The sequence below is a fragment of the Neoroseomonas eburnea genome (assembly GCF_018129005.1).
Taxonomy (GTDB): domain Bacteria; phylum Pseudomonadota; class Alphaproteobacteria; order Acetobacterales; family Acetobacteraceae; genus Neoroseomonas; species Neoroseomonas eburnea.
This window is the reverse complement of sequence record NZ_JAAEDL010000013.1, coordinates 1-55,448: the sequence shown is the minus strand read 5'-3', so window position 1 is coordinate 55,448 and position 55,448 is coordinate 1. Positions and strand designations below refer to the sequence as shown.

Annotated in this window: 51 protein-coding genes and 2 tRNA genes (1 of these 53 running past the window's edge); 26 read left to right on the top strand and 27 right to left on the bottom strand. The window is 71.7% G+C overall.

From position 1 onward, the window contains the following. From ilvD to GXW74_RS14265, 4 genes are all read right to left on the bottom strand, one after another. Nucleotides 1-1,376, bottom strand: partial view of a dihydroxy-acid dehydratase gene (ilvD, locus tag GXW74_RS14280; RefSeq protein ID WP_211847190.1) — the 5' portion only. It extends 349 nt beyond the left edge of the window; 1,376 of the gene's 1,725 nt are visible here — the first part of the coding sequence; its start codon is at nt 1,374-1,376; its stop codon lies off the left edge, out of view. Between the two features lie 136 nt (nt 1,377-1,512). Next, on the bottom strand, nt 1,513-2,514 hold the full coding sequence (locus GXW74_RS14275) for an LLM class flavin-dependent oxidoreductase (RefSeq protein WP_211847189.1): 1,002 nt from the start codon (nt 2,512-2,514) through the stop codon (nt 1,513-1,515). 30 nt (nt 2,515-2,544) lie between these two features. After that, on the bottom strand, nt 2,545-3,339 hold the full coding sequence (locus GXW74_RS14270) for a DUF72 domain-containing protein (RefSeq protein ID WP_211847188.1): 795 nt from the start codon (nt 3,337-3,339) through the stop codon (nt 2,545-2,547). Between the two features lie 423 nt (nt 3,340-3,762). Further along, nucleotides 3,763-6,462, bottom strand: a complete 2,700-nt coding sequence (locus GXW74_RS14265) for a valine--tRNA ligase (RefSeq protein ID WP_211847187.1) — start codon at nt 6,460-6,462, stop codon at nt 3,763-3,765. Between the two features lie 106 nt (nt 6,463-6,568). On the opposite strand from GXW74_RS14265, the gene GXW74_RS14260 reads away from it, so the two are divergent. Next, nucleotides 6,569-7,537 carry a tripartite tricarboxylate transporter substrate binding protein gene (locus GXW74_RS14260; protein ID WP_211847186.1) on the top strand — a complete coding sequence of 323 codons (969 nt, stop codon included), beginning with the start codon at nt 6,569-6,571 and terminating at the stop codon, nt 7,535-7,537. 17 nt (nt 7,538-7,554) lie between these two features. On the opposite strand, the gene GXW74_RS14255 is transcribed toward GXW74_RS14260, so the two are convergent. The 3 genes from GXW74_RS14255 to GXW74_RS14245 form a co-directional block, all read right to left on the bottom strand. Beyond that, a complete protein-coding gene (locus tag GXW74_RS14255; RefSeq protein ID WP_211847185.1) occupies nt 7,555-8,043 on the bottom strand; it encodes a DUF2497 domain-containing protein in 489 nt (162 codons plus the stop codon). A 56-nt stretch (nt 8,044-8,099) separates the two neighbouring features. After that, nucleotides 8,100-9,614: a TolC family outer membrane protein gene (locus GXW74_RS14250; RefSeq protein ID WP_211847184.1), complete on the bottom strand. Its 1,515-nt coding sequence runs from the start codon at nt 9,612-9,614 to the stop codon at nt 8,100-8,102. 178 nt (nt 9,615-9,792) lie between these two features. Beyond that, a complete protein-coding gene (locus tag GXW74_RS14245) occupies nt 9,793-10,449 on the bottom strand; it encodes a protein-L-isoaspartate O-methyltransferase family protein (RefSeq protein ID WP_211847183.1) in 657 nt (218 codons plus the stop codon). A gap of 112 nt (nt 10,450-10,561) precedes the next feature. On the opposite strand from GXW74_RS14245, the gene GXW74_RS14240 reads away from it, so the two are divergent. Both GXW74_RS14240 and GXW74_RS14235 read left to right on the top strand, forming a co-directional pair. Next, nucleotides 10,562-10,635, top strand: a tRNA-Cys gene (locus GXW74_RS14240). 59 nt (nt 10,636-10,694) lie between these two features. Next, nucleotides 10,695-10,770 (top strand) — tRNA-Asn (locus GXW74_RS14235). A gap of 300 nt (nt 10,771-11,070) precedes the next feature. Here the strand turns inward: GXW74_RS14235 and GXW74_RS14230 are convergent. After that, entirely contained in the window at nt 11,071-12,213 is a 1,143-nt protein-coding gene (locus GXW74_RS14230) for an alpha-D-ribose 1-methylphosphonate 5-triphosphate diphosphatase (RefSeq protein WP_211847182.1), read from the bottom strand. Nucleotides 12,214-12,217: 4 nt separating this feature from the next. Next, nucleotides 12,218-12,949, bottom strand: coding sequence for a phosphonate metabolism transcriptional regulator PhnF (phnF, locus tag GXW74_RS14225; protein WP_246523349.1), 732 nt, complete (start codon nt 12,947-12,949; stop codon nt 12,218-12,220). Between the two features lie 96 nt (nt 12,950-13,045). Between phnF and phnG the strand changes: the two genes are divergently transcribed. The 8 genes from phnG to GXW74_RS14185 all read left to right on the top strand — a co-directional run bounded on the left by phnG (nt 13,046) and on the right by GXW74_RS14185 (nt 19,342). After that, nucleotides 13,046-13,492, top strand: a complete 447-nt coding sequence (gene phnG, locus GXW74_RS14220) for a phosphonate C-P lyase system protein PhnG (protein WP_211847180.1) — start codon at nt 13,046-13,048, stop codon at nt 13,490-13,492. Further along, nucleotides 13,489-14,064 (top strand): phosphonate C-P lyase system protein PhnH, encoded by a 576-nt coding sequence (phnH, locus tag GXW74_RS14215; RefSeq protein WP_211847179.1) that lies wholly within the window; start codon nt 13,489-13,491, stop codon nt 14,062-14,064. Before phnG ends, phnH begins: the two co-directional genes overlap by 4 nt. A 3-nt stretch (nt 14,065-14,067) precedes the next feature. Further along, nucleotides 14,068-15,153, top strand: a complete 1,086-nt coding sequence (locus tag GXW74_RS14210; RefSeq protein WP_211847178.1) for a carbon-phosphorus lyase complex subunit PhnI — start codon at nt 14,068-14,070, stop codon at nt 15,151-15,153. A gap of 71 nt (nt 15,154-15,224) precedes the next feature. Then, nucleotides 15,225-16,076, top strand: a complete 852-nt coding sequence (locus GXW74_RS14205; protein ID WP_211847275.1) for an alpha-D-ribose 1-methylphosphonate 5-phosphate C-P-lyase PhnJ — start codon at nt 15,225-15,227, stop codon at nt 16,074-16,076. Continuing rightward, nucleotides 16,073-16,831 carry a phosphonate C-P lyase system protein PhnK gene (phnK, locus tag GXW74_RS14200; protein ID WP_211847177.1) on the top strand — a complete coding sequence of 253 codons (759 nt, stop codon included), beginning with the start codon at nt 16,073-16,075 and terminating at the stop codon, nt 16,829-16,831. The genes GXW74_RS14205 and phnK overlap by 4 nt, the downstream gene beginning before the upstream one ends. Beyond that, nucleotides 16,828-17,526 carry a phosphonate C-P lyase system protein PhnL gene (gene phnL, locus GXW74_RS14195; protein ID WP_211847176.1) on the top strand — a complete coding sequence of 233 codons (699 nt, stop codon included), beginning with the start codon at nt 16,828-16,830 and terminating at the stop codon, nt 17,524-17,526. The genes phnK and phnL overlap by 4 nt, the downstream gene beginning before the upstream one ends. Next, a complete protein-coding gene (locus GXW74_RS14190; RefSeq protein WP_211847175.1) occupies nt 17,523-18,665 on the top strand; it encodes an alpha-D-ribose 1-methylphosphonate 5-triphosphate diphosphatase in 1,143 nt (380 codons plus the stop codon). Before phnL ends, GXW74_RS14190 begins: the two co-directional genes overlap by 4 nt. Next, complete coding sequence (locus tag GXW74_RS14185) at nt 18,662-19,342, top strand: DUF1045 domain-containing protein (protein WP_211847174.1); 681 nt, start codon at nt 18,662-18,664, stop codon at nt 19,340-19,342. The genes GXW74_RS14190 and GXW74_RS14185 overlap by 4 nt, the downstream gene beginning before the upstream one ends. Here the strand turns inward: GXW74_RS14185 and phnN are convergent. Then, complete coding sequence (phnN, locus tag GXW74_RS14180; RefSeq protein WP_338148236.1) at nt 19,308-19,874, bottom strand: phosphonate metabolism protein/1,5-bisphosphokinase (PRPP-forming) PhnN; 567 nt, start codon at nt 19,872-19,874, stop codon at nt 19,308-19,310. The two genes, GXW74_RS14185 and phnN, sit on opposite strands and share 35 nt — an antisense overlap. Before the next feature lie 64 nt (nt 19,875-19,938). Between phnN and GXW74_RS14175 the strand changes: the two genes are divergently transcribed. The 3 genes from GXW74_RS14175 to GXW74_RS14165 are packed head-to-tail and all read left to right on the top strand — an operon-like array spanning nt 19,939 to nt 23,499. After that, complete coding sequence (locus tag GXW74_RS14175; protein WP_338148235.1) at nt 19,939-21,780, top strand: gamma-glutamyltransferase family protein; 1,842 nt, start codon at nt 19,939-19,941, stop codon at nt 21,778-21,780. Beyond that, nucleotides 21,780-22,622, top strand: coding sequence for a hypothetical protein (locus GXW74_RS14170; protein WP_211847173.1), 843 nt, complete (start codon nt 21,780-21,782; stop codon nt 22,620-22,622). Before GXW74_RS14175 ends, GXW74_RS14170 begins: the two co-directional genes overlap by 1 nt. 52 nt (nt 22,623-22,674) lie before the next feature. Next, on the top strand, nt 22,675-23,499 hold the full coding sequence (locus GXW74_RS14165) for an amidohydrolase family protein (protein ID WP_211847172.1): 825 nt from the start codon (nt 22,675-22,677) through the stop codon (nt 23,497-23,499). A 304-nt stretch (nt 23,500-23,803) separates the two neighbouring features. Here GXW74_RS14165 and GXW74_RS14160 read toward each other — a convergent pair whose 3' ends face one another. After that, nucleotides 23,804-24,295, bottom strand: coding sequence for a flavodoxin family protein (locus GXW74_RS14160; protein ID WP_211847171.1), 492 nt, complete (start codon nt 24,293-24,295; stop codon nt 23,804-23,806). A 49-nt stretch (nt 24,296-24,344) separates the two neighbouring features. Between GXW74_RS14160 and GXW74_RS14155 the strand changes: the two genes are divergently transcribed. Together GXW74_RS14155 and GXW74_RS14150 are read left to right on the top strand one after the other, a co-directional pair. Continuing rightward, the gene (locus GXW74_RS14155; RefSeq protein ID WP_211847170.1) at nt 24,345-24,740 is read left to right on the top strand and encodes a carboxymuconolactone decarboxylase family protein; all 396 of its coding nucleotides are present in this window, start codon (nt 24,345-24,347) and stop codon (nt 24,738-24,740) included. 237 nt (nt 24,741-24,977) lie between these two features. Beyond that, nucleotides 24,978-25,772 carry a response regulator transcription factor gene (locus GXW74_RS14150; protein ID WP_211847169.1) on the top strand — a complete coding sequence of 265 codons (795 nt, stop codon included), beginning with the start codon at nt 24,978-24,980 and terminating at the stop codon, nt 25,770-25,772. Here the strand turns inward: GXW74_RS14150 and GXW74_RS14145 are convergent. Beyond that, on the bottom strand, nt 25,739-27,811 hold the full coding sequence (locus GXW74_RS14145; protein WP_211847168.1) for an ATP-binding protein: 2,073 nt from the start codon (nt 27,809-27,811) through the stop codon (nt 25,739-25,741). The two genes, GXW74_RS14150 and GXW74_RS14145, sit on opposite strands and share 34 nt — an antisense overlap. Nucleotides 27,812-28,166: 355 nt before the next feature. On the opposite strand from GXW74_RS14145, the gene GXW74_RS14140 reads away from it, so the two are divergent. Further along, nucleotides 28,167-28,628: a response regulator gene (locus GXW74_RS14140; protein ID WP_272877286.1), complete on the top strand. Its 462-nt coding sequence runs from the start codon at nt 28,167-28,169 to the stop codon at nt 28,626-28,628. A 285-nt stretch (nt 28,629-28,913) separates the two neighbouring features. Here GXW74_RS14140 and GXW74_RS14135 read toward each other — a convergent pair whose 3' ends face one another. From GXW74_RS14135 to GXW74_RS14110, 6 genes are all read right to left on the bottom strand, one after another. Beyond that, nucleotides 28,914-31,067: an ATP-binding protein gene (locus GXW74_RS14135; RefSeq protein WP_211847167.1), complete on the bottom strand. Its 2,154-nt coding sequence runs from the start codon at nt 31,065-31,067 to the stop codon at nt 28,914-28,916. Between the two features lie 123 nt (nt 31,068-31,190). After that, the gene (locus GXW74_RS14130) at nt 31,191-32,954 is read right to left on the bottom strand and encodes a thiamine pyrophosphate-dependent enzyme (protein ID WP_211847166.1); all 1,764 of its coding nucleotides are present in this window, start codon (nt 32,952-32,954) and stop codon (nt 31,191-31,193) included. 64 nt (nt 32,955-33,018) lie between these two features. Then, complete coding sequence (locus tag GXW74_RS14125) at nt 33,019-36,162, bottom strand: efflux RND transporter permease subunit (RefSeq protein WP_211847165.1); 3,144 nt, start codon at nt 36,160-36,162, stop codon at nt 33,019-33,021. Nucleotides 36,163-36,181: 19 nt separating this feature from the next. Then, a complete protein-coding gene (locus tag GXW74_RS14120) occupies nt 36,182-37,297 on the bottom strand; it encodes an efflux RND transporter periplasmic adaptor subunit (protein ID WP_211847164.1) in 1,116 nt (371 codons plus the stop codon). 73 nt (nt 37,298-37,370) lie between these two features. Next, nucleotides 37,371-38,363: an ABC transporter ATP-binding protein gene (locus GXW74_RS14115; RefSeq protein ID WP_211847163.1), complete on the bottom strand. Its 993-nt coding sequence runs from the start codon at nt 38,361-38,363 to the stop codon at nt 37,371-37,373. After that, nucleotides 38,360-39,412 carry an ABC transporter ATP-binding protein gene (locus GXW74_RS14110; protein WP_211847162.1) on the bottom strand — a complete coding sequence of 351 codons (1,053 nt, stop codon included), beginning with the start codon at nt 39,410-39,412 and terminating at the stop codon, nt 38,360-38,362. Before GXW74_RS14110 ends, GXW74_RS14115 begins: the two co-directional genes overlap by 4 nt. A 191-nt stretch (nt 39,413-39,603) precedes the next feature. On the opposite strand from GXW74_RS14110, the gene GXW74_RS14105 reads away from it, so the two are divergent. The 4 genes from GXW74_RS14105 (at nt 39,604) to GXW74_RS14090 (ending at nt 40,991) form a co-directional block, all read left to right on the top strand. Continuing rightward, nucleotides 39,604-40,095, top strand: coding sequence for a DUF6790 family protein (locus GXW74_RS14105; RefSeq protein WP_211847161.1), 492 nt, complete (start codon nt 39,604-39,606; stop codon nt 40,093-40,095). Between the two features lie 35 nt (nt 40,096-40,130). After that, entirely contained in the window at nt 40,131-40,385 is a 255-nt protein-coding gene (locus GXW74_RS14100) for an Lrp/AsnC ligand binding domain-containing protein (protein WP_211847160.1), read from the top strand. Nucleotides 40,386-40,399: 14 nt separating this feature from the next. Next, complete coding sequence (locus GXW74_RS14095; protein WP_211847159.1) at nt 40,400-40,597, top strand: hypothetical protein; 198 nt, start codon at nt 40,400-40,402, stop codon at nt 40,595-40,597. Between the two features lie 154 nt (nt 40,598-40,751). Beyond that, on the top strand, nt 40,752-40,991 hold the full coding sequence (locus GXW74_RS14090; RefSeq protein WP_211847283.1) for a hypothetical protein: 240 nt from the start codon (nt 40,752-40,754) through the stop codon (nt 40,989-40,991). Between the two features lie 7 nt (nt 40,992-40,998). On the opposite strand, the gene GXW74_RS14085 is transcribed toward GXW74_RS14090, so the two are convergent. The 3 genes from GXW74_RS14085 to ggt are packed head-to-tail and all read right to left on the bottom strand — an operon-like array spanning nt 40,999 to nt 44,655. Beyond that, the gene (locus GXW74_RS14085; protein WP_211847158.1) at nt 40,999-42,495 is read right to left on the bottom strand and encodes an amidase; all 1,497 of its coding nucleotides are present in this window, start codon (nt 42,493-42,495) and stop codon (nt 40,999-41,001) included. Beyond that, nucleotides 42,492-42,995 carry a macro domain-containing protein gene (locus tag GXW74_RS14080; protein WP_211847157.1) on the bottom strand — a complete coding sequence of 168 codons (504 nt, stop codon included), beginning with the start codon at nt 42,993-42,995 and terminating at the stop codon, nt 42,492-42,494. The genes GXW74_RS14085 and GXW74_RS14080 overlap by 4 nt, the downstream gene beginning before the upstream one ends. Nucleotides 42,996-43,050: 55 nt before the next feature. Further along, a complete protein-coding gene (gene ggt, locus GXW74_RS14075; RefSeq protein WP_211847156.1) occupies nt 43,051-44,655 on the bottom strand; it encodes a gamma-glutamyltransferase in 1,605 nt (534 codons plus the stop codon). A gap of 120 nt (nt 44,656-44,775) precedes the next feature. On the opposite strand from ggt, the gene GXW74_RS14070 reads away from it, so the two are divergent. Both GXW74_RS14070 and gpt read left to right on the top strand, forming a co-directional pair. Further along, nucleotides 44,776-45,117 carry a tRNA-binding protein gene (locus GXW74_RS14070; RefSeq protein WP_211847155.1) on the top strand — a complete coding sequence of 114 codons (342 nt, stop codon included), beginning with the start codon at nt 44,776-44,778 and terminating at the stop codon, nt 45,115-45,117. Continuing rightward, complete coding sequence (gpt, locus tag GXW74_RS14065) at nt 45,117-45,593, top strand: xanthine phosphoribosyltransferase (RefSeq protein WP_211847154.1); 477 nt, start codon at nt 45,117-45,119, stop codon at nt 45,591-45,593. Before GXW74_RS14070 ends, gpt begins: the two co-directional genes overlap by 1 nt. A 4-nt stretch (nt 45,594-45,597) precedes the next feature. Here gpt and GXW74_RS14060 read toward each other — a convergent pair whose 3' ends face one another. Next, nucleotides 45,598-46,896: a hemolysin family protein gene (locus GXW74_RS14060; protein ID WP_211847153.1), complete on the bottom strand. Its 1,299-nt coding sequence runs from the start codon at nt 46,894-46,896 to the stop codon at nt 45,598-45,600. Nucleotides 46,897-47,243: 347 nt separating this feature from the next. Here GXW74_RS14060 and GXW74_RS14055 point away from each other — a divergent pair, with 347 nt between their 5' ends. The 3 genes from GXW74_RS14055 to GXW74_RS14045 all read left to right on the top strand — a co-directional run bounded on the left by GXW74_RS14055 (nt 47,244) and on the right by GXW74_RS14045 (nt 49,278). Next, nucleotides 47,244-47,543 (top strand): hypothetical protein, encoded by a 300-nt coding sequence (locus tag GXW74_RS14055; protein WP_211847152.1) that lies wholly within the window; start codon nt 47,244-47,246, stop codon nt 47,541-47,543. Nucleotides 47,544-47,717: 174 nt separating this feature from the next. Next, entirely contained in the window at nt 47,718-48,344 is a 627-nt protein-coding gene (locus tag GXW74_RS14050; RefSeq protein WP_211847151.1) for a bifunctional 4-hydroxy-2-oxoglutarate aldolase/2-dehydro-3-deoxy-phosphogluconate aldolase, read from the top strand. A 1-nt stretch (nt 48,345) separates the two neighbouring features. Next, on the top strand, nt 48,346-49,278 hold the full coding sequence (locus GXW74_RS14045) for a sugar kinase (protein ID WP_211847150.1): 933 nt from the start codon (nt 48,346-48,348) through the stop codon (nt 49,276-49,278). On the opposite strand, the gene GXW74_RS14040 is transcribed toward GXW74_RS14045, so the two are convergent. From GXW74_RS14040 to GXW74_RS14020, 5 genes are all read right to left on the bottom strand, one after another. Next, nucleotides 49,244-49,741, bottom strand: a complete 498-nt coding sequence (locus GXW74_RS14040; protein WP_211847149.1) for a hypothetical protein — start codon at nt 49,739-49,741, stop codon at nt 49,244-49,246. The two genes, GXW74_RS14045 and GXW74_RS14040, sit on opposite strands and share 35 nt — an antisense overlap. A gap of 108 nt (nt 49,742-49,849) precedes the next feature. Further along, complete coding sequence (gene recJ / locus GXW74_RS14035) at nt 49,850-51,631, bottom strand: single-stranded-DNA-specific exonuclease RecJ (RefSeq protein WP_211847148.1); 1,782 nt, start codon at nt 51,629-51,631, stop codon at nt 49,850-49,852. Beyond that, nucleotides 51,631-52,641 (bottom strand): class II fructose-bisphosphatase, encoded by a 1,011-nt coding sequence (gene glpX / locus GXW74_RS14030; RefSeq protein WP_211847147.1) that lies wholly within the window; start codon nt 52,639-52,641, stop codon nt 51,631-51,633. The genes recJ and glpX overlap by 1 nt, the downstream gene beginning before the upstream one ends. 88 nt (nt 52,642-52,729) lie before the next feature. Beyond that, a complete protein-coding gene (locus GXW74_RS14025) occupies nt 52,730-54,022 on the bottom strand; it encodes a homoserine dehydrogenase (protein ID WP_211847146.1) in 1,293 nt (430 codons plus the stop codon). Next, a complete protein-coding gene (locus GXW74_RS14020; RefSeq protein ID WP_211847145.1) occupies nt 54,019-55,239 on the bottom strand; it encodes an LL-diaminopimelate aminotransferase in 1,221 nt (406 codons plus the stop codon). The genes GXW74_RS14025 and GXW74_RS14020 overlap by 4 nt, the downstream gene beginning before the upstream one ends. Nucleotides 55,240-55,448: the final 209 nt, after the last annotated feature.

Genomic DNA, 55,448 nt, shown 5'->3' with positions numbered 1-55,448 from the left:
ATCGCCGAGGTGGTCGAGAGCATCTCCCGCATGCCCGGCCCGCCCTTGGGCCCTTCGTAGCGAACGATGATGACGTCCCCGGCCTTGTAGGCCCGCATCTCGACGGCCTTGAAGGCGTCCTCCTCGCAGTCGAAGCACAATGCGGTGCCTTCGAAGCGCAGCTTCGTCATCCCGGCGATCTTCACGATCGCGCCCTCGGGCGCCAGGTTGCCGTGCAGGGCGACGACGCCGCCGATCGGGCTGATCGGGCTGATCGTCGGGCGCACCACGTCCTGGCCGGCGGGCACGATCACCTCGCGGTGGTTCTCCGCGAGGGTCTTCCCCGTGACCGTCAGGCAGTCGCCCTTCACATAGCCGCCGTCGAGCAGCGCCTTGATGATGACCGGCACGCCGCCGATGCGGTGGACATCGGCCGCAACGTATTTCCCGCCGGGCTTGAGGTCGGCGATGTGCGGCGTCCTGCGCATGATCTCGGCGACATCCTGCAGGGTGAAGCGGATGCCGGCCTCGTGCGCCATCGCCGGCAGGTGCAGCGCGGCGTTGGTGGAACCGCCGGTCGCGCCGACGATCGCCGCGGCGTTGTGCAGCGCGTCCAGCGTCACGATGTCGCGCGGCCGGATGTTGCGGCGGATGAGCTCGACCACCGCCTTGCCCGAAGCGACGGCGTAGTCGTCGCGTTCCACGTTCGGCGCCGGCGCGCCGGCTGAAAAGGGCAGAGCGAGGCCGATCATCTCGCTGACACAGGCCATGGTATTGGCGGTGAACTGGCCGCCGCAGGCGCCGGCACCGGGGCAGGCGTGACGTTCGAGCTCGTCGAGTTCCTCGTCCGACATGTTGCCGGCGGCGTGCTGGCCGACCGCCTCGAAGACGTCGAGCACGGTCACGTCACGCCCATGGTGCTTCCCCGGCATGATCGAGCCGCCATACATGAACACGCTCGGCACGTTCAGCCGCAGCATGGACATCATCACGCCCGGCAGCGACTTGTCGCAGCCGGCGATGCCGACCAGCGCGTCGTAGCAATGGCCGCGCATGGTGAGTTCGATGGAATCCGCGATGGCCTCGCGCGAGGCCAGGGAGGACTTCATCGACTGGTGGCCCATGGCGATGCCGTCGGTCACCGTGATGGTGGTGAATTCGCGCGGCGTCGCGCCGGCGTCCTTCACGCCCTTCTTGGCGGCCTGCGCCTGGCGGGAGAGCGCGATGTTGCAGGGCGCGGCCTCGTTCCAGCAGGAGGCGACGCCGACGAGCGGGGCCGCGATCTCCTCCGCCGTCAGCCCCATGGCGTAGTAGTAGGAACGGTGCGGCGCCCGCTCCGGCCCCATGGTGGTGTGGCGGCTCGGCAGCTTGGACTTGTCCCAGGCACTTGCGGACACGGACGGTCTCCTCGGGCTTTTCGGAAGCCGGTCCCGGCCGGCTTCCCTGCATCAGCGGGCTATCCAGGGCCGATGGGGGGTGCGTCAAGTGCGCACCGGCGGGAAGGTGGCCATACCGGCATCGGGCGGCCGGTCGTCATGCCGGGGCCGCGGCGGGCTGGTGCGCCTCGGCGAGGATCGCGAAGGACCGCAGCCTGGCGGCGTGGTCGAAGATCTGCGCGGTGACCATCAGCTCGTCGGCGCCGGTGCGGGCGGCGATCTCGGCGATGCCCTGCCGCACCGTCTCCCGCGAACCCACGACCGAGCAGGACAGGGAATGGTCGAGCATGGCGCGCTCATGCCGGTCGAGCCGCGCCTCCAGCCCCTCGACCGGTGCCGGCAGCTTGCCGGGGCGGCCGCGCCGCAGGTTCAGGAAGGCCTGCTGCAGGGAGGAGAAGAGGAAGCGCGCCTCGGCCTCGGTCTCCGCGGCGAAGACGTTGACGCCGACCATGACGCGCGGCGCCGCGAGACGGTCCGAGGGGCGGAAGCGATCCCGATAAACGGCAATCGCATCCATCATCTGCGCCGGCGCGAAATGCGAGGCAAAGGCATAGGGCAGGCCGAGATAGGCCGCGAGCTGCGCGCCGAAGGTGCTGGAGCCGAGGATCCAGGCCTCCACCGCCTCACCCGCGCCGGGGACGGCGCGGAGCGCCTGGTCCGGTGCCGCCGGGCGGAAATAGTCCAGCAGCTCCACCACATCCTGCGGAAAGGCATCCGAATCGCCCGCGAGGTTCCGCCGCAGCGCGCGCGCCGCGACCTGGTCCGTCCCCGGCGCGCGGCCGAGGCCGAGATCGACCCGCCCCGGATAGAGCGCAGCGAGGGTGCCGAACTGCTCGGCGACGACCAGCGGCGCATGGTTGGGCAGCATGACGCCGCCGGCGCCGATGCGGATGCGCTGCGTGCCTTCGGCGACATGCGCGAGTGCGACCGCCGTCGCCGCGCTGGCGATGCCGGGCATGTTGTGGTGTTCCGCCATCCAGAAGCGCCGGTAGCCCAGCGCATCGGCATGGCGGGCGAGATCGCGGGAGTGGCGCAGCGCCTGGCCGGCGTCGCTGCCTTCCGGGATCGGGGAGAGGTCGAGGACCGAGAGCGGGATCATGCCCCGCATATGGGCTGCCGGTGCGGGCCGTCAGCCCTTGACCCGCGCGATCAGTTCCCGGGCGGCCGCCGGGTTGCGTTCCTTCTCCCCGCTGATGACGAAGAGGAAGACATCCCGCGGCGCTTTCGGCGCGGCTTGCGCCACGGGCGCGGCGAGGTCCTCGAGCCCCTCCCCCTTCGCCAGCGCCTTCGCGCGCTTCGCCCAGGCGTCGAGTGCCTTCGGCGCATAGCCGGCGGCATGCGCCGCCGTCGTGCCCATGATGCGCAGATAGGCGAAAGGCGCGGTGAGGTCGGTGAAGAGCGGATACTCGCCGTCCGCCGCCACGACGATCGCCACGCCATGATTGCGCGCGATGGCGACGAACTCCGGATGCCGGAAGCTCTCGTGCCGCGCCTCGATCGCGTGGCGCAGCGGCACCCCATCGACCGACCTCGGCAGCAGGGACAGGAAGGCGTCGATATCCGCGCCATCGAACTGCTTCGTCCCGGCAAGCTGCCAGTTGATCGGGCCGAGCTTGTCCTTCAGCGCGGAAAGGCCGCTCGCGAAGAACTTCTCCAGCGACGGACCGGCCTCGGCCAGCACGCGGCGATTGGTGACGAAGCGCGAGCCCTTCAGCGCGAAGACGAAGCCTTCCGGCACCTCGTCATGCCACTTGGCGAAGCTCTCCGGCGATTGCAGGCGGTAGTAGGTGCCGTTGATCTCAAGGCCGGTCAGGTGCCGCCCGGCATGGGCAAGCTCGTCCTTCTGCGGCAGGCCCTTGGGGTAGAAGACGCCGCGCCAGGGCGGAAAGGTCCAGCCGCCGACGCCGATGTGGATCCTCGCCATCGCCCTGCTCCGTGACGGAGAGGGGCTTTGCCCCACTCCCGATCTCTCGCCACCAAAGGCCTCAGGGCCCTTGGACACCTCGATTCCGCCCTGCAGGCGGACACCACGCACCCGCCGGGCACTCGTCCTGCACAAAGGCGGCCCTGACACGCGGAATGGCAGCGGCGCGCGGCACCAAGTCCCGGCAGTCCAAAGGGCACTGCCCTTTGGCGGGGTGGTCTGGAGGGACGGCGCCCCTCCGACAGCCTCCCCCCCACATGCAACAGAAGCACGACCCCGACATCGATGGCGACCGGGCCGGCAATCCCCTGCCCCACCGCCCCGGCCAGTCCGAAGCGCCCCGGCAGGTCCCTGCCCGCCACCGTCGCGACGGCAATGGTCGCGACGGCGACGAACCGGTTCAGCCTACCGCTGCCGAAGATATCACCCGGCGATGCGCGCCATGGCGGCGTCGAGCCGCGCCATCTCCACCTGCGCGGCGGCCAGGCGTTCGCGGTTCTCCTCCACCACCTCCTCGGGCGCGCGGGAGACGAAGGTCTCGTTGCCGAGCTTGGCCTCGATCTTCTGCGCTTCGCCGGCGATGCGGGCGCGCTCCTTGGCGAGGCGCGCCCGCTCGGCGCCAAGGTCGATCACATCCGCCAGCGGCAGCATGATCGTCGCCTCCCCCACCACGGCCTGCACGGCGCCCCTGGGCGCCTCGCCGGCCAGTTCGCGGATCTCGGTGGCGCGGCCCAGGCGCCTGATGGCGTCCGACCAGCGCGCCGCGCGATCCAGGCTTTCGCCGGATGCCCCGGACAGCAGCAGCGGCACGGTGATGGACGGCGCGACGTTCATCTCCGACCGCACCGTGCGGATCTCGGAGATCAACCGCACCACCCAATCGAGTTCCGCGCGCGCCTCGGCGGCGCCATCCACCGCCACGGGCTCCGGCCAGACGGTGCGGATCAGCGAACCTTCCGGCCCATAGCCCATGCGGAACCAGAGTTCCTCCGTCAGGAACGGCATCACCGGATGCAACAGCTTCAGGATGGTGCCGAGCACATGCTGCGCGGCGCCCTTCACTTCCTCCTTCTCCGCGCCATCCGGCCCGTTCAGCACGGGCTTGGCGAATTCCAGGAACCAATCGCAGAAGGTGTTCCAGGTGAAGCGGTAGCAGGCGCCGGCGTAGTCGTCGAAGCGGAAGGCCTCCAGCGCGGCATCGGCTTCCGCGACGGCGCCGTTCGCAGCATCGAGAATCCAGCGCGACAGCGGCAGCCTCGCGGAGGACGGATCGAAGTCCTTGCGCGGCCCGATGCCGTTCATCTCGCAGAAGCGCGACGCGTTCCAGATCTTCGTCGCGAAGGCGCGGTAGCCCTCGATGCGCTGCTTCGCGAGCTTGATGTCACGCCCGGGGCCCGCCAGCGCGCAGAGCGTGAAGCGCACCGCATCGGCGCCATGCGCGTCGATCAGCTCCAGCGGATCCATGACGTTGCCGCGCGACTTGGACATCTTCTGTCCCTTCTCGTCGCGCACCAGGCCGTGGATGCACACCGTCTTGAACGGCGTCTCACCCATGAAGTGGATACCCATCATCATCATCCGGGCGACCCAGAAGAAGATGATGTCGAAGCCCGTCACCAGGACGTCGCCGGGGTAGTATTTCGCGAGTTCCGGCGTCTTCTGCGGCCAGCCGATCGTGCTGAACGGCCACAGCGCGCTGCTGAACCAGGTGTCCAGCACGTCCTCGTCGCGCGTGAGATCCACGTCGCGGCCGAACTTCCCGCGCGCGAGGGCGCGCGCCTCGTCCTCGCTGTGCGCGACGAAGACCTCGCCGTCCGGTGCGTACCAGGCCGGGATCTGATGCCCCCACCAGAGCTGGCGCGAGACGCACCAGGGCTGGATGTCGCGCATCCAGGCGAAGAAGGTGTTCTCCCACTGCTTGGGCGTGAACACGGTCTGCCCCGTCTCGACCGCGCGGATCGCCGGCTGCGCCAGCGTCTTCGCATCGACATACCACTGCATGGTCAGCCGCGGCTCGATCGGCACGCCGGAGCGGTCGCCATGCGGCACGGCGTGGGTGTGCGGCTCGATCTTCTCGACGAGGTCCATCTCCTCGAGCCGCGCGACGATCGCCTTGCGCGCCGCGAAGCGGTCCCGGCCGGCAAGGCCGCGCACGAAGCCGGGATCCGACACGCCCTCGATCGCCGCCATGGAGGCCGCGATCTCGTCCAGCATCACCCGCCCTTCGGCATCCAGCACGGAGGGCATCGGCAGCGCATGCCGCTTGCCGAGCTCGAAATCGTTGAAGTCGTGCGCCGGCGTGATCTTCACCGCTCCCGAGCCCTTCTCCGGGTCGGAATACTCATCCGCCACCACCGGGATGGAGCGCCCCACCAGCGGCAGGATCACGCGCTTGCCGACCAGGTCGCGGAAGCGGTCGTCATCGGGGTGCACGGCGACGGCCGTGTCGCCCAGCATGGTCTCGGGGCGCGTTGTCGCGACCACCAGGAAGCGGCCCGGCTCGCCCTGCACGGGATAGCGCAGGTGCCACAGGTGGCCCTTCACCTCCTTGCTCTCGACTTCCAGGTCGGAAATCGCGGTCAGGAACTTCGGGTCCCAGTTCACCAGACGCTTGTCGCGATAGAGCAGGCCCTCGCGATACAGCCGCACGAAGACTTCGCGCACCGCCTCGGACAGGCCCGCATCCATGGTGAAGCGCTCGCGCGGCCAGTCCAGCGAGGCGCCGAGGCGCCGCAACTGCCGCGTGATGGTGCCGCCGGATTCCGCCTTCCACTGCCAGACGCGCTCGACGAAGGCCTCCCGCCCCATGGCGCGGCGATCGGCATTGCCCTGCTGCGCCAGAAGCCTTTCGACCACCATCTGGGTGGCGATGCCGGCATGGTCGGTGCCGGGCTGCCACAGCGCATCGCGCCCCTGCATCCGGCGCCAGCGGATCAGCACGTCCTGCAGCGTGTTGTCGAGCGCGTGCCCGATATGCAGGCTGCCCGTGACGTTGGGCGGCGGGATCATGATGGTGAAGGGCCTGGCGGGCGAAGCGGGGTCGGCCGAGAAGGCGCCCGACTTCTCCCAGACCTCATAGAGGCGCTGCTCGATCGCGGCGGGGTCGAAGGACTTGTCCAGCATGGGGCGCATCCCTTCCCCGCCCGCCGCCCCGCGTCAAGGGCGCTGCGCGCCGGTTGGACGCGCGCCGGGTGCCGGGCTATGGCGGCGGCAGCAGGAGGAACCGTCCATGACCCTTTTCCGCCGCCCGCTCCTGGCCCTGCCCGCGGCCGCCCTGGCCCGCCCTGCGCTTGCCCAGGCGCCCTGGCCGAACGGGCCGATCCGCATCATCGCCCCCTTCCCGCCCGGCGGGTCGGTGGACACCATCTGTCGCCTGCTGCAGCCCCATCTCGCGGCGGATCTCGGCGTTCCGGTGGTGATCGAGAACCGCCCCGGCGCCTCCGGCGCCATCGGCACCGCCGTCCTGGCGCGCAGCCAGGCCGACGGTAACAGCTGGGCCATGGTGTTCGACACCCATGCGGTGAACCCCGCGCTGATCAGCAACCCCGGCTTCGACACCAGGCGGGACCTGGTCCCGGTGATGCTGGTCGGGACCTCTCCCATGCTCATCACCACCCACAATTCCCGCCCCTGGAGGAACCTGCAGGACGTGATCGCGGCGGCGAAGGCACGGCCGGACACCCTGACCTACGGCTCCATCGGCAATGGCAGCCTGGCGCACCTGACCATGTCGCTGATGCAGCAGCAGGGCGATTTCCGCGTGGTCCACGTGCCCTATCGCGGCGGCGGGCCGATGAGCGCGGCCGCCGCCGCCGGGGAGCTGGACATGCCGATGGCGACCAATGCCGGCCTCGGCGGCCAGGTCGGCCAGACGCTGCGGCCGCTGGCGCAGACCGGCGGGCGCCGCTCGCCGTTGTTTCCGGATCTGCCGACGGTGGCCGAATCCGGCATACCGGGGATCGATTCCCTCGCCTGGTGGGCGGCGATCGGCCGCGCCGGCACGCCGGCGCCGATCCTGGCGCGCTTCCATGCCGCGCTCGCCAAGGCGCTGGCCGTGCCGGAGGTGCGCGCGCGGCTGTCGGGCCCGCTCGGCATCGACATCGTCGGCTCGACGCCCGAGGCCTTCGGCGCATTCCTCGACACCCAGATGGACATCTGGGGCCGGGTGGTCCGCGACAACAACATCCGCCCGGACTGACCCGGGCGGCGGGCGCGTCAGGACAGGGCGCGTCCGGCCACCCGCTCGATCTCGGCGCGGACCAGCCGCTCGACGATGCCGGGGAGGTGCTGGTCCAGCCAGTCCTTCAGCAGGGGGCGGAGTTCCTCCCGCACGACATCCTCGATGGAGGGACCGCCGCGGGTGACGGCAGCGCCGCGCTCGCTGCTGACCGCGCGCAGCAACTGCCCGACCGCCGCCGTCGCGGCCGCTGCTGCGGCAGGCGCGAGGAGGGCGTCGGCCGCTGGCGACTCGGCCAGGACGGGCGTCGGTTCGGAGACCGGCACCTCATCGGGGAGGGGCGGCTGGCCTGCCGCCGGAGCGGCCGCCGGAGGCTCCGGTTCGTCGGGGGCGGCGACCATCATCTCCTCCGTCAGGACCAGAGGTTCATCCCCCACCGGGGCCGCATCCGGTCCACCCGGCGTCGGGGCCGACGTGACCTCGTCCTCGTTCAGGATACGCCGGATGGAGGCAAGGATGTCCTCCATCGACTGATCGTTGGCCAATCCTGGGGAAGGGCTGGCCGGAGGTTGCGGGGTACCGCTCACGGGCCGCGCCGTGCCGGTGCCGGCGCGGCGGGAGGCAGCGTCTGGACCACCACCGAGCCCTGCGGCTGCTGCGCAGCGGCCTCGGAGTAGTCACCCGTGCCCACCCAGCGGTCGCGGACCGCATTGTAGTAGGCCTGCGGGTCGTAGAGTTGCACCTGCAGGCCGAGGTCGCGCGCCGTCAGCCGCCCGATCGAGGCGGTGAGCTGGTAGGAGGCGTTGATCAGCGTCGCCAGGGCCTGCACCAGGTTGACGCGGGCATTCAGCAGTTCCTGTTCGGCGTTCAGTACGTCGAGCGTGGTGCGGCTGCCGACGATCGCCTCTCGCTGCACGCCGTCGAGCGCGATTTCCTGTGCGCGGATCTGCGCGCGGACGCTTTCCACCTGGGCGCGGGCCGTGCGCAACGATTCCCAGGTCTGGGTCGCCTGCTGGGCGGCGAGGCGCCGCGCATCGGCCACCGCCTGGCGCGCCTGCTGCGCCTGCTGGCGCGCCTGGCGCACGGCCGCATGCTCCGCGCCACCCTGGTAGAGCGGCACGTTGAGGTTCGCGGTCACCTGCGCGCCGGTCTGCCGTGCCCCGCGCGCGTTCTGGTTGTCGAGCCGGAAGGCGGAGGCGTTCACCGACACTTGCGGCAGCAGAGTGGAAAACTGCACGTCGATGAAATCGCGCGCTGCGGCTTCCTCGAACATGGCGGCGACGACGGTGGGATTGTTGTCGGAAGCGATCCGCACCGCATCCTGCTGGGAACGCACCGGCGGCACCAGAGGCGGCGGCGCCTGCACGCGCGTGGGTTCGATGCCGATCAGCCGGACGAAGATGGCGCGGGAGGACTGCAGATTGCCTTCCGCCTGCTGCAGCGAGGCGCGCGCGCCGGCCAGGCGCGATTCCGCCTGCGCGACGTCGGTGCGGGTGATCTCGCCGACTCGGAAGCGCTCGTTGGTCGCCTGCAACTGGCGGTTCAGCACCTCGACGTTGTTGGCGTTGAGCCGCACCACCTCGGTGTCGCGGATCACGCCGACATAGGCCGAGACGGAATCGAGCAGCACCTGCTGTTCGGTGGCGAGCAGCCGTGCGCGCTGGCCATAGACCTGGTTCTCGGCGCGCCGGGTTGAGGCCGTGGTGCGGCCGCCGCGGTAGACCGGCTGGCTCACCGTCGCCTGGAGGGTCGCGGTGTCGCGCGGGGAATCCGTGTAGAGCGAAAAGGGCTGGCCCGCGGTGCTCGGGTTGAGCAGGTTGCCGAACTGGTCGCGCTGGGCCGTCACGGTCTGCTGGCTGCGCAGGCTCGTATCCGAATACCCTGCCGAGCCGGCGATCACCACGGTCGGCCGCCAGCCGGCCAGCGCCTGGGGCACGTTCTCGTCCACCGCGCGCAGCTGGGCGCGCGCGGCGAGCAGGGTCGGGTTGTTCGAATAGGCTGCGGCCAGCGCCTCCTGCAGCGTCTGCGACCAGCCTTCGGTGGCGGGCAACAGGGCCAGGGCGGCGGTCAGCAGCAAGGTCTTGCGCAGGCTCGTCATCACGTCTGCCGTTCCCCAGTTTGGCCGGTCGGCCGCACCGGCCGGGCCAGTGCCCGGGGCGCGCCGCGAGTGTCGGGCAAAAGTCTTAACGCACCGCAACAGCCGCACGCCAGCCCGACCCGGAAAAGAAGTGTGACCGCAGCATCACGGTGGCGGCAGGCCGCCACCGCATGCGTGGCTAGAAGGCGAAGGTGGGCGTTGCTGCGAAGGCCGCCAGCATCGGCGCGTGCGCATCGAATTCCTGCGTGGCGGAGAAGGCCCCGCCCGCGCGTCGCACCAGCACGGCGCGCCCGGGCGGCCCGCCGGCCAGGCGGATGGCGACGAGACGCCCGCCCTCGGCAAGCTGCTCCTCGATCGCGCGCGGCACTTCGGCCACACCACCCTCGATCATGATGACGTCGTAGGGCGCGCCGGCGGCGTGGCCGCGCGCCGGGTCGGCCTCGACCAGCGTGACGCTGCCCGCGGGCACCGCCGCCGGCAGGGCGGCGCGGGCGATCCCGAGCAGCGCCGCGTCGTCCTCGACCGCCGTCACGATTCCGCCCATCGCCGCCATCAGCGCCGCGCCGAAGCCCGTGCCGGAGCACAGCACCAGGGCGCGCTCCCCGCGCTTGAGGGCAGCGAGCTGCACCAGCCAGGCAATCACCAGAGGCTTCAGCATGGCCCGCCCGCCGGGCAGCGGCAGGTCGGCATCGGCATAGGCGCGGGCGGCAAGCGCGGCAGGCGCGAAGCGTTCCCGCGGCAATTCGCGCAGGGCGGCGACGATGCGCGGGTCGTCGACCCGGTTCGGCCGCAACTGCCCGTCCACCATGTGCCGGCGCGCTTCCGCGAAATCCATCTCTGTCGGCCTCGTGCAGGATCCTCGCGGCCTTATAGGTCCGCCGGCGCGCGGGCGCCAAGCGGGCGCTTGACCCGGGACGGCGCGCAGACGATATGGGGCGCCCGCGCAGGGTCCGGTGGCCGAGTGGTCAGGCACAGGTCTGCAAAACCTGCTACGGCGGTTCAATTCCGCCCCGGACCTCCACTGCGCGGGATGGGTTTACACAGGCGCCGCCCGGCACTATACGCGGCGCCCGGCTCCGTTCCCCGATAGCTCAGTTGGTAGAGCGCGGGACTGTTAATCCCTAGGTCGTAGGTTCGAGTCCTACTCGGGGAGCCAAGCCCTTCTCCGCCACAGTCCGGGATCGCCCCGGAGGCCGCATCGAAGCGGCCTTGGGCAGCGTTCGTGCTTTCCTGGCGGTTACGGACACTTCCGCATCATCCTGAAGCAGTGGTGGGTATCCGGCGGGCATCGGTCCCGGGCGATGCCCGCCGGAGGGCTGATACCGGCCAGCCTTACGGCTGACCCGGCATCAGCGTCCTGGTTTCGCGCGCGGCCGCCCCGCCAGCCCCACGCACCGTACCGCTGAACCTCTCCGATGAGGTCATCGGCAAGGCTCGGCGGTATGTTGCCGCCGCCTCAGCGCCGCAGCCGCAGCACCGCCCCCGGCGCGAGCCAGGCGAGCCCTCCGGCGGCGAAGACCGCGACCGGCGCCTGTGTCGCCGGGTCCACCAGCACCACGTCGCCGCGCAGCCCGGGCGCGAGCCTCCCCCGATCGGCCAACCCGCAGGCCTCGGCCGGATTCGCCGAAACCAGCGCCCAGGCGCGCGGCAGGTCCATCACGCCGCGCCGGACCATGGCGAAGGCCGCCTCCAGCATCGCCGGCCAGACATAGTCGGAGGCCAGCACGGTCACGAGCCCGCGCTCGGCGAGCGGCGCCGCGCTGGCCCAGCCCAGATGGCTGCCCCCGCGCACCACGTTGGGCGCCCCCATCACCACATGCTCCCCCGCGGCGCGGGCATCGGCCGCGACCTCCTCGGCCATCGGGAATTCGCAGATGGTGGCGCCGTAGGCGCGGTAATGCGCGCGGTCGTCGAGCGTCGCGTCGTCATGGCTCAGCAGCGGAATGCCGGCAGCGCGCGCGGCGGCGGCGAGGCGTTCGCGCGCGGCCGGGATCTCCTCGCGCCGCGCCATCACCGATTCGGCGAGGCCGCGGAAATCCCCCGCCTTCATCCCCGCGCGGCCGGCGTATTTCGCCACCTGCACCGGATCGTGCAGCTTCTTCACGATCGCCGGCGTGTGGTCGTTGAAGCCGAGCAGATGCACGCTGCCATCGGCGATGCCGTCCAGCGCATCCTCCAGCGCGTCGAGATTGTCCGCCTCGAATCGCAGATGCACGCGCAGATCGGTGGCGGAACGCGCGCGCGCCTCGGGCAGCGCCGCCTTCAGCGCGCGCCAAGCGGCGCGCGAGCGCAGCCCCGGCTCCCAGGACAGCGTCACGCCGAGATAGGCCGTGGTGATGCCGCAGGCGAGGAGCTGCGCCGCCGAATCGCGCAGCGCCAAGCCCGCTGGCAGGTCGACGCCCGGGCGCGGCTGGAGCTGCCGCTCATGCGCGTCGCCATGGATGTCCACCAGCCCCGGCAGCACCAGCAGGCCGGAGGCGTCGAAGCGCATCGCACGCGCGTCGGGCGCCTCCGCCACGCGGCCGTCGGTCAGGGCCAGCGCATCCTCCACCATGGCGCCGTCCCTGAGGACAGTGCCGCCGGTCAGTAGCCAATCCATGCGATCAGGGCTCCACCACGAGTTGCACGCGACCCGCGGCGTAGATCGCCTGGGTCCAGTCGACCGGCTCCCCCGCCGGGTCGACGTTCAGCGATTCCGCGACGAGCACCGGGCGCGAGCGCGACTGCTGCAACAGGTCGGCCTCCTCCGGCGTCGGCAGGCGGGCGGTGATGCGGGAGGCACGGCGACGGTAGTCGGGAATGCCGCAGGCCTCGAGCGCGGCGGTGATGGAGGCGTTGGTCTCCAGCGCCTCCGCCGCCTTCGTGCAACGCGGCAGCGGCAGGTGATGCGCGCCGAGCACCACCGGCCTTCCATCCGCCAGGCCCAGCCGGTCGATGCGCAGCACCGGCCGGCCGCGGCGGATGCCGAGCGCCTCGGCAAGCTGCGTCTCGGCCTGGATCTCGGAGATGCGCAGGATGCGGCCCGCGGGCTCCCGGTTCTGCCCGCGCACCAGTTCCGAGAAGCGCGTGCGGGGCCCGAGGCGGTAGTCGACCACGTCCTCGGCGACGAAGGCGCCGCGGCCCTGCTCGACGCGGATCAGCCCGCGCGCCTCCAGATCCTCGAGCGCACGGCGCACGGTGTGGCGGTTGACCCCGAAGCGGCTGGTCAGCACCGCCTCGGTCGGCAGGCGTTCGCCGGCCGATTTGGCGCCGCGGGCGATCTCGCCCTCGATCATGGCCGCGATCTGGCGCCACAGCGCCACACCCTGCCCGCGCGCCAGCGGCGCGCCTGTCATCGAAACTTCAACCATGCCTGCGCAAGTCCGTGGGATATCCGCATGGACTTTGTGGCGGGCGGATGTCTAACTGTCTAGACAAATTCGATGAGCCCGATGACACCCGCCGACACCGAGGAGCGCCGCCACTGGATGGCCGTGCTCGCCCGCGCTTCCGCCGACGAGATCGCCGGCCTGCTCGCCAGCCTGCCCTCGCTTCCCGCTCCCGAGCGCCTGCGTGCGCCGGAAACCGGCCTTGTCATGGTGCGCGGCCGCGCCGGCGGCGATGGCGGCCCCTTCAACCTCGGCGAGATGACCGTGACGCGCTGCTCCGTGCGGCTCGGCGAGGCGGTGGGCCACGCCTATGTTGCGGGACGGGACAAGCGGCAGGCGGAACTCGCCGCGCTGCTCGACGCCGCCTTGCAGGACCCCGCGCGCCGCGCTGCGCTGATGGAGGGCGTGATCGCGCCGCTGGCCGCCGGCCAGCAGGCGGCGCGCGACGCCGAGGCGCGCAAGGCCGCCGCGACCCGGGTGGATTTCTTCGCCATGCAGACGACGCGATGACCATGCTGACCGCCGGCTTCGCCGACCCCGTCCTCGACGCCCAGGCCTGCTTCCGAGCCGTGCTGGAGGCGATGAGCCGCCCCGGCCGCATCCAGCGCGCGGGCAGCGCCCTGACCCCGCCTGCACCGCTGAACCAGGCCGCCGCGGCGGTGCTGCTGGCGCTCGCCGATGCCGACACGCCGCTTTGGCTCGATGCCGGGGCGGAGGCGGAGGCGTGGTTGCGCTTCCATTGCGGCGCCCCGGTCGCCGCCGCTGCCGGCGCGGCCGCCTTCGCGCTCGCCACGGCAGCGCCGCCGGCGCTGGCGGCGCTGGACCAGGGCACGGAGGAGGAACCGCAGCGCGGCGCCACCCTGGTCCTGCAGGTGGAAGCGCTGGAGGAAGGCGAGGGCTGGCACCTCACCGGCCCCGGCATCGAGCGCGAGCACCGGCTGCGCGTGACCGGTGCACCCGCGGGCTTCGTCGCGGCATGGGCCGCCAATCGCGCGGGCCTCCCCTGCGGCGTCGATGTCATCCTCTGTGCGGGGGATCGGCTCGCCGCCCTACCGCGCAGCGTCATGATCGCGGAGGGCTGAAGCATGTATGTCGCGGTCAAGGGCGGGGAACGCGCGATCAGCGCCGCCCATGCCTGGCTGGAGGAGACGCGGCGCGGCGACCCCGCCGTGCCCGAACTGACGATCGCGCAGATCGAGCAGCAGATGCCGCTCGCGGTTGACCGGGTGATGGCGGAGGGGTCCTGCCATGACCGCTTCCTCGCCGCGCTGGCGATCAAGCAGGCCAAGGGCGACCTGATCGAGGCCGCCTTCCTGCTGCGCGCCTACCGCACCACCCTGCCGCGCTTCGGCGCGAGCGAGCCGCTCGACACCACGCGCATGCGCCTGCGCCGGCGCATCAGCGCGACCTACAAGGATCTGCCCGGCGGGCAGGTGCTGGGGCCGACCTTCGACTACACGCACCGGCTGCTGGATTTCGCGCTGGCGGCGGAAGGCGAGGATCGCGCCGTCGCGCCGGAGATGCCCGCGCCGGCCGCCGAGGTGCCGCGCGTGACGGAGCTGCTGGCGCGCGAGGGGTTGATGCAGCGCGAGGCGTTGGCCGAGGAGGAGCCCGGCGACCTGACGCGCCAGCCCCTCGCCTTCCCCGCCGAGCGGCCGGTGCGGCTGCAGAACCTGGCGCGCGGGGATGAGGGCTTCCTGCTCGCCCTCGGCTATTCCACGCAGCGCGGCTACGGCAATGCGCACCCCTTCGTCGGCGAGATCCGCGTCGGGCATGTGACGGTGGAATTCACCCCGCCGGAACTCGGCTTCCCCATCGAGTTGGGCGAGATCGGCATCACCGAATGCCAGATGGTCAACCAGTTCAAGGGCAGCCGCACCGAGCCGGCGCAGTTCACCCGCGGCTACGGCCTGGTCTTCGGCCACGGGGAACGCCGCGCCATGGCGATGTCCCTGGTCGATCGCGGCCTGCGCGCGCGGGAGCTCGGGGAGGACATCACCGCCCCGGCGCAGGACGAGGAATTCGTGCTGTATCACTCCGACAACATCGAGGCGACCGGCTTCGTCGAGCACCTGAAGCTGCCGCACTACGTCGACTTCCAATCGGAGCTGGAGAACCTGCGCAGCATCCGCCGCACGGCGGAAGCGGCGCTGCCGGAGGCCGCGGAATGAGCACGCCCGATGACCGGAGCGCCGAGGGACGCGGACACCTGAACCGGTCGCGCCCGAACGAAGGCACGATGATGGAAGGCTACAACTTCGCCTACCTGGACGAGGCGACGAAGCGGATGATCCGCCGCGCCATCCTCAAGGCGGTCGCCATCCCCGGCCACCAGATCCCCTTCGGTGCGCGCGAGATGCCGCTGCCCTATGGCTGGGGCACCGGCGGCATCCAGGTGACGGCCTCGATCCTCGGGCCGGCCGACACGCTGAAGGTGATCGACCAGGGATCGGACGACACCACCAACGCCATCTCGATCCGCCGCTTCTTCCGCCGCGTCGCCGGCGTGGCGACGACCGAGCGCACGGCCGAGGCCAGCGTCATCCAGACGCGCCACCGCATCCCGGAACGGACGCTGCGGGAGGACCAGATCATGGTCTACCAGGTCCCCCAGCCGGAGCCGCTGTTCAAGCTGGAGCCCCGCCGCGCCGAGACGAAGCGGCTGCATGCGCTGGCCGACTACGGGCTGATGCATGTGCGGCTCTATGAGGACATCGCGCGGCTCGGCCACATCGCCAAGGCCTACGACTATCCGGTGATGGTGAACGGGCGCTACCTGATGTCGCCCTCCCCCATCCCGGCCTTCGACAATCCGAAGATGCACCGCATGGCGGCGCTGCAATTGTTCGGCGCGGGCCGGGAGAAGCGCATCTACGCCATCCCGCCCTATACCGAAGTCCGCAGCCTGGATTTCGAGGACCATCCCTTCCGCCCGATCCGCGCGCCGCATGCCTGCGCCTTCTGCGGCAGCACGGACACCTATCTGGACGAGGTGATCACCGACGACGCCGGCGGGCGGATGTTCGTCTGCTCCGACACCGATTTCTGCACCGAGCGCCAGGATGCCGCGGCGTCGAGGGAGGCCGCCGAATGACCACCCCCCTGCTCACCGCCGAGGGGCTGACGCTCCGCTTCGGGGCCATCCCCGCGCTGCTCGACGTCGCGATCGACGTCGCCGAGGGCGAGGTCGTCGCCATCGTCGGCGAGTCCGGCTCCGGCAAGACCACGCTGCTGCGCGTGCTGTCCGGCCTGATGTCGCCGGATGCCGGCACGGTGCGCTGGCTCGGCCAGGACGTGCACGCGATGGGCGAGGCGGCGCGCCGCCGCCTGATGCGCACCGAATGGGGCTTCGTGCACCAGAACCCGCGTGACGGGCTGCGGCTGAACGTCTCCGCCGGCGGCAATGTCGGAGAACGCCTGATGGCCGTCGGCGCCCGCCACTACGGGAACATCCGCACGGAGGCGCTGTCCTGGCTCGCCCGCGTCGAGGTGGATGCGGCGCGGATCGACGACCTGCCGCGCACCTTCTCGGGCGGCATGCAGCAGCGGCTGCAGATCGCCCGCACGCTGGTCACGCGCCCGCGCCTGGTATTCATGGACGAGCCGACCGGCGGGCTCGACGTCTCGGTGCAGGCGCGGCTGCTCGACCTGATCCGTTCCCTGTCGCGGGAACTCGGGCTGTCGGTGCTGATCGTGACGCATGACATCGCCGCCGCACGGCTGCTCGCCGACCGCATCCTGGTCATGCGGCGCGGGCGCGTGGTGGAACAGGGGCTGACCGACCGCGTGCTCGACGACCCGCAGCATCCCTATACGCAACTCCTCGTCTCCTCGGTGCTCGCCGCATGATCCCCGCGCTTCGGACCGAGGGCCTCGCCAAGGCCTTCACGCTGCACCTGCAGGGCGGCACGCGCATCCCGGTGCTCGGCGGCGTCGATCTCGCCGTGCAACGGGGCGAATGCGTGGCGCTCTGGGGCCCCTCGGGCGCCGGCAAGTCCACGCTGATGCGCTGCCTCTACGGCAACTACGGCGCGGGCACGGGCCGCATCCTCCTGCGCCATCGCGGGGAGGAGCTCGACCTCGCCACCGCCGATCCGCGCGCGGTGATCGAGGCGCGGCGGGAGACGCTCGGCTATGTCTCGCAGTTCCTGCGCGTCATTCCCCGCGTCGCCACGCGCGACATCGTCGCCGAGCCGATGATCGCCCGCGGCGTGCCGCGCGAGGAGGCGCTGGCGCGCGCCACCGCCCTGCTGCGCCGGCTGAACCTGCCCGACCGGCTGCACGGCCTGCCGCCCGCCACCTTCTCGGGCGGCGAGCAGCAGCGGGTGAACCTCGCCCGCGGCTTCGCCCCCGGCTACCCCGTGCTGCTGCTGGACGAACCCACTGCCAGCCTCGACGCCGCCAACCGCGCCATCGTGGTTGCCCTGATCAACGAAGCCAAGGCACAAGGCACCGCCATCGTCGGCATCTTCCACGATGCCGAGGTGCGCGAGGCGGTGGCCGACCGCCTTTTCGACGTGCTCCCCCAGCAGGACGCCGCATGACCGCCGAGACCATCCTGACCAATGCCCTCCTCGTCCTGCCTCAGGAGACGATCCACGGCACGCTGGTGATCCGCGACGGCCGCATCGCGGATGTGCAGACGGGCCGCAGCCATGTCGCCGCCGCTCGCGACCTGGACGGCGACCATCTGATCCCGGGTGTCGTGGACGTGCACACCGACAACCTCGAACGCCAGGTGCAGCCGCGGCAGAATGCGCGCTGGCCGTCGCGCTCGGCGATGATCGCGCATGATGCGCAATGCGCCGCCGCCGGCGTGACCACGGTGTTCGACGCGCTCTGCCTCGGCGACCTCGGCTTCGACCAGGGGCGCGGGCAGACCTTCCTCGACGGTGTCGCCGACCTCGATGCGCTCGCCGACACCGGCGTGCTGCGCTCCGAGCACTTCCTGCATCTGCGCTGCGAATTGCCGGCGCCCGACATGAAGCCGGCGATGGACCCGGTCGCCGATCATCCGCGCGTGCGCATGGTCAGCCTGATGGACCACTCCCCGGGCGTCGGCCAGTACCGCGACATCCCGCGCTACGTCGCCATGCGCCGCAAGCAGACGCAGATGACGGTGGAGCAGGTGGAGGACCGCATCGCCTTCCTGCTCGACCAGCGGGAACGCCTGCGTGAACCTCAGCGCGCCTGGCTGATGGATCGTATCCGCCATCGCGATCTGCCGCTCGCCTCCCATGACGACGAGACCGCGGAGGAGGTGCGGCGCAACCTGGCTGACGGCATCACCATCAGCGAGTTCCCGGTGACGATGGCGGCCGCCGAGGCGGCGCGCGACGCGAAGGTGGAGGTGATCGCCGGCGCGCCGAACATCGTCCGCGGCGGCAGCCATTCCGGCAATGTCTCGGCCGCCGAACTCGTGCGCGCCGGCGCGGCGGATGCCTTCGCCTCCGACTACGTGCCGGCCTCGATGATCGAGGCCGCCTGGCGCACGGTGGAGGAGACCGGCATCTCTCTGCCCGCCGCCGTCGCCATGATCACCGACCGCCCCGCCCGCATGGCGCGGATCGCCGATCGCGGGCGGCTGGCGCCCGGGCTGCGCGCGGACCTCGTGCAGGTGCGCCCGGTGCAGGGCATTCCGGTGGTGCGCCGGGTGTGGCGCGAGGGCAGCCGCGTCGCATGACGCCGCATCGCCTGGCCCTCTACTGGGCACCCGAGGAGGATGACCCGCTGCATGCGCGCGGCAGCGCCTGGCTCGGCCGCGATGCCGCGACCGGGCAGGCGCTGCCGCAGCCGCCGCTGCCGGGGATCGACATCGCCGAGGCGACCGCCGACCCGCGCGGCTACGGGCTGCACGCGACGCTGAAGCCGCCCTTCCGGCTGGCCAATGGCTACGGCGCGGCGCGCGGCGCCGTGGCGGCGCTGGCCGCGCGCCTCGCGCCCTTCGACATGCCGCCGCTCGCCGTGCATGACCTCGACGGCTTCCTGGCGCTGCGGGAGACGGAGCCCTGCCCGCCCCTCCATGCCCTCGCCGATGCCTGTGTCGAGGCGATCGATGCCCACCGCGCGCCGCCGTCGGAGGATGAGATCGCCCGACGCCGCCCCGAGCGCCTGAGCGAGGCGCAGCGGGACCACCTGATGCGCTGGGGCTACCCCTACGTCTTCGGGGAATGGCGCTTCCACGTCACGCTGACACGCCGGCTGAAGCCGGAGGAGAAGGCGGCAATCCTCCCCGCGGTCACCGCGCATCTCGGCGAGACACCGGGCGTGCCACGGCGCGTCGCGGCCATCTCGATCTTCGTGCAGCCGGAGCCCGGCGCGCCCTTCACGATCGCCGAGCGTCTTCCGCTGCGCGGCTGAGCGTCTCGACGACGCGCGCCGCACCTTCCTCGGGCGTCGCGTCGTTCATCACCGTCGCGATGTCGAGGCCCGCGGGCAGCGCGGCTTCGCGTCGCAGCCTCGCGGCGATGTCGGCCGCGCTTTCCCGGCCACGCGCTGCCAGCCGCGCAGCCAACGCGCGGGCCGGCGCCGTTACCTGCAGCACGCGCAGCCGATAGCGCATCGCGGCCTCCGCCAGCACGCCGCGCGAGAGGTTCGCCACCACCACGCGCCGCTCCGCGAGGTCGTGCTCGATGTCGCGCGGAATGCCGTAGAGCAGCCCATGCGCGCGCCACCACAGGGCGAAGGCGCCGGCATCGCGCTCCGCCTCGAAGGCCGGGACGTCGAGCGCGCGATGCACCTCTCCGCCCGCTTCCGCCGGGCGCGTGATCGCGCGCGTGACGAAGCGGAAGCGCGGATCATCCGCGAGCCGCGCCCGCGCCAGCCCCATCAGCGTGTCCTTGCCCGCGCCCGAGGGCCCCACCACCGCCACCAGCATCCACCATCCCCGCACGCAGGATTGACGCGCTTCCTCTGCTGCGCGACGACGATCGGCGCAAGACCGAGGAACCGCCCACATGTCCGCCGTGTCGCCGGAAATGATCGGCTTCCCCGCCAAGGAACCGCCCCGCATGTTCACCACCCGCCCCGAGATCATCGGCACCTTCGGCGCCGTCGCCTCCACCCACTGGCTGGCGAGCCAGGTCGGCATGGCGGTGCTGGAACGCGGCGGGAACGCCTTCGACGCGGCGGCTGCCGCCGGCTTCACGCTCCAGATCGTCGAGCCGCACCTGAACGGTCCGGGGGGCGACTGCCCGATCATCCTGCACAGCGCACGGATCGGCACGCAGCAGGTCATCTGCGGCCAGGGGCCGGCGCCGGCGGGGCTGACGGTCGCGCATGTGAAGGACCATCTCGGCCTCGACATCATGCCCGGCACCGGGCTGCTGGCCACGCCCATCCCCGGCGCCTTCGATGCCTGGATGCTGATGCTGCGCGACCACGGCACCTGGGGCGTGCGCGACGTGCTGGCCTACGCCATCGGCTATGCCCGCCATGGCGCGCCGATGGTGCCGCGCGTGCGCGCGACGATCGAGAGCGTGCGGCCGCTGTTCGAATCCGAATGGCGGACCTCCGCCGCGCTGTGGCTGCGCGATGGCGGGCCGGAGCCGAACGGCCTCTATGCCAACCCGACTCTCGCCGACACCTATGAACGCGTGGTGCGCGAGGCCGAGGCCACCGGCGGCAGCCGCGAGAAGCAGGTCGATGCCGCCCGCGCCGCCTGGTACCGCGGCTTCGTCGCCGAGGCGATCGGCCGCTTCGCCGCGAGGACCGAAGCGATGGACACCTCCGGCCAGCGCCACCGCGGCGTGCTGACGGCCGACGACATGGCGCGCTGGTCCGCCGGGATCGAGGCACCGACGACGCTCGACTACCATGGCCATACCGTCCTGAAGTGCGGACCATGGAGCCAGGGCCCGGCGATGCTCCAGACCCTGGCGCTGATGGCCGGCTTCGACGTCGGCGCCATGGACCCGGTCGGCGCGGACTTCATCCATCATGTCATCGAGGCGCAGAAGCTCGCCTTCGCCGACCGCGAGGCCTTCTACGGCGACCCGGACTTCACCGACGTGCCGATGGCGACGCTGCTCTCGCCCGCCTACAACGACGCCCGCCGCGCGCTGATCACCGACCGCGCCTCGCTCGACTTCCGCCCCGGCAGCCCGGACGGCCGCGCGCCGCGCACGGACTACGCCGCCGCCATCCGCCGCGCGCAGGACCTCGCCGGGGCGATGGGGTCGGGCGAGCCGACCGTCTCCCGCCTCGGCGCCGCCGGCGGCGACACCTGCCATGTCGATGTCATCGACAAGGACGGCAACATGGTCAGCGCCACGCCCTCGGCCGGCTGGCTGCAATCCTCGCCGGCGATTCCGGAGCTCGGCTTCTGCCTCGGCTCGCGCTGCCAGATGTTCTGGCTGGATGAGACGCTGCCGAACGGCCTCAAGCCCGGCAAGCGGCCGCGCACCACGCTCTCGCCCTCGATGGTGCTGCGCGACGGCAAGCCCTGGATGTCCTTCGGCACGCCGGGCGGCGAGCAGCAGGACCAGTGGCAGCCCATCATGCTGATGCGCATGATCCACCACGGGCTGAACATCCAGCAGGCGATCGACCTGCCCTCCTTCCACTCGGAGCACTGGATCAGCAGCTTCTGGCCGCGCGGCGCCAAGCCCGGGAAGGTGGTGATCGAAGGCCGCTACGCGCCGGAGGTGCTGGCCGACCTCACCGCGCGCGGCCATGTCGCGGAAATGGGCGGCGAATGGTCCGAGGGGCGCCTGACGGGCGCGCGGCGCGAACCGGACGGCACCATCCGCGCCGGCGCCAATCCGCGCGGCATGCAGGGCTACGCGGTCGGACGCTGATGCGCGTCCTCGTCGCCCTCGTCCACTACTTCAAGGCGGAGGAAGGTTCGCGCCATTCCTCCACCGATGCGCATCGGCGCGACCAGCGCGCCGCCGCGCTGCGCGTGGCGATCGATTCCTGGCGCGGCACCTTCAGCGCGACGACGGCGCTCAACATCGAGACCAAGCGCTTCGAGCGCATCCGCGGTACGGTGGACGGGCTCGACATCGTCGTGCTGACCAATGGCACCGACCATCTGCTCGACGAGGAACACGCCAAGGCCCGCGGCGTGCGGCATGTCACCGTGCAGGTGGACAATCCGCGCCTGCTCGGCTTCGCCGCGCAGCGCCTGTTCGCGGACACGCGGAACACCTACGACCTGTTCTGCTTCTCCGAGGACGACCTGCGCGTCGCCGACCCCGGCTTCGTGGCCAAGATCGCCGCCTTCCAGGACGCCTTCGGCTGGCGCCGCCTGCTGATGCCGAACCGCTTCGAGTGGAACCCGAAAGGCCCGACGCTCAAGACCTGGATCGACGGCGACCTGCGCCCCGCTGCGACGGAGCGCTGGCGCAACCCGCTGCCGGACGAGGAGTTCCTGCGCCTCGGCCCCACCACCTTCCGCCGTGCGCTCAATCCCCACAGCGGCTTCCATGCCGTCACGGCGACGCAGCTCGCCTATTGGATGCGCCAGCCGCATTTCGGCGACGGGGATTGTGCCTTCATCTCGCCGCTGGAAAGTGCGGCGACGCTCGGCGTGATGAAGACCTTCCCGGTCTACAAGGCCTTCGGCCCGGATGCCGGCTTCCTCGAGATCGAGCACCTCGACACCCGCTTCTCCGGCATGAGCCTGCCGCGCGCCTGAGATTGCGTGGCGCGCCCCAGGGGCGGAGACTGGCGCGAAAGGGGAACGCGCCATGAAGATCATCGACGCCCAGGTGCATATCTGGGGCAGCGGCACGCCGAGCGGCGACCACCGCCAGATCTCCGTCTTCAGCGCCGAGCAGGCGCTCGCCGAGATGGACGCGGCCGGCGTGGACGCCGCCATCCTGCACCCGCCGGTCTCCTGGGACCCCGACGCCAACGCCATCTCCGAAGCCGCCGCGGCGCGGTATCCGGATCGCTTCGCCGTTCTCGGCCAGGTGCCGCTCGACACGCCGGAGGCGAGCCGGCCGCTGCTCGCGCGCTGGCGCGACCGCCCGGGCCAGTGCGGGATGCGCTACCCGCTGGTGCGCGCCGACCAGCGGAGCTGGCCCTTCGACGGCACGCTCGACTGGCTGTGGCCGGCGGCGGAGGAAGCCGGCCTGCCCGTTGCCACCATGGCCTGGCGCTTCCTGCCGGAATTCGCCCGCATCGCCGAACGCCACCCGCGCCTGCGCCTGATCATCGACCATTGCGGCCTGATCCGGCACGAGAAGGGCAAGGCGGCCTTCGCCAACATCGATGAGGTCACCGCCCTGGCGCGCCATCCGAACGTCGCGCTCAAGGCGACCGGGGCGCCGGCCTACTCGCTGGAGCCCTACCCCTTCCACGACATCCATGACGGGCTGCACCGCCTCTATGACGCCTTCGGGCCGGATCGCTTCTTCTGGGGCACCGACATCACGCGCATGCCGTGTTCCTGGACGCAGTGCATCACCCTGTTCACCGAGGAACTGCCCTGGCTGCAGGGCCCGCCGATGGAGCGCGTGATGGGCCGCGGCATCTGCGAGTGGATCGGCTGGCGGAAGCCGTTCGGCTGACGAAGCTCTCCGAGAGGGGCCTTGCCCCTCTCGGGCTCACCCCACCAAAGGCCGAAAGGCCTTTGGAAACCGATACCTGATACCAGCGGCACGAGTTCTTGACCCGTGCCGAGGCCGCGAATGTGGTCCGTCGAAGCCAGGCAAACCGGAGGTTTGCGCCCGGCGTCTGAGGGCTCGAAAAAGCCTCATGCCAACGGTCGCGAATAGCGGCCGCTGGTATGAGTCACCGCGGGTCCAGGGGACCGCAGTCCCCTGGTGGGGGAGTCTGAGGGGGCGACGCCGCCTCATCCTCGCCCGTCGTCACCTAGAACATCCCGATCGCCATGCCAGCGGCGAGCGTCGCGCCGAGTTCCTCGCACCGCGCGATTTCCTCCGCTGCGATGATCTTGGGCGCAAGGATCGCCTCCGGCGTCTGCGCATGGGTGCAGACGATCAGCGGTTCCGCCACCGCGCGCAGCCGCCAGCCGGTGGCGATGCGCGCCACCTGCCGCGCCGCGTTCGAACCGTCGCTGCCGGCGCAGATCATCAGCGCATAGGGCCGCCCCTCGATGCGCCCGAGCACCGGGTAGTAGGTCCGGTCGAAGAAGTCCTTCATCACCCCGGCGATGGCGGCGAGGTTCTCCGGCGTCGCGAAAAGGTAGCCCTCGGCCGACAGCACGTCCTCGGCCGAGGCATCGCGCGCCTCCAGCAGCCGCACCCGCACGCCCTCGCCCTCCGCCGCGCGCGCCGCCGCCGCGGCCATCTGCCGCGTGCCGCCCGTCATGGAATGGAAGACGACCAGCAGCGTCTTCGTCATCGCCCCGTCCGCGCCTAGGATTGCCGGACCAATGATGGGAGCGGGACGCATGGATGACGAGTCGGCGCACGAGGCCCTGCGCAGGACAGGACGGCAGGCGATGCGGGAGGTGCTGGGGGACGCCTACATGGCCCGCCGCGATGCCTCCACCACACCGCTGAACCAGGCGCTGCGGCACCTGTCGGAGGAATTCCCCTACGCCTCGCTGTGGACGCGCGGGACGCTGACGCGGCGGGAACGCAGCCTGGTCACGCTCGGCATCCTCTCCGCCCTCAACCAGCACCACGAGCTGCGCGGCCACCTGGTCGGCGCCATCAACAATGGCTGCACGCCGGAGGAGATCGCCGAGGTCCTCACCCATTCTTCAGCCTATGTCGGCTTCCCTTACGCGATCGCCGCGCTGCGCACGGCGGAGGACGTGCTGCGGGAGATCGGCGCCGTCTGAGGGCGGGCCCGCTTCGGCCATGGGCGTGATCCGGCTCGCCGCATGCCGGCGAGACCGGTGCCGGGCGCGTGAACCCGATCCGGGGGGGACGTTGAGCCCAGCCGGCGGTCTGGCCACCCCAGCGGCGGGGTGTCGTTCGACCCGGCAGCGTGATATTTTCTCGCCTCGGCGACACGCGCCGCCCAATATGCCGACCCCGGCGCGCGCGGCATGTCGCGTCGCCCCGCGGAACCGACGATGACCTTGAACGAGGACACCGACCCCACTCCCGGCCGCATCGAACGGGCGCCGGAGCGCGACACGGGCACCAGTTCGGAGCCGCCCCGGATCCTGGTCGTCGAGGATGACGACGCCATCGGCGAGGAACTCGCCGCCATCCTCCAGGCCTACGGCATGCAGGCGCTCCGGGTCGCGGACTGGGACTCGGCGATGCAGGCGATCGCCGCCGCGCCGGTGGACCTCGTCATCCTCGACCAGTGGCTCGGCAGGGTCGATGCGCTGACCGTCCTGCCGCAGATGCGCGCCGTCACCCCGGCGCACATCGTGATCCTGACCGGCAACAAGGCCGAGTCCGATCGCATCGTCGGGCTGGAGGTCGGCGCCGACGACTTCCTGCAGAAGCCGATCTCGGGGCGCGAGCTGGTGGCCCGCGTGCGGGCGCATCTGCGCCGCCAGGCCCCTGCCCGACCGGCCGCAGCCGAACCGCCCGCGCCGGCGCCCGCGACGACAGCCGAGCGGTGGCGCGTCGCGGAAGGGGCGCGCCGCGTCCTCGGCCCGGATGGCGAACCGCTGCCGCTGACCGGCACCGAATTCGACCTGCTGATGGCCCTGATGGAGACGCCTGGCGAACCCGTGGACCGCGCGGTCCTGTCGCAGCGCATCCTCAAGCGTCCCTACCGGCCGGAAGACCGCGCGATCGACAACCTGGTGCACAATATACGGCTCAAATTCGGCGGCGAGCGGGGGGCCTCCGTCATCACGACGGTCCGCAACAAGGGCTACGCCTTCACGGGATTCCCCGGCGCCGTCTGATCGGCGCCGCCGCCCTCCTCCGGCGCGGCCGGCAAGGTCAGGGTGAAGACGGCACCTTCCGTCCCGTTCTCGACCGCGATGCTGCCCCCCATGGAGGCCAGCAGCCCGTGGCAGACGGCGAGGCCGAGCCCTGTCCCCTTCTCGAGCTCCTTGGTCGTCACGAAGGGTTCGAAGATGCGCGGCATGACCTGCGCGGGAATGCCGCCGCCGGTGTCGGCGATGCGCAGCGTGACCCGCCCCGGCGGGCCGGCCGTGGCGGTGATGGCGATGGCGCGGCGGGCGTCGAAGGGCTGCTGGATGATTGCGTCCCGCGCATTGAGCAGCAGGTTGGTCAGCACCTGCTCCAGGCCGATGCGGTCCCCCAGCACGCGGAGCGGCGGGGTTCCGAGGTCGATCCCGATCTCGATCTCCTGGTCGCGCAGGCTGTGCCCGATCATGGCCAGCACGCCCTCCGCCACCTGGTCGAGGCCGACCGCGGATGGGGCCGCCCGGTCGTCGGCGCCGCGGGCGAAGCGGCGGAGATGCTCGATGATGTCGCCGGCGCGCTGCGCCTGGCCGATGATGCGCTCGAGCCGCCGATTGAGCTCCGGCGCGCCGAGCGACGCCGAGGCGAACTGCGCGTTCTCGGCGGCGAGGGAGATGGCCTGCAGCGGCTGCTTGAGCTCGTGCGCGAGGCCGGCCGCCATCTCGCCGAGCGAGGCGAGGCGCGCGCTGGTCAGGGCACGGCCGCGCGCCTCCCGTTCGGCGGTGACGTTGAGGATGTAGCCGACGATGTCGCCGCCGCCATCCGGCCGCAGCGCCAGCCGCCGGCAATGCGTGCGCATCCAGCGCCAACTGCCGTCCGGCTGGCGCAGCCGCCATTCCTGCTCCGCCGAGCCGCTGCGCAGGGATTCGCGCAGCAGCGCCTCGACGCGCGGATCCTCGGGATGGGTCTGCTCCGCCATGCCGTCCTCGCGCGGGAAGGCCTCGGGGGGCCAGCCGGTGACCGCCTCGATCGCGCCGCCGCGGTAGAGCAGCCGGGAGGTGCCGTCCGCGGCAACCTCCCGCAGGAAGAGCACGGCTGGCAGGCCGCCATGCAGCCGCTCCACCTGCTCGCGGCCGCGGCGCAGCGCCTCGGCCTGCCGCTGCACGTCCTTCAGCGCCTCCCGCCGGCCGGCCCAGGCAAGCGCCGCCAGGCCAAGGCCGAAGGCGAGGAAGCCGAGGGCGAGCCAGCCGATGACGCGCCAGGCGGCCTGCGCCTGCTCGCTCGCCGGACGTGCGACGACGACGGTCCAGCCAGGCGCGGTCATCGGCCGCTCCATGGCGTAGATGTTGTCCCGGCCCGACCAGCCGGGACCGATGATGATGCCGCGCTGCCGGCCGGCGATGGCCCCGCGGACCCAGTCGGGCGCCTCGGCGCCCGCGCGCTCCCCATTCGGATCCATGGTGTGGGCGACGATGCGCAGCCGGCCGTCGGCGATCGCGGCAAAGGTCCCGCCCGGAAGATCCTGGCGCGCCAGGATGCGTCGCATGAGTTCCGGACCGAAGGCGAGCCCGAGCGCCTGGCGGGGCGCATGCTCCCGGTCGACGGGCACGATCACGGCGATGATCGCGTGGGGCAGTTCGGCGACGGTGAAGAGGTCCGACACCGCCGGAAGGCCGCGCCCGAAGACGTCGGCCATCGGCTCCGCGAGGCTCGCGACGACATCGGCCGAGAGCGCGGCCGGCACCTCCCGATTCACCCGCGGCGCCGAGACCGCGAGCAGCCGGTGCTCGGGCGGGCCGCTGAGGACCGCGATCCAGCCTTCGAAATGCGCCGCCTGGCGCGCGGCACTGCGCTCGAAGGCCGCGATGTCGGCAGGGGGATCGAGATAGGAGGATTCCGAGATGGCGGTTGCGGTCAGCATCATCGCCGCGAACTGCGCGTCGACCGCCGCGGCGAGCGCCCGCGCGGTCTCGCGCAGGCGCGCCTCGTCGGCAGCCTGGTAGGAGCGCAGCGTCTCGAAGGTCATGACGCCCGAGAAGGCACCGAGAGGCAGCAGGGCGCCGATCGCGAGCATCACCATCCTGGCCCGCCACCAGGGCGAGCGCGGCGCGGCCCCATCCGGCCGGTCTGCCGTCACGCCCCGGTCACGCCGCGCGCCTGCGCGCGCCGCATCCCACCTTGGCGCGGCGCGCTGGGCATCGCGGGGCAGACCACGCGGGCGGCCCGAGGCGCGCTCAGTTTGATCATGCCGTCCTTCTCACGCGGAACGTCCTGGAGGTGAAGGTCGTTTTTTGTCGGGGCCGGCCAGCGATTCTTGCCGGGGCGGATCACCCGTGGGAGCGTCACCTCCGGCCCGAAGGGCTCGCCGGACGCCGCCGCGGCGTGTTCGGTGCCACTCCCCCCCCCCCGCCGGCAGGGACCATCAGCCGATGTGCCTCACCTTCGAGCCCGCGATGCAGGACACCGGGTCGACCTCCACGCACTCCGTCGTGCTGGTCGTCGACGACGAACCCATTGTCGCCAGCGAACTCGCCGCCGGCCTTCGCGACCTGGGACATGAGGCGAGCCACGCGGTTTCCGCCTTCGCGGCCATGCGGATCCTCGCGGCCAGGCCCGAGATCGGCGTCCTCGTCACCGACATCCGCATGCCCGGCACGGACGGCATCACCCTGGCACGGGCGGCGGCGGAGGCGCGCGGCGAGGCCGCGACGCTGGCCGTGGTGCTCATCACCGGCCACGCGACCCCGGAAGAGCTCGCCCTGGCCATGCCGGACGGCACGGCCGAACTCGTGCGCAAGCCCTTCCGCCTGCGCGACATCCAGGCCGCGATCGTCCGGGCGCAGCGGCGGGCCGCCGAGCGGCGCGGCATGGTGCACGCAGCCCAGGGCTGATGCCGTTCGCCTCGCCGGCAATCGGGTCATCGGCAGGGCAACCGGCGGAAGCGGGCAGGATTGGCGTAGCGGCTACGACTGAGGCGGCAGCCACGCACGAAAAGACGAATGCCACCGGTCGCGAACGGCGCCCGGTGGCATTCGTCCCTTCGTGCCCTCGCGCGCCGCCGCCACGCCAGCCCCGCCCGGCACGGCGCGGCCGCCGGAAGGCTGGCCGCTACGGCACCCCCGGCGCGCGAAGGCCGGGAAATGCGCATCGTGATGCGGTCGGGCCCGCCGCCGGCGTCACGCCGGAATGGAAGGCACCGGCTCGTCCGTCGCAGGCATCCGCTCCGTCGCGGCGGGCAGGGTGATGGTGAATTCCGCCCCGCCCCCGGCATTTCGGCAGGCGATGGTCCCGCCGAAGCTCGTGATGATGCCGTGGCAGATGGACAGGCCGATGCCCGTGCCTTCCCCCGGCGGCTTGGTGGTGAAGAAGGGGTCGAAGATGCGGCCCAGCAGCGCCGGCGGCACGCCGCCGCCATTGTCCCGCACGCAGAGCTCGACGCTGCCTTGCGCCACCTGGCGGGCGGCGATGCCGAGCCTGCGGCCCTCCCCGCCTGGCGGGAGTCGCATCAGGGAATCGCGCGCATTGATCAGGAGGTTCACGAGCACCTGCTCGAGCTGCACCTGGCGCCCGCGCACCTCGGGCAGATCCTCCGGCAGGTCCACCGTCACCTCGACCTCGGCCTCGCGCAACGCGGAGCGTACCAGCAGCAGGCCACCCCGCACCGCCGCCGCCGGATCGGCGGCACCGATCGGCGTGCCCTCGTCGCCGCGCGCGAAGATGCGCAGGTGGTCGATGATGTCGCGGGCACGCTCGGCCTCGCCGATGATGATCTCGTGCCGTGCCTCGACGCCCGGCCCGTTGCCGCGCCGGAAGGCGCGCTGCGCATTCTCCGCGGCGAGCAGCATGGCGGCGAGCGGCTGGTTCAGCTCATGCGCCATGCCCGCCGCCATCTCGCCGAGCGTGGCGAGCTTGGCCGCGGCCGCCGCCTTGGCCTCGACCTCTCGCGCCGCCGAGACGTCGGTCAGCGAGCCGACGATCTCGAGCGTGCCGTCGTAGCGGCGCCCCAGGGAGCGCGCGCGTTCCACCACCAGCAGCGTGCTGCCGTCCGGGCGCGCCATGCGGTATTCGCGCTCCGCCGCGCCGGCGTCGCGCAGGCGGGCGGCGAAAGCACCGGCGCTCGACCGCGCCTGCGCATCGGCGCGCTGTGCCCAGGCGGCGGGCGTCCAGCTCTCGGGGTCCCGCGGCCAGCCGGTGACATCCCCGACGCTCGGGCTGACATAGAGCAGCGACAGGGCGCCATCGGCACCGATCGCCCCGCGATAGACGACGAAGGGAAGGTTGGTCAGCGTCTCGTCGAGCTGCGCGAGCGTGATCCCGGCACGCCGGCGCGCCGCCCACAGCCCGGCCGCCACGCCGAGCGCCAGCAGCAGCAGCAGCAGCCCCGCCACCGCGAGCCGCAGCGTCGAGGCGGCATGCCCGGCAGCGGCGAGGATGCGGGCGGTTTCGACCGCGGAGACGGCGACGATGGAGGTGCCCTCGACGCGCCGGAAGGCGAGCAGCACCTCCTTGCCATCCAGGCTGCGGCCGTGCGCGCTGCCGGACCGGTCGCCGCGCAGCAGGGCGGCATGGACGCCGTCGGACTGGTTGGTCAGCCGCTGCCCGATGCGGGTCTCCGGATCCAGCGTGCGGGCCAGCACCGCGCCGTCCACGTCGCGGAACAGGGTGGTCAGCTCGCCGCGCGCCGAGGGCAGGGAACCCAGCGAAGCCAGCCCGCGGGACAGCGCGACCGGATCCAGGGACACCACACTGACGCCCAGGAAGCGGCCGTCGGTGTCGTAGATCGCCCGGCTCATCTGCACGCTCCAGCGCCCGGAGGTGCGCCCGACGAGTGGCGCGCTCACATGCAGCCCGCTCTCCTCGCCCATGGCGTGCACGCGGAAATGCTCGCGGTCGGCCAGGTCCACGGGCTGCCAGCCGTCGGTCGTCGAATAGGTGAGCAGCGCATCGGCGCCGATGGCCGCGACCTGAAGCACGAGGCCCGCCCTGGCGCGGGCGACCTCGGCGAGATGGCTTTCGATGGCCGTGACGGCGTCGCCGGGTTCCCCGCGCGCCACCAGCAACTCGCGAGTCCGTGCCAGGGCGTGAAGCCCCTCCACATGCGCGAGCGTACGCAGCAGGTATTGCTCGGCCGCGCGGACATCGGCCTCGGCGAAGGCGAGGCCCTCGGTGACGGCGAGCCGGCGCTGCCGGGCCACGTAGCTTTCCGTACCCAGCAACACGGTGCCGGCGATCGCCGCCCATGCCAGCAGGAATGCCAGCGCGAGTCGGGGCAGGAAGCGGGATTGGGCGCGGAAGGACAGCATGCAGAACCGGGGGGGAACAGCGGTCATCCTAGGGCCCGCGGCAGAGCCCGCCCAAGGCGGAATGCACGAGGCCCACCCCACCGGGGAAAGAGGCGCCCCGGGGCCGCGCCGGGTCCGGGGGGATGCCCTCCCCCCGAACCCGGCGGCGCTTCAGCGTGTGCGCGGGCCGGTGCGCCGCGGGGCCGGCGTGCGGCTCGCCTGGGCCGGCACCGGACCGGCCGTCCCGGCTGCCGCCTTCGTCGCCTGGGCGCGAAGCTCGGCGATGGTGGCGCGGTTGGTCACCTGCTCGGGGTTGGTGCGGACCTCGACGATCGCCGGCTTGCCCGACGCGAGCGCGCGCTGCACCGCCGGCACCAGCTCCTCCGTGCGTTCCACGATCTCGCCATGGCCGCCGAAGGCCTCGATGAACTTCGCGAAGTCGGGATTGGTCAGCGCGGTGCCGGACACCCGGGCCGGGTAGGCGCGCTCCTGGTACATCCGGATGGTGCCGTACATCTGGTTGTTGAAGACCAGGATCACCGGGTTCACCGAGTGGTGGAACGCCGTCGCGATCTCCTGCCCCGTCATCAGGAAGCCGCCGTCGCCCACGAAGGCGATCACGGCGCGGTCGGGATGGGTGATCTTGGCGCCGATCGCCGCCGGCACGGAGTAGCCCATGGCGCCGTTGGTCGGGCCGAGGAAGTCCTGCTTCTCGCCGAAATGCATGAAGCGGTTCGGCCAGGTGGCGAAATTGCCGGCGTCGGTGGTGAAGATCGTGTCCTCGGGCAGGACCTTCTCGAGTGCCTGCAGGGCGGTCGCGAGGTTCAGCGGCCCCTCGTAGTCCTGCGGCTCCGCCTGTGCGAGGCGTGCGGCGCGCAGTTCCTTCGTCCAGCCGCCCCAGGCCGGCGACTTCACCGCGCCCGCGGCCTTGGCCGCGGCGGCGAAGGCGTTCACCTCGGAGACGATGCCGAGGGCGGGCCGATAGACACGCCCGATCTCAGCCTGGTCCGGATAGACGTGCACGATCGGCGTCTCGCCGGCCATGTCGAAGAGCGTGTAGCCCTGGCTCACCGGCTCGCCGATGCGGGTGCCGATGGCGAGGATGAGGTCGCTCTCCTTCGCCTTGGCCACCAGCGAGGCATCGGCGCCGACCCCGAGATCGCCGACGTAGTTGGGCGAGGTGCCGTCGAACAGCCCCATGCGGCGGAAGGCGACGGAGACCGGCAGGTCATTGGCCAGCAGCCAGTCGCGGATATCGGCCTTGCCCTGCGCGGTCCAGCGGGACCCGCCGAGGATGGCGAGCGGCTTCCGCGCCTTGGCGAGCATCTCCATCAGCCGCGGCAGCGCATCCGGCGCCGGGTTCGGCGGCAGCACCTCGGCCGGGCCGATATCGGGCACGGCCGCGAGTCGCTTCTGCATCTCCTCGCTGATCGCCACCACCACCGGACCGGGCCGGCCGGAGGTCGCGACGTCGAAGGCATGGGCCATCAGTTCGGGGATGCGCTTCTCATCGTCGATCTGCGTCACCCACTTCGCCAGCGGGCCGAACATCTGGCGGTAGTCGACCTCCTGGAAGGTCTCGCGGTCGGTCTCCTCGACCGGGATCTGGCCGACCAGCAGCACCAGCGGCGTCGAGTCCTGGAAGGCGACATGCACGCCGATCGCCGCGTGGCAGGCGCCCGGGCCGCGGGTGACGATGGCGACACCCGGCCTGCCGGTCAGCTTGCCGTAGGCCTCGGCCATGTGGACGGCGCCGGCCTCGAAGCGGCAGGTCACGAGTTGCAGGCGATTGCGCACCGAATACAGGCCATCGAGCAGGTCCAGGTAGGATTCGCCCGGCACGCAGAAGGCGTGCGTCACGCCCTGTGCGACCAGCGCATCCGCCAGCAGCTTTCCCCCCGTACGCCCGGCAGGGGCGCCCCGTCGCTCGGTCATCCGGCCATCCTTCTCGTGGTCATGGCAGCAAGGGGCGGGAACCTATCCCGTCCCGCCGGCCGCGTCACTCCGCCGGCTGCGGCCCGTGTCCGTGGCCCTTGTCGGGGCCCGCGCCCTGCCGGGCTTCGAGCGCGGCGAGCTTCGCCGCGATCGCCCCGATCGGCCGGGTGTACGGCGCCAGCAGCAGGTACAGCGCCGGCACCGCGTAGAGCGTGACGAAGGTCGACAGCGTGATGCCGCCGACGATCACGACGCCGAGCGCGGAGCGGCTTTCCGCTCCCGCCCCGGTGGCGATGGCCAGCGGAACGGCACCCAGCACGGTGGCGATGGACGTCATCAGGATCGGCCGCAGGCGCACCACCGAGGCTTCCAGCACCGCCTCGCGCACGGTCATGCCGCGGTCGCGCAACTGGTTGGCGAACTCGACGACGAGGATGCCGTTCTTAGCCATCAGGCCGATCAGCAGGATCATGCCGATCTGGCTGAAGACGTTGAGCGACTGGCCCGTCCACCACAGCGCGAGCAGCCCGCCGGTCACCGCGAGCGGCGTCGAGAGCAGGATCACGAAGGGGTGGATGAAGCTCTCGAACTGCGCCGCCAGCACCAGGAAGACCACCAGCAGCGCCATGGCGAAGGTGACGTAGAGAGCACCCGAGGATTCGCGGAACTCGAGCGACTGCCCGCGATAGGCGATGCGTGCCTCGGCCGGCAGCACCTCCCGCGCGACACCATCGAGGAAGTCGAGAGCATCGCCCAGCGAGTAGCCCGGCGCGAGGGAGGCCGTGATGGTGATGGCGCGCACGCGGTCCTCGCGCGCGAGGGTCTGCGCCCGCGCGCGCTCGGACAGGGTGACGACGTTGGACAGCGGCACCAGTCCGCCCGAGGCCGTGCGCACGAAGACGTTCTGCAGGTCGTAGGGCGACAGGCGCAGATCGTCCGGCGCCTGGAGCAGCACCTTGTATTCCTGTCCGCCCACCACGTAGGTCGTCACCTCGCGCGAGCCCATCATCGTCTCGATGGTGCGGCCGACCGCGGCGATGGAGATGCCGAGGTCGGCGGCCTTGCGCCGGTCGATCTCGACGCGGACCTCGGGCTTCGTCTCCTTGAAGTTGTGGTCGAGGTTGAGCAGCCGCGGATTCTCCCGCGCGCGTTCGAGGAACCGGTCGCGCCACTGGATCAGCGTATCGTAGTCCGGCCCGCCGATGACGAACTGCACCGGCGGCTGGAAGCCGCGCTGGCCGAGCGAGGGCGGGTTCAGCGCGAAGCCGCGCACGCCGGGGACCGCAGCGATGGCCGGGAAGACCTCGGCGGCGATCTGCTGCTGCTTGCGCGTGCGCTGCGCCCACGGCGCCAGGCGGATGAAGATGTTCGCCACATTGCCGATGGCGGGCCGCTGGAAGCCGCCCACCGTCGCGAAGACCGCCGTGGCCTCGCCGCTCTCCACATAGCGCTGCAGCAGGCGCTCGATCTGCATCACGTGCTCGATGGTATAGGGGAAGGAGGCGCCCTCCGGCCCGGTCGTCGGAATGATGACGACGCCGCGGTCCTCGGTCGGTGCGAATTCCTTCGGCAAGGCGGTGTAGAGCACCACCGCGAAGGCCGAGAGCAGCGCGGAGGCGCCGAGCACCAGCAGCGGCGCCCGCAAGGCGCGGTCGAGCGTCCAGCGCAGCAGGTTGTTCATGCCGAGGAAGAAGGGCTCGGTCAGGCGCACCAGCCATGTCTCGCCCTGGTGCGGCTTGAGCAGCTTCGAGCACATCATCGGCGTCAGCGTCAGCGCGATGAGGCCCGAGAACAGCACCGAGGCCGCGAGCGCGAGGCCGAATTCGGTGAACAGCCGCCCGGTATTGCCGCCCATGAAGGACAGCGGCACGAAGACCGAGATCAGCACCAGCGTCGTCGCGACGACCGCGAAGGCGATCTCCCGCGCGCCGTAGAGGGAGGCGAGCAGCGGCTCCTCCCCCTCCTCGATCCGGCGGTGTATGTTCTCGAGCACGACGATGGCGTCGTCCACCACGAGCCCGATCGCCAGCACCAGGCCGAGCAGCGTCAGCACGTTCACCGAGAAGCCGAGCGCCGCCATGGCGATGAAGGAGGCGATGATGGAGACCGGGATGGCCACCGCCGGGATGATCGTCGCCCGCACGCTGCGCAGGAACAGGAAGATGACGCCGATCACCAGCAGCAGCGCGATCATCAGCGCGTGCTCGACCTCGTAGATGGACTGGCTGATGAACAGGCTCTCGTCATAGCCCGTCATCACGTCCACGCCCTCGGGCAGGGAGGGGCGGATCAGCTCCATCTCCGCCTTCACGCCGTTGGCGACGGACAGCGTGTTGGCGGTGGACTGGCGGAGGATGCCGAGGCCGATGGCCGGGCGACCATTGATGCGGTAGGCGCCGCGGGTGTCCTCCGCCGCGACCTCGATGCGCGCCACCTCGCCGAGCAGCACCTGGGCGCCGCCGGCCCCGCGCACCACCACCACCTCGCGGAACTGCTCGGGGCGGCTCATGCGCGTGTCGGTGCGCACGGTCAGCTCACGCGCCGTGCTCTCGATGCGCCCGCCGGGCAGCTCGACATTCTCGCGCCGGATCGCCTCCTCGATGTCCTGCACCGTCAGGTTGCGCGCCGCCATGGCCTGGCGGTCGAGCCAGATCCGCATGGCGAAGCGCCGCTCGCCCGAGATGATGACCTGCGCCACGCCCTCGACGATCGCCAGCCGGTCGACGATGCGCCGCCGCGCGATGTCGGTCAGGTCGAGTGGCGAAAGCCGGTCGGAGGCGAGCGCGATCCACAGGATCGGCCGGCTGTCGCCGTCCACCTTGGCGACGACGGGCGTGTCCGCCTGTTCCGGCATGCGCGCGAGCGCGCGCGCGACGCGGTCGCGCACGTCGTTCGCCGCCGAATCCACGTTGCGTGTCAGGCGGAATTCCAGCGTGATCTGGCTGCGCTCGTCGCGCGACTGGGAGGAGATGGTCTTGATCCCCTCGATGCCGGCGACGGCGCCTTCGAGGATCTCGGTGATCTGGCTGTCCACCACCGGGGCGGAGGCGCCCGTATAGGTGGTGGTGATCTGGATGATGGGCGGATCGATCGCCGGGTATTCGCGGATCGGCATGCGCAGCAGCGCGAAGAGGCCGAGCACGGTGAGCAGCAGGCTGATGACGGTCGCGAAGACCGGCCGCTTGATCGAGACGTCGGAAAGGACCATCGCCGCCCGCCCTCCCCGCTCAGCTCGTCGGCCGCGCGAGGGTCTCGACCACCCGCACGGGCAGGTCGTTGCGCAGGCGCTGCACGCCGCGGACCACCACCGGCTCGCCGGCGTTCAGCCCTTCCCTAACCTCGACCTCGCCCGGCAGGCGCAGGCCGAGCCTGACCTCCTGCCGGCGCGCGCGGCCGTCGCGCACGACGAAGACGTAGGCGCGGTCGCCGACCGGGTCGATCGCCTCCTCGGCAACCAGCAGCGCGCGCTCGCGTTCCTCCAGCACCAGTTCCACCGTGAGGAACAGGCCGGGGCGCAGCGCCTCGTCCGCATTGTCGAATTCGCTGATGACGCGCACCGATCGCGTCGCCGGATCGATGCGCGTGTCGATCACCGCGACCGTGCCCTGAAAGCGGCGCGCGCCGTAGGCGCTGCTGCGCGCGGTCACGCCGCTGCCGACGCGGATGCGCGCGAGATGCACCTCGGGCACAGAGAACTCGACGCGCACGCGGGAGGTGTCGTCCAGCGTGGTGATCGGGGTTCCGGGCTGGATCAGTGCGCCGGGGCTGACCTGGCGCAGGCCGACGCGGCCGGCGAAGGGGGCGGTCACGCGCAGCTCCTCGAGCCGGGCCTCCGCCTGGCGCACCCGTCCCTCCGCCTGGCGCGCGAGCGCCTCCAGCGTCTCGAGCCGCTGGGCGGCGATGGTGGCGCCCGGCTGGAGCTGGCGCGCGCGCACGAGCTGGTTGCGCGCGTCGTCGAGCAGGGCGCGCGCCTGGTCGAGCTCGGCCCGCAGAGCCGCGGCGTCGAGCTGCACCAGCGCCTCGCCGGCAGCGACGCGCTGGCCTTCGGCGAAGCGGATCTGCTCCACCATGCCGGCGACCTTGCTGGTGATGATGACGGCTTCCCGCGCGCGGACCGTGCCGACGCTCTCGACCTTCTCCACCACCGGGGCGACCCGGACCGCCTGGACGATCACGCCCACCGGCCCGCCGGCGGCGCCACCCCCGGCGGCACGCTGGGACCCCGACTTCACGCCCAGAAGTTCGAGCGGCGGTGGCAGCCCCACCCTGTCGCCATAGAGGTGCCAAGCCGCGCCGGCGCCGCCGAGCAATGCCAGCACCGCCACCTGGGTTATGGTCCGCATTCCGTGTCCGCCCCGCGTTCCCGTCTATGTGACGCCGCCGGCCGCAATCCACAAGACTCCGGACCGCGTCGCCTCACGCCGCCGGCACGCGGATGCAGCAGGCCATGCGGCCGCCGCCGGCGAAGCGGGGTTCGGGCACGGCCGCCGTGCAGGCGGGCTCGGCGAAGGCGCAGCGCGGCGCGAAGGCACAGCCGGCGGGCAGGCATTCGAGGCTCGGCGGCGCGCCCGGGATCGTCGTCAGCCGCTTGCCGCGCATGCCGGCATGCACCGTCGCACCGAGCAATCCCTGCGGGTAGGGATGCAGCGGACCAGCCATGAACGGCCCGATCGGCCCTTCCTCCACCACCCGGCCGGCATACATCACCGCGACCCGGTCGGCGATCTCGCCCGCCACGCCGAGGTCGTGCGTCACGAAGATGACGCCCATGCCGAGCTTTTCCTGCAACTCGCGCAGCAGCAGCAGCACCTGGATCTGCACCGTGGCGTCGAGCGCGGTGGTCGGCTCGTCCGCCAGCAGCAGCTTGGGTTTGCAGGCGAGCGCCACCGCAATCATGGCGCGCTGACGAAGGCCGCCGGACAACTCATGCGGGTAGGCCGCGAGACGACGCTTCGCGGAGGGGATGTGCACCAGTTCCAGCAATTCGAGCGCCCGCGCATCCGCCGCAGAACGCGACACGCCCTCATGCCGCTGCACCGCCTCGGCGATCTGGCGGCCGATGGTGAAGACCGGGTCGAGTGCGGTCATCGGCTCCTGGAAGATCATCGCCACGTCGCCGCCGCGGAAGGCCGAGAGCTGGCGCTCGTTCATCGCCTGCACGTCGCGGCCGGCGACTTCGATCGTCCCGCCGACCTTCGCCCGCTTCGGCAGCAGTCCCATCAGCGCGCGCAACGTCACCGACTTGCCGGAGCCGGATTCACCCAGCAGGCACAGCACCTCCCCCTGCGCCAGGTCGAGGTCGACGCCGTTCACCGCGTGGATGGTGGCGTCGCGGGAGACGAAGCGCACCGTCAGGTCGCGGGCGCGGACCAGCGGGGCGGGCGCGGCGGGCTTCAGGGCGGCGCTCATGCGGCGATCCTCGGCGCGGCGGAATGCCCGCTGCCCGGCATGGCGGCATGGCAGGCCGCTTCGTGCCCGGCGCTGAGGCCGGCGGCCACGGGCTCGCGCTCGGCGCAGACCGCCTCGGCCATGGTGCAGCGGGTGCGGAAGCGGCAGCCGGAGGGCGGATTCACCGGATTGGGCGGGTCGCCGGTCAGCGGCGGCTCGGTGCGCCGCATCGCCGGGTCCATCGAGGGGCGGGAGGCGAGCAGCGCGCGGGTGTAGGGATGCGCCGGACGCTCGTAGATCTCCTCGACCGGGCCGTGTTCGGCCACCTTGCCGAGATACATCACCAGCACGCGGTCGGAGATGTACTGCACCACGTTCAGGTCGTGGCTGATGAAGGCGTAGGTCAGCCCGAACTTGTCCTTGAGGTCGACCAGCAGGTTCAGCACCTGCGCCTCGACCGACTTGTCGAGCGCCGAGACCGGCTCGTCGAGGATCACCAGCCTCGGCTGCAGCGCGAGCGCGCGGGCGATGTTGATGCGCTGGCGCTGGCCGCCCGAGAGCTCATGCGGGTAGCGCCGGGCGAACTGGCCGGGCGCGAGGCCGACCGCGGCGAGCAGCTCATGCGAGCGCTCCCGCGCCTCGTAGGCGGAGACGCCGTGCACCTTGGGGGCGAAGGCGATGGTCTCCTCGATGGTCAGGCGCGGGTTCAGGGAGGCGTAGGAATCCTGGAACACCATCTGCACCTGGCGGCGGTAGTCGCGCAGCGGCATGCCGCCCGCCTGGTCGTTGCCGCCGACCGTCTCGCCGTCGAAGATCATCTCCCCGGCGTCGGGTTCCACCAGCCGCATCAGCAGCCGAGCGGTGGTGGATTTGCCGCAGCCGGATTCGCCCACGATGCCGAGCGTCTCGCCCTTCAGGATCGTCAGATCGACGCCGTCCACCGCGCGCACCTCGGCCACGCGGCGGCCGAGCAGCCCGCCATGGATCGGGAAGTGCTTCACGAGCCCCTTCACGGTGAGAAGCGGCTGGGCGGGGCCGCCGCGGTCCGGCGCCTGGGTGATGACGGTCATGCGATGACGCGAAGCAATCGCCGTGCCGCGCCCGGCGGGGGTGGCGACTCCGGGCGTGGCGGAAAGCTGCCCAAGTCTTGGGCGGGCCGCCCGCGCATGCGCCACGGCGCCGGGGGCGGACCACGGAGGCACTGCCTGTGCTATCGGAGACGGCACGATCCCTGAAAGGCGGCGATGCGCCGAATCCTGGCATGGCCGACCTCATCCGCCTGGTCCTCAGCCACCTGCCGATCATCCTCCTCGTCGCCGCCCTGCTGATCGCCGCGCTGCGGCGGGACGGGCAGCCGGCGGCGCGGCGCCTTCTCGACTGGCTGCTGCTGCTGGCGGTGGGGGTGGAAACGCTGTGGGCCGGGCTGTTCCACATCTTCGCCCCGCACGTCGCGGCGGCCTCGATCGGCTGGCAGGTCAGCCCGTTCCAGTTCGAGGTCGGCGTCGCGGATGCCGCCATCGGCGTGGTTGCCATCGCCGCCTTCCGGCGCAGCCTCGCGTTCAAGAGCGCGGTGGTCGCGTATATCAGCCTGTTCTACGCTGGTGTCGCGGCCGGGCATGTCATCCAGGCGGCGCAGGCCCATGACTTCGCGCCGAACAATTTCGGCCTGCTTCTGCTGATGACGATCGTGAAGGCCCTGGCGCTGCCCCTGCTTCTTTGGCGGGCCTGGACATGGGAAACTCGGCGCGCCTGAGGCGGTTCGCCGGCACAGAATTCAAGGACCTTCGGATGCGCGCGATCTTCGTGATGATCAAATGCGAAATGGGCCAGGCCTACCGGGTGGCCCGGGAAATGGCCGACGGCATCGAGGAATTGTCGGAGATGCACTCCATCTCCGGCCAGTACGACCTGCTCGGGAAGTTCTACCTGGAGCCGGACCGCGACATCGGCCTCTTCGTGGTGGAGAAGGTCCAGACCGTGCCGGGCGTGAAGGACACCTACACGCTGCAGACCTTCAACGCCTTCTCGGGCCAGCGGGGCTGAGGCGCCGCCGCGCCGTGGAACGCCGCATCCCCCTGCCCGGCACCCGCTGCTGCCTCCTCATCGCCGCCGCGTTGCTCGCCGGATGCGGGTCCGCCGCCGGCCCATCCGAGACGGCGCAGGACCGTCCGGTCTCGATCCGGGTCGGCGGGTCGCTCGCCGTCACCGGCGCGGCGGTTTCCCAGTCGCGGGGGCAAAGCGGCACGCCGCGCTGAACCTCCACCGCGCCGGGTACCGCCGCGATCGGCGAAGGTGACGCCCGGTTACGAAGCGCCTCGCCGCGGCCTTGTTTCGGCCGCGAGACCTCCCCGCCCGTGGTGTCTGCTTCCTCGCATGACGAAGCCTTCACCGCTGCGGAGGAGTCCCGCCATGCGAGCCATGCCGATCCTGGCCCTCGGGGCCGCGCTGCTCACCGCAGGCTGCTACGACGCCTATGGCCGGATGGACCCGACCCGCACCGCGCTGCTCGGCGCCGGCATCGGCGCGGCGGCGGGGCTCGGCGTCGCCGCCGCGTCCCAGCCGCGTTACGACTACGGTCCGCGCCACTACCATGCGCCGCCGCCGCGGGCCTATTACGGCCCGCCGCGGGGCTACTACCGGGGCTGGTAGGGCGGGATCAGTCCCAGCCCACGGCGCCCGGCATCTCCTTCACCGGCGGTGCCGCCTTCAGCGCCGCGAGATCCGGTGCCGGGCGGCTCAGTGCGGCGTCGCCCGCGAAGGCCTCCTCGATCGCCGCGGCGACGCGCAGCAGCAGCGCATCGCCGCCGCGCGGGCCGACCACCTGCAGGCCGAAGGGCATGCCGTTGCGGTCGAGGCCCATCGGGATCGACACCGCCGGGTGGCCGCACAGCGTCACATAGTAGGCCATCGCCAGCCAGTGGAAGTAGGTGCGCGTCGGCTGGCCGTCGATCTCCGCCGGATACAGTTCCTTCCACGGCCGCGGCGAGACAGTGATCGCCGGCGTGATCAGGATGTCGTGGCGGGCGAAGAAATGCTGCCAGGCGCGGTACATGCGCGTCTGCGCCGCCAGCGCCCGCGCCGAATCCTCGAGCGTGTAGCGCAGACCTTCCTCGACATTGGCGCGCACGTTCGGGCCGACATCCTGCGGGCGCGTCCGCACCTTCTCCAGATGCGAGGTCAGGAAGCCGGTGGCGCGCAGCACCTCGAAGGCCTCGTCGCCGCCGCGGCAATCGGGGCTCGCTTCGTCGGCCGAGCCGAACATCGGCGCGATGGCCCGCGCGCGGCCGGCGAAGATGTCGCGGATGTGCTTCTCGACCGGCGCCTGGCCGAAATCGGCGCTGACGGCGAGCCGCAGCGAGCCGAGGTCGATCGGCTTCACCGGGTAGTACATCTCCGGCACGCCCCGCCCCGCCGCGCCGTGCAGCGTGTAGGCCAGCGGATCGGCCGCATCGTCGGACGCCATGGCCGAGAGCATCAGCGCCGCATCCTGCACGCTGCGCGCCATCGGCCCGAGCACCGGCAGGCCCGACCAGCCATGCGCACGCTTCTCAGACGGCACCAGCCCCGGCGAGGGCCGGTAGCCGACGATGCCGTTGAACGCCGCCGGGTTGCGCAGCGACCCGCCCGTGTCCGAGCCGGAGCAGATCGGCGCCATGCCGCAGGCCAGCGCCACGCCCGAGCCGCCGGAGGAACCCGCCGCCGACTTCGTCGGATCGAAGGGATTGCCCGTCACGCCATAGACGGCGTTGCGCGTATTGGCCCCGGCGCCGAATTCCGGCGTGTTGGTCTTGCCGATGACGATCGCGCCCGCGCGGCGCAGGTTGGCGACCATGGTGCAGTCGGCCTCGGGCACGAAGTCGGCGAAGATCGGGCTGCCATAGGTGGTGCGCAGCCCCTTCGTCTCCTCGAGGTCCTTGATGCCCACCGGCAGGCCGTGCAGCGGGCCGAGCGTCTCGCCCCTCATCACCGCCTGTTCCGCGGCCTTGGCGGCGGCGCGCGCGGCGAGTTCGTCCATCGCCACCATGGCGTTGACGGCGTGGTTCACCTCGGAGACGCGCGTGAGGCAGGACTCCAGCAATTCGACCGGGGAAAGCGCCTTGCGCCCGATCAGGCGCCGCGCCTCGACCGCGGAGAGATCGCAGGCTTCCGTCATGGACCGATTTCCTTCACGTACATGTCGAGCGTGTGCTGGTCGAAACAGGCGAAGGTGACCTCCACCTCGCCATGGCGCGCAATTTCCTCCCGGACCGTCGCGACGGCAATCCGTGTCGCCTGGTCGAGCGGATAGCCGAAGATGCCGGTGGAGATGGCCGGGAAGGCGATGGAACGCCCGCCAGCCTCCCGCAACAGCCGCAGGGATTCGCGGTAGCAGGAGGCGAGCAGCGCCGCCTCCCCTGCCCCGCCGCCGTGCCAGACCGGGCCGACGGCGTGGATCACGTGCCTCGCCGGCAACGCGAAGCCCGGGGTGATGCGGGCCTCCCCGGTCGGGCACGGGGCGACGCGGTCGCAGGCCTCGGCCAGCTTCGCCGCGCCCGCCGCCCTGAAGATCGCGCCGCAGACGCCGCCGCCCTGCGCCAGGCGTTCATTCGCGGCATTCACGATCGCATCGACGGGCAGCGTCGTGATGTCGGCACGGATGGCATGGAGCGGCATGGTCGTGACCTCCCTGGCCACGCCGGGCGACAGGCCCGCCCGGCGTGCGGGGGCATCAATAGCCCATCGCGCAGCCGTCCTTGCGCGGATCGGACCCGCCCACAAGGCAACCATTCTTCCGGTCGATGAAGATCGCCTGGCCGCCGCCATGCGGCTTGTCGACCAGTTCGCAGACATGGCCGAGCCGGTTCAGCCGGTCCACCACCGAACCCGGGATGCCGCGTTCGATCTGCACCTTGCCGTCCTGCGGCATCAGGCGGGGCAGGTCGATCGCCTCCTGCACGTCGAGGCCGAACTCGAAATGGTTCGCCAGGAAAAGCGTCTGGCCGGTCGGCTGGAAGCGCCCGCCCATCACGCCATAGGGCATGATCGCCTGGCCGTCCTTCATCACCATGCCGGGAATGATGGTGTGCAGCGGCCGCTTGTAGGGCGCGATGCAGTTCGGATGGCCGTCCTGGATGCGGAAGCCGAAGCCGCGGTTCTGCAGCATGACGCCCGCCTTCTCGGCGAGGATGCCGGAGCCGAAGCCCTCGAACAGCGAGTTGATGAAGGAGCAGGCGTTGCCGTCCTTGTCGACGACGGAGAGGTAGACCGTGTCCTTGTGCTTGGCGAAGTCGCTCTCGCCCGCCGGCGGCAGCTCGGGCATCGCCGCGTCGTCGCGAATGAGGCCCGCCAGCCGCCCGAGATACTCGTCCGAGGTCAGCTTCGCGACCGGCACCTCCACCATCGACGGATCGGCGAGGAAGGCATCGCGGTCGCGATAGACCAGCCGCGCGGCCTCGATGTGGCGGTGCAGGCGCTCGGCCGAGAGCGGCCCCTGCTCCGGCGTCGGCAGCTTGCCGAGGATGCCGAGGATCTGCAGCACGTGCATCCCCGAACCGTTCGGCGGGCACTGGAACACCTCGACGTCGCGCCACTTGATGGAAATGGGCTCGACGAACTCGGCCACATCGGCGCCGCGGGCGAAGTCCTCCTCGGTGTGCAGGCCGCCGGCGGCGCGCAGCGTCGCGACCATGTCGGCGGCGACCTCGCCCTCGTAGAAGGCCTTCTTGCCGCGGGCTGCGATCGCGCGGAGCGTCCGTGCCAGTTCCGGCTGGGTGAAGCGGCTGCCCAGCGCCGGCGCCTCCCCGTCCCTCAGGAAGCGCCGCGCCGAGGCCGGGTGCTTGGACAGCTTGCCCACCGAGCCCTGCCAGTCACCGGCCACGCGCGGGGAAACGGCGAAGCCTTCCTCGGCATAGCCGATGGCGGCCTGCAGGATGCGGTCAAGGCCGAGCTTGCCATGCGTCCGGTTCAGCAATTCCCAGGCGCTGATGGCGCCGGGGATGGTCACCGAATGGGCCGAGGTATTGACCATCGCGGTCAGCCCGGCGGCGCGCAGCGCCTCCGGCGTCGCCGCCCCTGGCGCGCGGCCCGACCCGTTGATGGCGATGACCTTGGACGAGCCCGCCGGGACATAGAGGCAGAAGCAGTCGCCGCCGATGCCGGTGGACTGCGGCTCGATCACGCACTGTACCGCGCAGGCCGCGATGGCGGCATCGAGCGCATTGCCCCCCGCGCGCAGGATGTCGAGGGCGGCCAGCGTCGCCTGCGGCATCGAGGTCGCGGCCATGCCGTTGGTGCCATAGGCGGCGCTGCGGCCGGGCAAGTGGAAATCGCGCATCGCGGGTCCGTTTCCAGAGGTGTTGGCCCCCTCCATGCAACGCCCGCGCCCCGCAGGAAAGCCCCTCGGCCATGTCGAAGGGTGTTCCCAGGCCCCCGCGACCTGCTCTAGACGCTGCCCATGGACACCCCGGCCACCATCGAGGACTTCCTCCGCCTGGACATCCGCGTCGGCACGATCGTGGACGCCCAGCCCTTCCCGGAGGCCCGCAAGCCCTCCTTCCGCCTCTGGGTGGATTTCGGCGGGGCGCTGGGGGTGAAGCGCTCCGCGGCGCAGGTCACCGCGCACTACGCGCCGGACCGCCTGATCGGCCGGCAGGTGATGGCGGTGGTGAATTTCCCGCCGCGGCGCATCGCCGGCTTCGACAGCGAGGTGCTGACCCTCGGCGTGCCGGACGAGAACGGCGAGGTGGTGCTGCTCAGGCCCGACATGCGGGTGCCCGATGGGGGAAAGATGTACTGATGGCGGAGCGCTACTACACGGTCACCTGGGACCAGCTTCACCGCGACAGCAAGGCGCTCGCCTGGCGGCTGCTGGAGAAGGGCCCCTGGGCCGGGATCGTCGCCATCACCCGAGGCGGCCTGATCCCGGCGGCGATCATCGCCCGCGAGCTCGACTGCCGGCTGATCGAGAGCGTCTCCATCCTCACCTATGACGAGGAGGCGCGCGGCGAGCCGCGCGTCGCCAAGCCGCCCGCCGCGGCCGGCGACGGCACCGGCTGGCTGATCGTGGACGACCTGGTGGACACCGGCACCACCGCCCGCGTCATCCGCGCCCTGCTGCCCCGGGCGCATTTCGCCACCGTCTACGCCAAGCCCGCCGGCAAGCCGGTGGTGGACACCTTCATCACCGAGGTGTCCCAGGACACCTGGATCCTGTTCCCCTGGGACACCGAGCCGCAATTCATCGCGCCGATCGCCAAGACCGCCGCGAAGTGACGGCTCACGCCACGGCTTCCTCGCGGCTCGCCAGCACCTTGTCGACGCGGCGGCCATCCATGTCGACGACCTCGAAGCGCCAGCCGGCCCAGACGATGCGGTCGCCTTCCTTCGGCACCCGCTTGAGCAGCGCCAGCATCAGCCCCGCCACCGTGTGGTAGGTGCCGGCGCCCGGCAGTTCCGGCAGTTCCAGGCGCGCGCGCAGCTCATCCGACGGCATGGACCCGTCCAGCAGCAGCGAGCCGTCGGCCCGTTCCACCGCCACGCCGTCGGCAGCCGGCTCGGGCGGGCCGAGATCCCCGACGATCGCCTCCAGCAGGTCGGAGGCGGTGACGACGCCCTCGAAGGACCCGTACTCGTCCATCACCAGCGCCATGCCGAGCCGGTCGCCGCGCAGCCGCTCCAGCGCATCCAGCGCGGTCAGGGTGTCCGGCAGCACCAGGGGCTGGCGCAGCGCGGCGGCGATCGACATCGGCCCGCCTTCCAGCATCTGGTCGAGCAGGTCCTTGGCCGCCACCACGCCGACCACGTTGTCCACCCGGCCATCGGCGACGACGAAGCGGGTCACGGTGCTGGCGCGCAGCCGGGCGGCGATGTCCGCCGGCGTGTCGGAGCGGTCGAGCCAGGCAAGGTCGTTTCTCGGCGTCATCAGCGCGCGCACCGGCTTGTCCGCCAGGCGGAGCACGCGCTCGATCATGTGGCGCTCCTCGGTCTCCAGCGCGCCGGCCTGGGCGCCCTCGGCGACCACGGCCTTGACCTCCTCCTCCGTCACCGACTGCTCCCCGGGCACGGCCGGGCCGAACAAGCGCAGGACGAAGGCCGAGGACTTGCCGAGCACCCAGACGACGGGCGCGGAGACCCGCGCCAGCGAGGCGAGCGGGCGGGAAACCACCACGGCCACCCGTTCCGGGTTGCGCAAGGCGACCTGCTTCGGGACCAGCTCGCCGAGGATCAGGCTCAGATAGGTGATCACGATGACCACCAGCGCGAAGCTCGCCTCGCCCCCATAGGGCGCGATGCCCGGGATGGCGTCGAGCGCCGCGCCGAGGGTCCCCGACAGTCGCGCGCCGCCGAAGGCGCCGGCGACGATGCCGACCAGGGTGATGCCGACCTGCACGGTGGGCAGGAAGCGCTGCGGGTCGTCGGCCAGGGCGAGCGCCGCGGCGGCCCCCAGGCTGCCGCGGCGTTCCAGGGCGATCAGGCGCGACCGCCGCGAGGAGACGATGGCGAGTTCGCTCATGGCGAAAGCGCCGTTCAACAGCACGAGCAGCAGAATGACGCCGATCTCGAGGATCAGGCCCATGGGGTAGCACCTCCGACCTGCCTCATAGAGGATCGGGCGGAGGCTTGGAATTCTCGCTGCCGCGTGTGGCGGCACCGCGGCCTTCGCGGTCGGGCGTGAGAAGCGCCACCAGGGATTGTGGTCATCGAGCCTCGCGCGCCACAAGATGGCCTTGACGCTCTCTTCCAGGCTGGGATCTTTTTACTGCAGTATATTGATATTATGCTAATTTTGGGCTGGAGCCTCGGTCGGGCCGCGATCTCGGCCATTCGCGTTTTTTCGCGACAATTGGACAAAACCGAGACTTTTTTCTCGCCTCACCGGGGAAGATTCCCTAAGAAGTGGTTAACGCGTTCCGCTGAGGCCACATGTCCGCAGTCGATCCCAGCCACGAACCCGCAACCTCGGCGAGCATCGCCAGCTTCCCGCTGCGCCCCGAGGATCGTCTCCGCCTGGCGCTGCGACGCCTGGATGAGGCCATAGGCGAGCAGGCCACCGCCACCGCCGGCCTGCGCCAGGCCATCGGCGACCTTTCCCGCACGATGTCACGCCTCGGGGACAGCGTCGTCGGCTATCGCGGCGCCCTCGACAGCACCGCCGCCGAAATCGAGCGCGCCCTCGCCGCCGCCCGCACCCTGCAAGCCACCGCCGACCGCATGGCGGTCTGATAGCGGCCAGGCTTTCGGCCGGGCGCGCATCGGGACCGTTGCCGCCTGCACCGCGCCCGCGCGCGCCGCCCGATCGACACGCCGGAACCGGAACGGATCGCGCGCGACCCGGCCTCCGCCCTTGCCTCCCGCGCCCCGTGCCCCGAGCATGGCGCCGCCAGGACCGAGGCCGCCATGCACACGCTGATTCCCCGCCTGAGGGAGGCCCGCATCATCCCGGTGGTGCGCGCCTCCTCCGCAGCCCGCGCCGCCACCGCCGTCGCCTGGCTGCAGGAAGCCGGGCTGCGTGTCTTCGAAATCACCATGACGGTCCCGGAGGCGCCGGCGCTGATCCGCGCCCTGGCCTCCGAGCCCGAACTCCTCGTCGGTGCAGGCACGGTGCCCGATGCCCGGACGGCCGAAGCCTGCCTCGAGGCCGGGGCGCGCTTCATCGTCGCGCCCTGGGTGGACCCCGCCCTCTCCGCCACGGTGCAGGAGGCCGGCGCCTGCCTGATGCTCGGCGCGATGACGCCGACCGAGGTGCGCGCCGCCCTCGCGGCGGGCGCCGACGTGGTGAAGATCTTCCCTGCCGCTTCGGCTGGGGGGCCGGCGCATATCAAGGCGCTGCGCGCGGTCTTCCCCGATGTCGCCTTCTGCCCGACCGGCGGCGTGGATGCCCGCAACACCCCCGACTACTTGGCGGCCGGCGCCGCCTTCGTCGGCATCGGCGGCAAGCTGGTGGACGAGGCCCTGGTCGCCGCCGGGGACCGTGCGGCGGTGCAGAAGGCGGCCGAGGAAGCGCTCGGCATCATGAGGGCCTGACATGCCGGACCTCCTCTGCATGGGCGAACCCATGCTGGAATTCAACCAGCAGCCGGCCGGGCCGGATGGCAGGCGGCTGTATCTCGAAGGCCATGGCGGGGACACCTCCAACGCCGCCATCGCCGCGGCACGGTCGGGCGCCTCGGTCGGCTACGTCACCGCGATCGGGCACGACACGCCGGGTGAGAGCTTCATGGCGCTTTGGGCAAGGGAGGGAGTGGACACCACGACCGTCATCCGCCGCACCGAGGCACCGACCGGCATCTACTTCGTCAGCCACGACGCCGCCGGCCACCACTTCACCTTCTACCGGACCGGCAGCGCCGCCGCGCGCTACCGGCCGGAGGAGGTGCCGGAGGCGGCGATCCGCGCCGCGCGCATCCTGCACCTCTCGGGCATCAGCCAGGCGATCTCGGACAGCGCCTGCGACGCCGCCTTCCGCGCCATCGAGCTGGCGCGCGAGGCGGGGGTGAAGGTTTCCTACGACACCAACCTGCGGCTGCGCCTGTGGCCGGCGGCACGGGCGGCGGCGGTGATCCACGCCACCATCGGCATGGCCGATATCGCCCTGCCTTCGCTCGACGACGCAACCGCGCTGACCGGGCTGACCAATGCCGATGCCGTGGCGGATTGCTACCTGCGCCTCTGCCCGCTGGTGCTGGTGAAATGCGGCGCGGCCGGCTGCCTGGTGGCGACGCGAGCGGGCCGCACGCGCATCCCGGCGCACCGCGTCGCGGCGGTGGACGCGACCGGCGCGGGGGACACCTTTGCCGGCGCCTTCCTCGCGCGCAGCCTGGCGGGCGACCCGCCGGAGGAAGCAGCGCGCTACGCCAATGCCGCCGCCGCGCTGTCCACCACCGGCTACGGCGCGGTCGCGCCCATCCCGCGCGAGGCCGAGGTCAGAGCGCTGCTGCGCGCACCGGCATCGCCGTGACGACGTCGCGGACGGTCGCGTCGTAGACGCGATGGACGGCGGCTTCGAGGCCGCGGCGGATGACGTATTCGCGCACCAGCCCGCCGCCGATCGCGCCCGCGATCCCGCCGGTCAGGGCCTGGATGGCCTGCGAGAAATACACCGCGTAGGCGGCGTCGACCACGAGCCCGCCGGCGAAGCTGACGAACTGCTCGCCGACCCAGCGATCGAAGCCCGGGCCGCGCTCGGCCACCGCCGGCAGGTAGCGCGCGGTCATCGCCACCTCCAGCACGGCCTTGCCGTCGACATGCACGGGCGAGACGCGGGCCAGCAGCCACTCGCCCCAGTCCACCGTGCCGTCGCGGTTGCCGTCCTGGTCCTCGTAGAAGGCGACGACCACCGCGGCCTCGCCGTCGATGAAGCCGACCGCCCCGATCGCGCGTCCGGCCGGGCCGGGCACCAGCACCCACTCGATCCTGTCCATCATCCGCTCCCCGCCGCGCATCGTCGCCGGCATGCGGATGGGCGCATCGCCGATTCCGATCGCGCGGGCCTTGCGCCATCGCAATCGGTTCGACGCAGCACCTGCGGATCAGGCCGGCGCCGCGTCCACCACCTGCAGGGAGGCCGTGACCTCCCCGTTCCAATGCTCGGCCCGCAGATGCCCGCAGAGATGCAGCGGCAGCCGGTCCGCGGCCAGCAGCGCCTGCGCGAGCGGGCCGTCCTTGGCGCGGAAGCAGATGGTCTTGAGCCGCCCGCCGCCCTCGCCTTCGACGATGGCGCGCACCGTCGCGCCCTCCTTGCCGACGCGGTCGGCCTTGACCACGCGGGCGCGCTGGATGGCGAAGATCGGTTCCTCATTGCCGGGACCGAAGGGGGCGAGGCGCGCCACCTCCTTCGCCAGTTCCGCCTGGGCGGCGATGACGTTGAGCGTGCCTTCCACCAGCAGGTCGGCCGCGGCGGGCAGCAGGGCGGCGTGGCGCAGCCGGTCCTCGAGGAAGGCATGCACCTCCTCATGCCGGCCGGCGCGGAAGGAGAAGCCGGCCGCCATGGCGTGGCCGCCGCCGGTCTCGAGCAGCCCCGACTGGCGCGCCGCGATCACCGCCGCGCCGAGATCGACCCCCGGCACGGAGCGCCCGGACCCCTTGGCGAGGCCGTCCGCCAACCCGGCGACGCAGGTCGGGCGGTTGAACCTCTCCTTCATGCGGCCGGCGACGATGCCGACGACACCCGGGTGCCAGCCCTCTCCCACCAGCAGCAGCACCGCGCGGCCGGCGGCGGCCTGGGCCTCGGCCATGGCGTGGGCGGCGGCGAGGACCTCGCCCTCCACCTCCTGCCGGCGGCGGTTCACCGCATCGAGCTTCTCGGCGATGGCGCGCGCCTCGACCGGATCCTCGCAGAGCAGCAGCCGGAGGCCGAGATCCGGCTCCCCGATGCGCCCCGAGGCGTTGATCCGCGGCCCCAGCAGGAAGCCGAGCGTATGCGCCGTGGGCGCATCGCGCGCCGCGGTGACGTCGAGCAGCGCGGCGACCCCCGCCCTGCCCCGCCGGCCCATCACCTTCAACCCCTGCGCCACCAGGGCTCGGTTGAAGCCGGTGAGCGGCATCACGTCGCAGACGGTCGCCAGCGCCACCAGGTCGAGCAGGCCGAGCAGGTCGGGCTCCGGCCGGCGCCCGAACCAGCCCGCCTTGCGCAGCACGCGCACCGTCGCCGCCGCCGCCAGGAAGGCGACCGCCGCGGCGCAGACATCGTGCAGGCCGGAGCCGCAATCGAGCCGGTTCGGGTTCACCGCCGCGAGGATGCGCGGCAACGGCCCCTCCGCCTTGTGATGGTCGAGCACCACGACGTCGGCATGGCCCTCGGCGGCGGCGAGCGCCTCCACCGCGGCGATGCCGCAATCCACGCAGACGATCAGCGAGGCGCCGCGCTCGCACAGCGCCGCGATGGCGGGTGCGTTGGGGCCGTAGCCTTCCTTCAGCCGGTCAGGCACATAGGGTGTCACCTCGCAGCCGAGGTCGCGCAGGAAGCGCGACATCAGGGCGCCGGAACAGGCGCCGTCCACGTCATAGTCGCCGAAGACCGCGACATGCTCGCCGCTGCGCACCGCCGCAGCCAGCCGGTCGGCCGCCGCGTCCATGTCCGTCAGCGCCGAGGGGTCCGGCATCAGCGCGCGGAGCGTCGGCTCCAGGTACTGGGCGGCGTGGTCGAGCCCGATGCCGCGCGCGGCGAGCAGCCGGCCCACCATCTCCGGCAGGCCGAGGCGCTGGGCGATGCCGAGCCCGGTGCGCGGATCGGCCGGCCGCCACATCCAGCGGCGGCCGGTGACGCTCCGCGCGACGCCAAGGACCGGGGCGTCAGCCCCTGCGCCGTCCATCAGGCGACGAAGGCGGAAGGCTTGCGCGCGAAATTGTGGTGGCCCTCCACATAGCGGACGGTGCCGGACTTCGAGCGCATGACGATCGAATGCGTGTAGGCCCCGCCGGCGAAGCGCCGCACGCCGCGCAGCATGGCGCCGGAGGTCACGCCGGTCGCGGCGAACATCACGTCGCCCCGGGCCATGTCCTCGACGCCGTAGATGCGGTTCGGGTCGGTCACGCCCATCGTGGCGGCGCGGGCGATCTGCTCCTCGTTCTCGAACATCAGCCGGCCCTGCATCTGGCCGCCGATGCAGCGCAGCGCGGCCGCCGCCAGCACGCCTTCCGGCGCGCCGCCCGAACCCATGTAGATATCGATGCCGGCATCGCGCTGGCTGACATTGATCACGCCCGCCACGTCGCCGTCGCCGATCAGGCTGATGCGCGCGCCGACGGCGCGACAAGCCTTGATCATGTCCTTGTGGCGGTCGCGATCGAGGGTGCAGACCATCAGGTCGCTGATGTCGCACTTCTTGGCGCGGGCGAGCTCGCGCAGGTTCTCCTCCGGCGATGCGTCGAGGTTGACCACGCCGTCCGGCAGGCCGGGGCCGACCGCGATCTTGTCCATGTAGATGTCGGGGGCGTGCAGGAAGCCGCCCTTTTCCGCCAGCGCCACCGTCGCGATGGCATTCGGCCCGCCCTTGGCGGTGATCGAGGTGCCTTCGAGCGGATCGACGGCGATATCGACCTCGGGCCCGCCGCCGGTGCGTGCATAGAGGCCAACCCTCTCGCCGATGTAGAGCATCGGCGCCTCGTCCATCTCGCCTTCGCCGATGACGACGGTGCCGGTGATGGCGACGGTGTCGAAGGCCTTGCGCATCGCCTCGACCGCCGCGCCGTCGGCGGCGTTCTTGTCGCCCCGGCCGATCCAGCGGGAGGCGGCAAGCGCTGCGGCCTCGGTGACGCGCACCAGTTCCAGGGCCAGGTTGCGATCGACGACCATCCCGGGCGGGGCTGCGGTCTCGGGCATGGGGGCTTCCTCCAGCGAATCCTGACCAGTCTATACCAGCGCCTGGATTCGCGCGCCCAGGGGGTGATGCCCCCTGCCCGCCCGGATGCTACAGCGCCTCGATCCGGATCAGCCCCGGCTTCTCCACCACGGCATCGAGTGCGGCGATGCGCGCCAGTGCGGCCCGCACCGAGGCCTCGCTCGTCTCATGCGTGGTGAGCACCACCGGCACCGCCTCGCCCGGCGCGCGGCCGCGCTGGAGCATGGATTCGAGGCTGATCGCGTGGTCGCGCAGCACGCCCGTCACATCGGCGATCACGCCCGGCCGGTCGACCACCATCAGGCGCAGGTAGTAGGCGCCGGTGTGCCGGTCCATCGGCAGCGAAGGCTCGGGCTTCAGCGCGCTGGTCGCCGCCCCCCAGACCGGGGTGAAGCGCCCGCGCGCGATGTCCACCAGGTCCGCCACCACGGCCGAGGCGGTCGGCCCCGCCCCGGCGCCGCGCCCTTCCATCATCACCCGGCCGACGAAGTCGCCTTCCGCCACCACCGCGTTGAACACGCCATCGACGCGGGCGATCGGCGCGCCGGCGGGCACCATGCAGGGGTGCACGCGGGTCGAGATGCCGCCTTCCTCCCGCTTGGCGATGCCGAGCAGCTTGATCCGGTAGCCGAGTTCCTCCGCCAGCGCGATGTCGAGCGCGCTGACGTCGCGGATGCCCTCGACATGCACGGCGGAGAAATCCACCGGCCGCCCGAAGGCGAGCGCCGCCAGGATCGCGAGCTTGTGCGCCGCGTCGATGCCGTCGATGTCGAAGGAGGGATCGGCCTCGGCGTAGCCGAGCCTCTGCGCCTCGTGCAGCACCTCGGCGAATTCCCGCCGCTCCGTGCGCATCGTGGTCAGGATGTAGTTGCAGGTGCCGTTCAGGATGCCGGCGACGCGCTGGATGCGGTTGGCGGCAAGGCCCTCGCGCACCGCCTTGATCGCCGGGATGCCGCCGGCGACCGCGGCCTCGAAGGCGAGTGCGACGCCCCGGGCCTCCGATGCCTCGGCGAGTGCCGCGCCATGCACGGCGAGCAGCGCCTTGTTGGCGGTGACCACGTGCTTGCCGGCGGCGATGGCGGCTTCGACCAGCGCCTTGGCGGCACCGTCGGAGCCACCGATGCATTCCACCACCACCTCGACCTGCGGGTCGGCGGCGAGCGCGACGGGATCCTCGTACCAGCGCAGGCCCGAGAGCGGGATGCCGCGGTCCCGCGCGCGGTCGCGCGCCGAGACCGCCGTCACGGCGATCGGCCGGCCGGCGCGCGCGGCGATGATGTCCGCATTCGCGCGCAGCACGTTGACGACCCCGGCGCCGACCGTTCCCAGGCCGGCGACCGCAATGGCAAGCGGACGGTTCATGCGTTGGTCAGTTCCTGCTGCACGTCGGCCGGCGCGGCATTGTCGCCGGCGAGGAAGGACTTGATGCCGCGCAGCGCCTGGCGGATGCGGTGGCTGTTCTCCACCAGCGCGATGCGCACGTGCTCGTCGCCGTATTCGCCGAAGCCGAGGCCAGGGGCGACGGCGACCTTCGCCTTCTCGAGCAGCAGCTTGGAGAAGCCGACCGAGCCGAGATGGCGGAAACGCTCCGGAATGGGCGCCCAGAGGAACATCGAGGCCTCCGGCGCCGGCACGTCCCAGCCCGCGGCCCTGAGGCCCTTCACCAGCACCTCGCGGCGGTCCCTGTAGAGGACGCGCATCTCCTCGATGCAGTCCTGCGGCCCGTTCAGCGCGGCGGTGGCCGCGACCTGGATCGGCGTGAAGGCGCCGTAGTCGAGGTAGGACTTCACCCGCGCAAGCGCCGCGATCAGCCGCGGGTTGCCCGCCGCGAAGCCCATGCGCCAGCCCGGCATGTTGTAGGTCTTGGACATCGAGGTGAATTCCACCGTGATGTCCTTCGCCCCCGGCACCTCAAGCACGGAGGGCGGCGGCGTGGCGCCGAAATAGAGTTCCGCGTAGGCGAGGTCCGAGAGGATGAAGAGTTCGTGCCGCCGGCAGAGCGCCACGAGTTCGCGGTAGAACTCGATGGGTGCGACGAGCGCGGTCGGGTTCGATGGGAAGTTGACGATCACGGCGGTCGGCTTCGGCACGGAATGCCGCACCGCGCGGTCGATCGCCGCCAGCATCGAATCGTCCGGCGTGTAGGGGATCGAGCGCACCGAGGCGCCGGCGATGATGAAGCCGAACTGGTGGATGGGATAGGACGGATTCGGCACCAGGATGGTGTCGCCCGGGCTCGATATGGCCTGCGCGAGGTTCGCGAGACCCTCCTTCGAGCCCAGCGTCGCGACGACCTCGGTCTCCGGGTCGAGCTTCACGCCGAAGCGGCGGGCGTAGTAGCCGGCCAGCGCCTTGCGCAGGCCGGGGATGCCCTTCGAGACGGAATAGCGGTGCGTGCGCGGGTCCTGCACCGCCTCGATCAGCTTGGCGACGATGTGGGGCGGCGTCGGGCTGTCCGGGTTGCCCATGCCGAGGTCCACGATGTCCTCCGCGGCCGCGCGCGCCTTCGCCTTCGCCGCGTTGACCTCGGCGAAGACATAGGGCGGCAGGCGGCGGATGCGGTGGAAGTCCTCGGTCATGCTCGGGGTCCGTGGGTGAGAGGGGCGCGGACCATAGAGCAACCGCCGGCCGCTGTGTATCGCCGCCTTCAGCGGCGCGGCGGGGCGAGCAGTTCGGCCGGCGGCGGAGGCGGCGGGCCGGCGCCCGGGGCGAGGAGTTCGGCCGGCGGCGGGGGCGGCGGGGCCTCGTCCATCTGCGGCAGCGCACGCGGCGCCGGCGCCGGCGTGGC

Bases quoted from the DNA above. Each gene is read 5' to 3' on its own strand.
- GXW74_RS14250 (WP_211847184.1), bottom strand. From the start codon at position 9,614: ATGACGAGCCTGCGCAAGACCTTGCTGCTGACCGCCGCCCTGGCCCTG.
- GXW74_RS14110 (WP_211847162.1), bottom strand. From the start codon at position 39,412: ATGACCGTCATCACCCAGGCGCCGGACCGCGGCGGCCCCGCCCAGCCG.
- GXW74_RS14150 (WP_211847169.1), top strand. From the start codon at position 24,978: ATGACCTTGAACGAGGACACCGACCCCACTCCCGGCCGCATCGAACGG.
- phnF (WP_246523349.1), bottom strand. From the start codon at position 12,949: ATGACAGGCGCGCCGCTGGCGCGCGGGCAGGGTGTGGCGCTGTGGCGC.
- GXW74_RS14135 (WP_211847167.1), bottom strand. From the start codon at position 31,067: ATGACCGCTGTTCCCCCCCGGTTCTGCATGCTGTCCTTCCGCGCCCAA.
- GXW74_RS14230 (WP_211847182.1), bottom strand. From the start codon at position 12,213: ATGGATTGGCTACTGACCGGCGGCACTGTCCTCAGGGACGGCGCCATG.
- phnG (WP_211847180.1), top strand. From the start codon at position 13,046: ATGACACCCGCCGACACCGAGGAGCGCCGCCACTGGATGGCCGTGCTC.
- GXW74_RS14175 (WP_338148235.1), top strand. From the start codon at position 19,939: ATGTCCGCCGTGTCGCCGGAAATGATCGGCTTCCCCGCCAAGGAACCG.
- GXW74_RS14040 (WP_211847149.1), bottom strand. From the start codon at position 49,741: ATGGACAGGATCGAGTGGGTGCTGGTGCCCGGCCCGGCCGGACGCGCG.
- GXW74_RS14140 (WP_272877286.1), top strand. From the start codon at position 28,167: ATGTGCCTCACCTTCGAGCCCGCGATGCAGGACACCGGGTCGACCTCC.
- GXW74_RS14265 (WP_211847187.1), bottom strand. From the start codon at position 6,462: ATGCTGGACAAGTCCTTCGACCCCGCCGCGATCGAGCAGCGCCTCTAT.
- GXW74_RS14025 (WP_211847146.1), bottom strand. From the start codon at position 54,022: ATGAACCGTCCGCTTGCCATTGCGGTCGCCGGCCTGGGAACGGTCGGC.
- GXW74_RS14160 (WP_211847171.1), bottom strand. From the start codon at position 24,295: ATGACGAAGACGCTGCTGGTCGTCTTCCATTCCATGACGGGCGGCACG.
- phnK (WP_211847177.1), top strand. From the start codon at position 16,073: ATGACCACCCCCCTGCTCACCGCCGAGGGGCTGACGCTCCGCTTCGGG.
- GXW74_RS14060 (WP_211847153.1), bottom strand. From the start codon at position 46,896: ATGGGCCTGATCCTCGAGATCGGCGTCATTCTGCTGCTCGTGCTGTTG.
- GXW74_RS14105 (WP_211847161.1), top strand. From the start codon at position 39,604: ATGGCCGACCTCATCCGCCTGGTCCTCAGCCACCTGCCGATCATCCTC.
- GXW74_RS14055 (WP_211847152.1), top strand. From the start codon at position 47,244: ATGTCCGCAGTCGATCCCAGCCACGAACCCGCAACCTCGGCGAGCATC.
- recJ (WP_211847148.1), bottom strand. From the start codon at position 51,631: ATGGACGGCGCAGGGGCTGACGCCCCGGTCCTTGGCGTCGCGCGGAGC.
- GXW74_RS14155 (WP_211847170.1), top strand. From the start codon at position 24,345: ATGGATGACGAGTCGGCGCACGAGGCCCTGCGCAGGACAGGACGGCAG.
- phnL (WP_211847176.1), top strand. From the start codon at position 16,828: ATGATCCCCGCGCTTCGGACCGAGGGCCTCGCCAAGGCCTTCACGCTG.
- GXW74_RS14070 (WP_211847155.1), top strand. From the start codon at position 44,776: ATGGACACCCCGGCCACCATCGAGGACTTCCTCCGCCTGGACATCCGC.
- GXW74_RS14085 (WP_211847158.1), bottom strand. From the start codon at position 42,495: ATGACGGAAGCCTGCGATCTCTCCGCGGTCGAGGCGCGGCGCCTGATC.
- GXW74_RS14260 (WP_211847186.1), top strand. From the start codon at position 6,569: ATGACCCTTTTCCGCCGCCCGCTCCTGGCCCTGCCCGCGGCCGCCCTG.
- GXW74_RS14165 (WP_211847172.1), top strand. From the start codon at position 22,675: ATGAAGATCATCGACGCCCAGGTGCATATCTGGGGCAGCGGCACGCCG.
- GXW74_RS14145 (WP_211847168.1), bottom strand. From the start codon at position 27,811: ATGCTCGCGATCGGCGCCCTGCTGCCTCTCGGTGCCTTCTCGGGCGTC.
- GXW74_RS14130 (WP_211847166.1), bottom strand. From the start codon at position 32,954: ATGACCGAGCGACGGGGCGCCCCTGCCGGGCGTACGGGGGGAAAGCTG.
- GXW74_RS14050 (WP_211847151.1), top strand. From the start codon at position 47,718: ATGCACACGCTGATTCCCCGCCTGAGGGAGGCCCGCATCATCCCGGTG.
- GXW74_RS14190 (WP_211847175.1), top strand. From the start codon at position 17,523: ATGACCGCCGAGACCATCCTGACCAATGCCCTCCTCGTCCTGCCTCAG.
- GXW74_RS14170 (WP_211847173.1), top strand. From the start codon at position 21,780: ATGCGCGTCCTCGTCGCCCTCGTCCACTACTTCAAGGCGGAGGAAGGT.
- glpX (WP_211847147.1), bottom strand. From the start codon at position 52,641: ATGCCCGAGACCGCAGCCCCGCCCGGGATGGTCGTCGATCGCAACCTG.
- GXW74_RS14045 (WP_211847150.1), top strand. From the start codon at position 48,346: ATGCCGGACCTCCTCTGCATGGGCGAACCCATGCTGGAATTCAACCAG.
- GXW74_RS14020 (WP_211847145.1), bottom strand. From the start codon at position 55,239: ATGACCGAGGACTTCCACCGCATCCGCCGCCTGCCGCCCTATGTCTTC.
- GXW74_RS14115 (WP_211847163.1), bottom strand. From the start codon at position 38,363: ATGAGCGCCGCCCTGAAGCCCGCCGCGCCCGCCCCGCTGGTCCGCGCC.
- GXW74_RS14100 (WP_211847160.1), top strand. From the start codon at position 40,131: ATGCGCGCGATCTTCGTGATGATCAAATGCGAAATGGGCCAGGCCTAC.
- GXW74_RS14275 (WP_211847189.1), bottom strand. From the start codon at position 2,514: ATGATCCCGCTCTCGGTCCTCGACCTCTCCCCGATCCCGGAAGGCAGC.
- GXW74_RS14245 (WP_211847183.1), bottom strand. From the start codon at position 10,449: ATGGATTTCGCGGAAGCGCGCCGGCACATGGTGGACGGGCAGTTGCGG.
- GXW74_RS14120 (WP_211847164.1), bottom strand. From the start codon at position 37,297: ATGCGGACCATAACCCAGGTGGCGGTGCTGGCATTGCTCGGCGGCGCC.
- GXW74_RS14210 (WP_211847178.1), top strand. From the start codon at position 14,068: ATGTATGTCGCGGTCAAGGGCGGGGAACGCGCGATCAGCGCCGCCCAT.
- phnH (WP_211847179.1), top strand. From the start codon at position 13,489: ATGACCATGCTGACCGCCGGCTTCGCCGACCCCGTCCTCGACGCCCAG.
- GXW74_RS14185 (WP_211847174.1), top strand. From the start codon at position 18,662: ATGACGCCGCATCGCCTGGCCCTCTACTGGGCACCCGAGGAGGATGAC.
- GXW74_RS14270 (WP_211847188.1), bottom strand. From the start codon at position 3,339: ATGGCGAGGATCCACATCGGCGTCGGCGGCTGGACCTTTCCGCCCTGG.
- gpt (WP_211847154.1), top strand. From the start codon at position 45,117: ATGGCGGAGCGCTACTACACGGTCACCTGGGACCAGCTTCACCGCGAC.
- ggt (WP_211847156.1), bottom strand. From the start codon at position 44,655: ATGCGCGATTTCCACTTGCCCGGCCGCAGCGCCGCCTATGGCACCAAC.
- GXW74_RS14080 (WP_211847157.1), bottom strand. From the start codon at position 42,995: ATGCCGCTCCATGCCATCCGTGCCGACATCACGACGCTGCCCGTCGAT.
- GXW74_RS14205 (WP_211847275.1), top strand. From the start codon at position 15,225: ATGGAAGGCTACAACTTCGCCTACCTGGACGAGGCGACGAAGCGGATG.
- GXW74_RS14125 (WP_211847165.1), bottom strand. From the start codon at position 36,162: ATGGTCCTTTCCGACGTCTCGATCAAGCGGCCGGTCTTCGCGACCGTC.
- GXW74_RS14255 (WP_211847185.1), bottom strand. From the start codon at position 8,043: ATGGAGGACATCCTTGCCTCCATCCGGCGTATCCTGAACGAGGACGAG.
- GXW74_RS14090 (WP_211847283.1), top strand. From the start codon at position 40,752: ATGCGAGCCATGCCGATCCTGGCCCTCGGGGCCGCGCTGCTCACCGCA.